Source organism: Empedobacter brevis (assembly GCF_965118635.1).
GTDB lineage: Bacteria > Bacteroidota > Bacteroidia > Flavobacteriales > Weeksellaceae > Empedobacter > Empedobacter brevis_A.
Genome location: NZ_CBCPHV010000002.1, coordinates 346,029 through 403,699 on the forward strand (window position 1 = coordinate 346,029; position 57,671 = coordinate 403,699).

The 57,671-nt window shown below is 30.2% G+C and carries 55 protein-coding genes and 1 tRNA gene (2 of these 56 cut by a window edge); 31 read left to right on the forward strand and 25 right to left on the reverse strand.

Annotation, left to right across the window (positions count from 1 at the left end; translation table 11 throughout):
* The 5 genes from ACMHJW_RS03975 to ACMHJW_RS03995 form a co-directional block, all read right to left on the reverse strand.
* On the reverse strand, nt 1-695 hold the 5' portion of the coding sequence (locus ACMHJW_RS03975; RefSeq protein WP_413532126.1) for an efflux transporter outer membrane subunit. Its footprint begins 712 nt before the window's first position; only the first 695 of its 1,407 coding nucleotides appear in the window; it begins with the start codon at nt 693-695; its stop codon lies beyond the left edge, outside the window.
* A gap of 2 nt (nt 696-697) precedes the next feature.
* A complete protein-coding gene (locus tag ACMHJW_RS03980; RefSeq protein ID WP_413532127.1) occupies nt 698-3,853 on the reverse strand; it encodes an efflux RND transporter permease subunit in 3,156 nt (1,051 codons plus the stop codon).
* Between the two features lie 13 nt (nt 3,854-3,866).
* On the reverse strand, nt 3,867-5,105 hold the full coding sequence (locus ACMHJW_RS03985; protein WP_413532128.1) for an efflux RND transporter periplasmic adaptor subunit: 1,239 nt from the start codon (nt 5,103-5,105) through the stop codon (nt 3,867-3,869).
* 7 nt (nt 5,106-5,112) lie between these two features.
* Nucleotides 5,113-5,607 (reverse strand): hypothetical protein, encoded by a 495-nt coding sequence (locus ACMHJW_RS03990; RefSeq protein ID WP_413532129.1) that lies wholly within the window; start codon nt 5,605-5,607, stop codon nt 5,113-5,115.
* Nucleotides 5,608-5,826: 219 nt separating this feature from the next.
* Entirely contained in the window at nt 5,827-6,387 is a 561-nt protein-coding gene (locus ACMHJW_RS03995) for a hypothetical protein (protein ID WP_413532130.1), read from the reverse strand.
* A 240-nt stretch (nt 6,388-6,627) separates the two neighbouring features.
* Here ACMHJW_RS03995 and ACMHJW_RS04000 point away from each other — a divergent pair, with 240 nt between their 5' ends.
* Nucleotides 6,628-7,074: a KTSC domain-containing protein gene (locus ACMHJW_RS04000; RefSeq protein ID WP_413532131.1), complete on the forward strand. Its 447-nt coding sequence runs from the start codon at nt 6,628-6,630 to the stop codon at nt 7,072-7,074.
* A gap of 71 nt (nt 7,075-7,145) precedes the next feature.
* On the opposite strand, the gene ACMHJW_RS04005 is transcribed toward ACMHJW_RS04000, so the two are convergent.
* From ACMHJW_RS04005 to ACMHJW_RS04015, 3 genes are all read right to left on the reverse strand, one after another.
* Complete coding sequence (locus ACMHJW_RS04005; RefSeq protein WP_413532132.1) at nt 7,146-8,120, reverse strand: deoxyhypusine synthase family protein; 975 nt, start codon at nt 8,118-8,120, stop codon at nt 7,146-7,148.
* A 29-nt stretch (nt 8,121-8,149) separates the two neighbouring features.
* Complete coding sequence (locus tag ACMHJW_RS04010; RefSeq protein ID WP_413532133.1) at nt 8,150-9,532, reverse strand: arginine decarboxylase; 1,383 nt, start codon at nt 9,530-9,532, stop codon at nt 8,150-8,152.
* 394 nt (nt 9,533-9,926) lie between these two features.
* Nucleotides 9,927-10,703, reverse strand: coding sequence for a DeoR/GlpR family DNA-binding transcription regulator (locus ACMHJW_RS04015; protein WP_413532134.1), 777 nt, complete (start codon nt 10,701-10,703; stop codon nt 9,927-9,929).
* A 426-nt stretch (nt 10,704-11,129) separates the two neighbouring features.
* Here ACMHJW_RS04015 and ACMHJW_RS04020 point away from each other — a divergent pair, with 426 nt between their 5' ends.
* The 12 genes from ACMHJW_RS04020 to ACMHJW_RS04075 all read left to right on the forward strand — a co-directional run bounded on the left by ACMHJW_RS04020 (nt 11,130) and on the right by ACMHJW_RS04075 (nt 25,114).
* Nucleotides 11,130-12,689, forward strand: a complete 1,560-nt coding sequence (locus tag ACMHJW_RS04020; RefSeq protein WP_413532135.1) for an FAD-dependent oxidoreductase — start codon at nt 11,130-11,132, stop codon at nt 12,687-12,689.
* Nucleotides 12,690-12,721: 32 nt separating this feature from the next.
* Nucleotides 12,722-14,224 (forward strand): glycerol kinase GlpK, encoded by a 1,503-nt coding sequence (glpK, locus tag ACMHJW_RS04025; protein WP_413532136.1) that lies wholly within the window; start codon nt 12,722-12,724, stop codon nt 14,222-14,224.
* Between the two features lie 547 nt (nt 14,225-14,771).
* On the forward strand, nt 14,772-15,512 hold the full coding sequence (locus tag ACMHJW_RS04030) for an MIP/aquaporin family protein (RefSeq protein ID WP_413532137.1): 741 nt from the start codon (nt 14,772-14,774) through the stop codon (nt 15,510-15,512).
* 14 nt (nt 15,513-15,526) lie between these two features.
* Nucleotides 15,527-16,342 carry a hypothetical protein gene (locus ACMHJW_RS04035; RefSeq protein WP_413532138.1) on the forward strand — a complete coding sequence of 272 codons (816 nt, stop codon included), beginning with the start codon at nt 15,527-15,529 and terminating at the stop codon, nt 16,340-16,342.
* Between the two features lie 166 nt (nt 16,343-16,508).
* A complete protein-coding gene (locus ACMHJW_RS04040) occupies nt 16,509-17,282 on the forward strand; it encodes a ParA family protein (RefSeq protein ID WP_038330582.1) in 774 nt (257 codons plus the stop codon).
* Between the two features lie 5 nt (nt 17,283-17,287).
* Nucleotides 17,288-18,178, forward strand: a complete 891-nt coding sequence (locus ACMHJW_RS04045) for a ParB/RepB/Spo0J family partition protein (RefSeq protein WP_413532139.1) — start codon at nt 17,288-17,290, stop codon at nt 18,176-18,178.
* On the forward strand, nt 18,168-18,746 hold the full coding sequence (locus tag ACMHJW_RS04050; RefSeq protein WP_413532140.1) for a DUF5683 domain-containing protein: 579 nt from the start codon (nt 18,168-18,170) through the stop codon (nt 18,744-18,746). Before ACMHJW_RS04045 ends, ACMHJW_RS04050 begins: the two co-directional genes overlap by 11 nt.
* Nucleotides 18,747-18,755: 9 nt before the next feature.
* Nucleotides 18,756-19,460 carry a 4-hydroxy-tetrahydrodipicolinate reductase gene (dapB, locus tag ACMHJW_RS04055; protein WP_413532141.1) on the forward strand — a complete coding sequence of 235 codons (705 nt, stop codon included), beginning with the start codon at nt 18,756-18,758 and terminating at the stop codon, nt 19,458-19,460.
* Nucleotides 19,461-19,485: 25 nt separating this feature from the next.
* The gene (gene lepB / locus ACMHJW_RS04060) at nt 19,486-21,048 is read left to right on the forward strand and encodes a signal peptidase I (protein ID WP_413532142.1); all 1,563 of its coding nucleotides are present in this window, start codon (nt 19,486-19,488) and stop codon (nt 21,046-21,048) included.
* Between the two features lie 102 nt (nt 21,049-21,150).
* Nucleotides 21,151-21,756, forward strand: a complete 606-nt coding sequence (locus ACMHJW_RS04065) for a WbqC family protein (RefSeq protein ID WP_413532143.1) — start codon at nt 21,151-21,153, stop codon at nt 21,754-21,756.
* 4 nt (nt 21,757-21,760) lie between these two features.
* Entirely contained in the window at nt 21,761-23,362 is a 1,602-nt protein-coding gene (locus ACMHJW_RS04070; RefSeq protein WP_413532144.1) for a S8 family serine peptidase, read from the forward strand.
* Nucleotides 23,363-23,479: 117 nt separating this feature from the next.
* The gene (locus ACMHJW_RS04075) at nt 23,480-25,114 is read left to right on the forward strand and encodes a S8 family peptidase (protein WP_413532145.1); all 1,635 of its coding nucleotides are present in this window, start codon (nt 23,480-23,482) and stop codon (nt 25,112-25,114) included.
* A gap of 54 nt (nt 25,115-25,168) precedes the next feature.
* Here ACMHJW_RS04075 and pepE read toward each other — a convergent pair whose 3' ends face one another.
* From pepE to ACMHJW_RS04095, 4 genes are all read right to left on the reverse strand, one after another.
* Entirely contained in the window at nt 25,169-25,891 is a 723-nt protein-coding gene (gene pepE, locus ACMHJW_RS04080) for a dipeptidase PepE (protein ID WP_413532146.1), read from the reverse strand.
* A 159-nt stretch (nt 25,892-26,050) separates the two neighbouring features.
* Complete coding sequence (locus tag ACMHJW_RS04085; RefSeq protein ID WP_413532147.1) at nt 26,051-27,370, reverse strand: ABC transporter permease; 1,320 nt, start codon at nt 27,368-27,370, stop codon at nt 26,051-26,053.
* A 12-nt stretch (nt 27,371-27,382) separates the two neighbouring features.
* Entirely contained in the window at nt 27,383-28,315 is a 933-nt protein-coding gene (locus ACMHJW_RS04090) for an ABC transporter ATP-binding protein (protein ID WP_413532148.1), read from the reverse strand.
* Nucleotides 28,316-28,372: 57 nt separating this feature from the next.
* Nucleotides 28,373-28,705 (reverse strand): MGMT family protein, encoded by a 333-nt coding sequence (locus ACMHJW_RS04095; RefSeq protein WP_413532149.1) that lies wholly within the window; start codon nt 28,703-28,705, stop codon nt 28,373-28,375.
* 41 nt (nt 28,706-28,746) lie between these two features.
* Here ACMHJW_RS04095 and ACMHJW_RS04100 point away from each other — a divergent pair, with 41 nt between their 5' ends.
* Complete coding sequence (locus tag ACMHJW_RS04100; RefSeq protein WP_413532150.1) at nt 28,747-29,292, forward strand: hypothetical protein; 546 nt, start codon at nt 28,747-28,749, stop codon at nt 29,290-29,292.
* A 53-nt stretch (nt 29,293-29,345) separates the two neighbouring features.
* On the opposite strand, the gene ACMHJW_RS04105 is transcribed toward ACMHJW_RS04100, so the two are convergent.
* Entirely contained in the window at nt 29,346-29,537 is a 192-nt protein-coding gene (locus ACMHJW_RS04105) for a cold-shock protein (protein ID WP_413532151.1), read from the reverse strand.
* Between the two features lie 135 nt (nt 29,538-29,672).
* Here ACMHJW_RS04105 and hemW point away from each other — a divergent pair, with 135 nt between their 5' ends.
* From hemW to ACMHJW_RS04125, 4 genes are all read left to right on the forward strand, one after another.
* Complete coding sequence (gene hemW / locus ACMHJW_RS04110) at nt 29,673-30,800, forward strand: radical SAM family heme chaperone HemW (RefSeq protein WP_413532152.1); 1,128 nt, start codon at nt 29,673-29,675, stop codon at nt 30,798-30,800.
* Nucleotides 30,801-30,817: 17 nt separating this feature from the next.
* Complete coding sequence (gene murI / locus ACMHJW_RS04115; protein WP_413532153.1) at nt 30,818-31,627, forward strand: glutamate racemase; 810 nt, start codon at nt 30,818-30,820, stop codon at nt 31,625-31,627.
* A gap of 62 nt (nt 31,628-31,689) precedes the next feature.
* A complete protein-coding gene (gene rocD / locus ACMHJW_RS04120) occupies nt 31,690-32,922 on the forward strand; it encodes an ornithine--oxo-acid transaminase (protein ID WP_413532154.1) in 1,233 nt (410 codons plus the stop codon).
* A gap of 76 nt (nt 32,923-32,998) precedes the next feature.
* Nucleotides 32,999-35,062 carry a M48 family metalloprotease gene (locus tag ACMHJW_RS04125; RefSeq protein ID WP_413532155.1) on the forward strand — a complete coding sequence of 688 codons (2,064 nt, stop codon included), beginning with the start codon at nt 32,999-33,001 and terminating at the stop codon, nt 35,060-35,062.
* Between the two features lie 23 nt (nt 35,063-35,085).
* Here ACMHJW_RS04125 and pdxH read toward each other — a convergent pair whose 3' ends face one another.
* Nucleotides 35,086-35,733 carry a pyridoxamine 5'-phosphate oxidase gene (pdxH, locus tag ACMHJW_RS04130; RefSeq protein ID WP_413532156.1) on the reverse strand — a complete coding sequence of 216 codons (648 nt, stop codon included), beginning with the start codon at nt 35,731-35,733 and terminating at the stop codon, nt 35,086-35,088.
* Between the two features lie 75 nt (nt 35,734-35,808).
* On the opposite strand from pdxH, the gene ACMHJW_RS04135 reads away from it, so the two are divergent.
* Complete coding sequence (locus tag ACMHJW_RS04135) at nt 35,809-36,360, forward strand: YqgE/AlgH family protein (RefSeq protein WP_413532157.1); 552 nt, start codon at nt 35,809-35,811, stop codon at nt 36,358-36,360.
* On the opposite strand, the gene ACMHJW_RS04140 is transcribed toward ACMHJW_RS04135, so the two are convergent.
* Nucleotides 36,350-37,174 (reverse strand): aminotransferase class IV, encoded by an 825-nt coding sequence (locus tag ACMHJW_RS04140; RefSeq protein WP_413532158.1) that lies wholly within the window; start codon nt 37,172-37,174, stop codon nt 36,350-36,352. The two genes, ACMHJW_RS04135 and ACMHJW_RS04140, sit on opposite strands and share 11 nt — an antisense overlap.
* 11 nt (nt 37,175-37,185) lie before the next feature.
* On the reverse strand, nt 37,186-37,569 hold the full coding sequence (locus ACMHJW_RS04145) for an START-like domain-containing protein (RefSeq protein ID WP_135836363.1): 384 nt from the start codon (nt 37,567-37,569) through the stop codon (nt 37,186-37,188).
* A 116-nt stretch (nt 37,570-37,685) separates the two neighbouring features.
* Here ACMHJW_RS04145 and ACMHJW_RS04150 point away from each other — a divergent pair.
* A tRNA-Met gene (locus ACMHJW_RS04150) sits at nt 37,686-37,759 on the forward strand.
* Nucleotides 37,760-37,824: 65 nt separating this feature from the next.
* Here ACMHJW_RS04150 and ACMHJW_RS04155 read toward each other — a convergent pair.
* Entirely contained in the window at nt 37,825-38,649 is an 825-nt protein-coding gene (locus ACMHJW_RS04155; RefSeq protein ID WP_413532159.1) for a DUF6515 family protein, read from the reverse strand.
* Between the two features lie 231 nt (nt 38,650-38,880).
* Here ACMHJW_RS04155 and ACMHJW_RS04160 point away from each other — a divergent pair, with 231 nt between their 5' ends.
* Nucleotides 38,881-39,930, forward strand: coding sequence for a nucleoid-associated protein (locus ACMHJW_RS04160; protein ID WP_413532160.1), 1,050 nt, complete (start codon nt 38,881-38,883; stop codon nt 39,928-39,930).
* 298 nt (nt 39,931-40,228) lie between these two features.
* Nucleotides 40,229-40,984: an acyl-CoA desaturase gene (locus ACMHJW_RS04165; protein WP_413532161.1), complete on the forward strand. Its 756-nt coding sequence runs from the start codon at nt 40,229-40,231 to the stop codon at nt 40,982-40,984.
* A gap of 33 nt (nt 40,985-41,017) precedes the next feature.
* Here the strand turns inward: ACMHJW_RS04165 and ACMHJW_RS04170 are convergent, their stop codons facing one another.
* Nucleotides 41,018-41,626, reverse strand: a complete 609-nt coding sequence (locus ACMHJW_RS04170) for a class I SAM-dependent methyltransferase (RefSeq protein WP_413532162.1) — start codon at nt 41,624-41,626, stop codon at nt 41,018-41,020.
* Complete coding sequence (locus ACMHJW_RS04175) at nt 41,626-42,537, reverse strand: hypothetical protein (protein ID WP_413532163.1); 912 nt, start codon at nt 42,535-42,537, stop codon at nt 41,626-41,628. The genes ACMHJW_RS04170 and ACMHJW_RS04175 overlap by 1 nt, the downstream gene beginning before the upstream one ends.
* A gap of 301 nt (nt 42,538-42,838) precedes the next feature.
* Here ACMHJW_RS04175 and ACMHJW_RS04180 point away from each other — a divergent pair, with 301 nt between their 5' ends.
* The 3 genes from ACMHJW_RS04180 to ACMHJW_RS04190 all read left to right on the forward strand — a co-directional run bounded on the left by ACMHJW_RS04180 (nt 42,839) and on the right by ACMHJW_RS04190 (nt 44,518).
* Nucleotides 42,839-43,552, forward strand: a complete 714-nt coding sequence (locus tag ACMHJW_RS04180; RefSeq protein ID WP_413532164.1) for a CoA transferase subunit A — start codon at nt 42,839-42,841, stop codon at nt 43,550-43,552.
* Between the two features lie 5 nt (nt 43,553-43,557).
* A complete protein-coding gene (locus tag ACMHJW_RS04185; RefSeq protein ID WP_413532165.1) occupies nt 43,558-44,214 on the forward strand; it encodes a 3-oxoacid CoA-transferase subunit B in 657 nt (218 codons plus the stop codon).
* Between the two features lie 172 nt (nt 44,215-44,386).
* Entirely contained in the window at nt 44,387-44,518 is a 132-nt protein-coding gene (locus tag ACMHJW_RS04190; protein ID WP_413532166.1) for a hypothetical protein, read from the forward strand.
* 55 nt (nt 44,519-44,573) lie between these two features.
* Here the strand turns inward: ACMHJW_RS04190 and rimO are convergent, their stop codons facing one another.
* The 4 genes from rimO to ACMHJW_RS04210 all read right to left on the reverse strand — a co-directional run bounded on the left by rimO (nt 44,574) and on the right by ACMHJW_RS04210 (nt 48,877).
* Nucleotides 44,574-45,878 carry a 30S ribosomal protein S12 methylthiotransferase RimO gene (rimO, locus tag ACMHJW_RS04195; RefSeq protein WP_413532167.1) on the reverse strand — a complete coding sequence of 435 codons (1,305 nt, stop codon included), beginning with the start codon at nt 45,876-45,878 and terminating at the stop codon, nt 44,574-44,576.
* Between the two features lie 349 nt (nt 45,879-46,227).
* Nucleotides 46,228-47,265, reverse strand: a complete 1,038-nt coding sequence (locus ACMHJW_RS04200) for a glycosyltransferase (protein WP_413532168.1) — start codon at nt 47,263-47,265, stop codon at nt 46,228-46,230.
* Between the two features lie 13 nt (nt 47,266-47,278).
* Nucleotides 47,279-47,713, reverse strand: coding sequence for a DUF2750 domain-containing protein (locus ACMHJW_RS04205; RefSeq protein WP_413532169.1), 435 nt, complete (start codon nt 47,711-47,713; stop codon nt 47,279-47,281).
* Nucleotides 47,714-47,719: 6 nt separating this feature from the next.
* Nucleotides 47,720-48,877, reverse strand: a complete 1,158-nt coding sequence (locus ACMHJW_RS04210) for a THUMP domain-containing class I SAM-dependent RNA methyltransferase (protein ID WP_413532221.1) — start codon at nt 48,875-48,877, stop codon at nt 47,720-47,722.
* Nucleotides 48,878-49,281: 404 nt separating this feature from the next.
* Here ACMHJW_RS04210 and ACMHJW_RS04215 point away from each other — a divergent pair, with 404 nt between their 5' ends.
* From ACMHJW_RS04215 to ACMHJW_RS04225, 3 genes are all read left to right on the forward strand, one after another.
* Nucleotides 49,282-50,145 carry a helix-turn-helix domain-containing protein gene (locus tag ACMHJW_RS04215; protein WP_413532170.1) on the forward strand — a complete coding sequence of 288 codons (864 nt, stop codon included), beginning with the start codon at nt 49,282-49,284 and terminating at the stop codon, nt 50,143-50,145.
* Between the two features lie 99 nt (nt 50,146-50,244).
* The gene (locus tag ACMHJW_RS04220; RefSeq protein ID WP_413532171.1) at nt 50,245-51,105 is read left to right on the forward strand and encodes an oxidoreductase; all 861 of its coding nucleotides are present in this window, start codon (nt 50,245-50,247) and stop codon (nt 51,103-51,105) included.
* Nucleotides 51,106-51,152: 47 nt separating this feature from the next.
* Nucleotides 51,153-52,076, forward strand: a complete 924-nt coding sequence (locus ACMHJW_RS04225) for an alpha/beta hydrolase (RefSeq protein WP_413532172.1) — start codon at nt 51,153-51,155, stop codon at nt 52,074-52,076.
* Between the two features lie 76 nt (nt 52,077-52,152).
* Here the strand turns inward: ACMHJW_RS04225 and ACMHJW_RS04230 are convergent, their stop codons facing one another.
* Together ACMHJW_RS04230 and ACMHJW_RS04235 are read right to left on the reverse strand one after the other, a co-directional pair.
* A complete protein-coding gene (locus ACMHJW_RS04230; RefSeq protein WP_413532173.1) occupies nt 52,153-52,962 on the reverse strand; it encodes an alpha/beta hydrolase in 810 nt (269 codons plus the stop codon).
* A 72-nt stretch (nt 52,963-53,034) separates the two neighbouring features.
* Nucleotides 53,035-53,610, reverse strand: a complete 576-nt coding sequence (locus ACMHJW_RS04235; RefSeq protein WP_413532174.1) for a Crp/Fnr family transcriptional regulator — start codon at nt 53,608-53,610, stop codon at nt 53,035-53,037.
* Nucleotides 53,611-53,865: 255 nt separating this feature from the next.
* On the opposite strand from ACMHJW_RS04235, the gene ACMHJW_RS04240 reads away from it, so the two are divergent.
* The 3 genes from ACMHJW_RS04240 to ACMHJW_RS04250 all read left to right on the forward strand — a co-directional run.
* Nucleotides 53,866-54,336: a hypothetical protein gene (locus ACMHJW_RS04240; RefSeq protein ID WP_413532175.1), complete on the forward strand. Its 471-nt coding sequence runs from the start codon at nt 53,866-53,868 to the stop codon at nt 54,334-54,336.
* A 279-nt stretch (nt 54,337-54,615) separates the two neighbouring features.
* Nucleotides 54,616-55,263 carry a hypothetical protein gene (locus tag ACMHJW_RS04245; protein ID WP_413532176.1) on the forward strand — a complete coding sequence of 216 codons (648 nt, stop codon included), beginning with the start codon at nt 54,616-54,618 and terminating at the stop codon, nt 55,261-55,263.
* Between the two features lie 44 nt (nt 55,264-55,307).
* On the forward strand, nt 55,308-57,671 hold the 5' portion of the coding sequence (locus tag ACMHJW_RS04250; protein WP_413532177.1) for a hypothetical protein. It continues 1,278 nt past the right edge of the window; 2,364 of the gene's 3,642 nt are visible here — the first part of the coding sequence; its start codon is at nt 55,308-55,310; its stop codon lies off the right edge, out of view.

Here is a 57,671-nt window from a genome sequence, read left to right on the forward strand (position 1 = left end):
AATAATTGAGCTTCTGTTTGGTTAACTGCAACCTCAGTTACATTTCCAGCTTCTTTTAAAGCTTTCGTTGTTTCTAGGCTTTGCTCGCGGTTGATTAATGTTTTATCTAAGATTCTCTTTTGCTCATCTAACGCTAATAAGTTGTAATATGCATTTGCAATAGAAGCAACAATTTGAGTTTTAACAGCTTTGTGAGCTTCTATGGTTTGCAAATAAGTTGCAGCAGAAGCACGTTGATTACTTCTGATTTTACCCCAAATATCTGCTTCCCAGCTTAAATTTCCAGAAACTTCATATTGACTTTGACCTCTTTTTTGAATCAATGCACCAAATTGTGTATTAAGTGAGTTTTCTGTAAATGTATATTTTGGTCCAAAAGATAACGTTGGTAAATAACCTGCTTTTCCTTGCTTAGCATACGCTTCAGCAACTGCAATATTTTGCAGCGCTGAACGTATATCTAAATTATTTTGTAAACCTTGATTAATCAAAGCTTGTAATTGAGTATCTGTAAAAATTTGTTTCCAAGAAACAGTAGCGATACTTGCACTGTCTTTTGCAATCACATCTGTTCTGAAATTAGCTTCATTTAGAACTGCTTCAGGACGATGATAATCTTTTGCTACGAAACAAGATTGTACAGCAAACAAACCAGCTGCGATTAAAGTAATATTAAATATTTTGTACTTTTTCATTTTTAGATTGAATTATTATGTTCAATTTCTTCTTGAGGTCGATCAAATTTAACTGGCTTAACTTTTTCTTGTAATGTTTGGAAAACAACAAACAATACAGGAATAACAAATACACCTAAAATTGTACCTACTAATAAACCAAATGCTGCTCCTGTTGCAACTGAACGGTTACCAGCAGATGATACTCCAGTAGCGAATACTAATGGCATCAATCCTAAAATAAATGCAAAAGATGTCATCAAAATTGGACGTAAACGAGCCTTAGCTCCATCTACAGCAGCTTGCACAATTGACATTCCATGTACACGTCTTTGTAAAGCGAACTCTACAATCAGAATGGCATTTTTGGCCAATAAACCAACTAACATAATCAAGGCAATTTGGAAATAGATGTTATTTTCTAATCCAGCTAACCATTGAGATAGATATGCTCCCATCATACCACATGGAACAGATAATAATACTGAGAATGGTAAAATATAAGATTCATATTGAGCTGATAAAATGAAATACACGAAAATGATACATAAAGCAAAAATCATTACAGTTTGAGAACCTGAATTAATCTCTTCTCTTGTTAGACCTGTAAAGTCAGTACCATATGATGTTGACAATGTTTGTTCAGAAACTTGATTAATTGCTGCAATCGCATCTCCTGTAGAGAACCCTGGTTTTGGAGCACCATTAATATTAGCTGATGTAAATAAATTAAAACGATCAACAGAGTTAGGTCCATATACACGATTTAAGGTTACAAATTGTGAAATAGGCGTCATTAATCCCGAATTCGTTTTTACAAACATTTTATCTAAACTTGTTTCGTTTATACGATCTTCTGGTAAAGCCTGAATATACACACGGTATTGTTTACCAAAACGAGTAAAGTCAGCTGCATATAGTCCTCCAATATATCCTTGTAAAGTTGAAAAAATAGAACTTACAGAAACACCCGATTGTTTTGCTCTTTCAATATTAATATCTATTTCATATTGAGGGAAACTTGTATTCAAAGAAGTTTGAGCATATAAAATTTCTGGACGTTGCATTAATGCCCCAATGTATTCTTTCGCTATTTTATCAAAATCATTAATATCTCCACCTGTTTTATCTAATAATTTCAATTCAAAACCAGAAGATATACCGAAACCTGGAATTGATGGTGGTTGGAAGAAAATCATTTGTGCATCAGGTAGCTGAGCTGCCGCAGCAAACAATTGACCAATAATTGATTGTACTGAAAGTTCATCCGTTGTACGTTCCTCAAATGGTTTTAATTTAATAAACATCATACCATAGTTAGAACCAGCACCAGAAATAATAGAGTTACCTGAGATAATTGTTGCTTTATCAAGTCCTTTGATATTTTTAATTTTATCTTGAAATTGTTTTTCAACTTCATATACACGGTCCATAGAAGCACCGGCTGGTAATTCAATATTACCAATAATAAATCCGTTATCCTCAGTTGGTACGAAACCTGTTGGCATCACTTTTCCAATTCCCCAAATCCCTAAAGAACTTGCTATAATCAGTAAGAATGAAACCCATTTATGCTTAACTAAAAACTTGAATGAATTACCATATTTATGCGTCATACTATTAAATGCAGCATTGAAAGCATCAAAAAATCTTTGTACAAAGTTTCTTTTTTGCTCTCCTTCTTGATGAGGTTTCAAGAATAATGCACATAATGCAGGTGATAAAGTCAAGGCATTTAATGCAGAAATTAAGATGGCAACGATTAACGTAATACCAAATTGCTTATAGAATACTCCTGTAGGACCTGAGATAAAGGTTACTGGAATGAAAACCGCACACATAACTAATGTAATAGAGATAATCGCTCCAGAAATTTCGTCCATGGCATTTTTCGTTGCATCCATAGGCGCCTCGTGATGCGTTTCCATTCGTGCATGCACAGCTTCTACTACCACAATTGCATCATCCACCACAATACCAATGGCGAGAACTAAGGCAAATAACGTTAATAAGTTTAACGAGAATCCTGCCAAATTAAGGAAGAAGAATGTTCCAATAATCGATACTGGTACAGCAATTAATGGTACTAATGTTGAGCGGAAATCTTGTAAGAATATATAAACAACAATAAACACTAAAATGAACGCTTCTATCATTGTATGAACAACTTTAGAAATAGACGCATCTAAGAATGTGTTTGTATCCATCAAGATTGTATAAGAAACTCCTTCTGGTAATAATTTAGAAGCTTTTTCCAACTCAGCTCTTAAGTTTACAATAATTTCTTGAGCATTAGATCCAGGTGTTTGATAAACAGCAAATACAGCAGAAGGATTACCATTCATAGCAGCACGTGCTGCATAAGATTGTGCTCCGAATTCTATATCTGCAACATCTTTTAATCTTAAAACTTGACCGTTTGGTAAAGCTTTAATAACAATATTACGATACTGATCTTCTGTTTTATAACGACCAGAATATGTAATTGTGTATTGGAACGATTGTCCAGAGTTTTGTCCTAAAGAACCCGCAGCAGCTTCAAGAGATTCTTGAGATAAAGCAGCAGAGACTTCAGCCGGAACTAAACCATAACTAGCCATACGAGAAGGATTCAACCAAATACGCATCGAATAAGTCATTGCTCCAAAAACAGTTGCGTCTCCAACTCCTCCAACACGCTTTAACTCTGGAATAATGTTAATATTTAAATAGTTTTGAAGAAAAATCTCGTCATACTTTGGATTTGTTGAATTTAAAGAAGCAAACATCAAAGCAGAAGTTTGTTGTTTCTGTGTAACAACACCTGAGCGAGTTACTTCAGAAGGCAACAATGGTGTAGCTCTAGCCACACGATTTTGAACGTTTACTTGTGCAATATCTCCATCAATACCTGGTTTAAAAACAACATCGATAGATGCAGATCCATCATTGGAAGAAGTTGAAGATATATAATCCATTCCTTCTACTCCATTTACTTGTTCCTCAATAGGAATAATTACGGACTCCATTACTGTTTTTGCATTGGCTCCTGGATAAGAAGCTGCAATTTTAACAGTTGCGGGCGCAATATCTGGATATTGAGTAACTGGAAGAGATACAATCCCCAATATACCCAATATTAATATAATAATAGAAATTACCGTAGATAATACGGGTCTTTCAATAAATGTCTTTAACATATCTATTTAAAATTTAGAATACAGTTTTTGTTGATTCTACGATTTTATCAAAATTAGCTGGTTCTGGTTTGATAGCTGATTTATCACGTAATTTTCCTACACCCTGTGCAACAACTTTGTCACCTTTTTTAACTCCATCTTTAACAACTGCCATATTATTTGCTCTTTCTAATACTGTAATTGGAGTTGCATAAGCAGTATCTTTTGTTACTTTGTAAACATAAGTTAATCCTTGTTGTTCAAATGTTGCAGCTTCTGGTACCACTAAAACATCAACAAAAGTTTTTGGTACTCGAATTCGCCCAGAGTTTCCATTTGCTAAAATTTTAGCTTGATTACTGAAAATAACTCGGAAATCAATAGTTCCTGTTGTAGGGTTTATTTGACCTGTAACAGTTTGTATTTTTCCTTTTTCAGGATAAGCATCTCCATTCGCTAATATTAATTCAACTGGTGGAATTTTATTCAATTTTTCTTTTAATGTAGTTCCTTCAGATTTTGAAATAAAATCTAAGTATTCTTTTTCATTCATTGAAAAATAAGCAAATACTCTACTTGTGTTTGAAACAGTCGTAATTGGAATTTGATCAGTAGGACCTACTAATGTTCCTTGACGAGAAGTAATTGATCCGATTACACCGCTAATAGGTGCACGAACAACAGAATAATCTACATTAGCTTGTGCTCCTTTAAAGTTAGCTTGCGCTTGTGTAACTCCTGCTTGTGCTTGAGATTTAGCAGCAACAGCTTGATTATAACTTGCTTGCGCTTTCGCTAAATTAGCTTTTGCAGTTTCTAATTGCACATTACTAATAATGTTTTTCTGTACTAGCGGAGTTAGTTTATCCACTTCAACCTGAGCTGCTTGCACTGATGCTTGAGCTGCACTTACATTTGCTTGTGCGGCTTTTACATTTGCTTGTGCTGCACCAACACCAGATTTTAATGCATCAGCATTTTGAGTTAAAACATTTGTTTCTAACTTAAATAAAGGCTGTCCAGCTTGTACATATTGCCCTTCGTCTACATAAACTTCTGTAATGTAACCTTGTATTTTTGCACGGACATCATTATTCACAATACCTTCTATACTTGCAGGATATTCATCATAACTATTCACCACTTTCGTAGGTACATCAACTACCGGATAAGGTGTTGGACCTTGTGCTTGTTGAGCAGCAGCATCTTTCTTTCCACAAGAAGTCAAAGCCATTGCCAAAGCACCCACCATTATAACGTTAACGTTTTTCATATTATTTTTACTTATTTTCTAGTTGTATTTTATTGATTTTTTGTATTGTATCTTCTAATATCACTTTTGTTTGATTAAGATGCTCCAAATAGATGTCAACGACTCTATGATCAACATTTTTAGAAAGTGTATTATTGGCTATTTTATATTCTTTTATTCGGTTCGTGTATCCTATATCTTGAGAAATCATTTCATATAGAAACTCTAATTTCTCTATCAAATGGTTAAAATTTAATCTAAAATATCTTTTTTTAGAATTAATCTTATTTATATATTCGATATGTTTCATCGATAGTAAGTAATTGATCGAACTTGATAAAGAGCTTTTACTTACCTTAAAAACTTCAAGAAGTTCCTCGAAGGTAAAACCTTCATCATTGGATTCTAAAATCATATAAGTTTGTAACTTAGCTGTTAATGGAGGAAACTTATATGTCTTCTCTAAAAACACACTAAAACAACAAAATAGATCAGAATTACATGCTTGATTTGTTATATTCATAATGTGTATGTCTGCAAAACGAGGCAAATATAAAACAGTTAGTTCGGTTTAAACAGAACTAACTATAATTTTTTCGATATTTAACAATAAATTAAATTAATAATTTGTTAATTCATCGTTTTAAACGATAACAAAAAACAGACCAAAAACCACTTATAATAAATACTTTAGGAAGAAAATAGATGTATTATTATGAAGGAATAGAGAACATTATCCTATTTACCCAAGATGAAAAGAAATAGGTGTTTTCTTTAAAAAATTGTTAATTTTTTCAATATCGTTTTCGTAATCATACTTTAGATCATCATGAAATTTGTCAAAAAGTGATTGAATCAATTTCAGTCTACCTAATTGATATTTGTACAATCTTTCTGCATTAGTACCTGTTGTATAAGTTTCAAAAAGATAAGGATAACGATCGAAAGATTCTAGAATTATATCTTTTCTCAAATCAAATTCTGATACTTTGTCTCTTGTGATTTTTGTATGATAATTTACGATTCCACTTAAAGTTTTAAGCGTTAACAACAATTGATGATGACTTCTATTTATATTAATCTGATTGATTAAGTTATTTGATTCATTAAACTGAAAATCAATCTTATCTTGAATTATTTTTATTCTCTCTCGCAAATCACTTTCATCTTCTAATAATTGAAAATGTAAATGTTCTACTAAGGTTTTATCTTTATTAATAAGACGTAAAAGAAGTCTATCTTTTTCTTTAGATGGAAGATCTAAAATAGCGATTTTCAATTCAGGAACATCTTTCAGATTCATATGTTTTTAGTTTATTGCTAGCTTGCTTAAAAATACAAAATTATTCTAGAAAATTTACTTTATTCTAAACGAACAAATAGATAAAAAGAATTGATGTAAAGATGGATAATATTGTGACTGAATATCAAATTCTCAACAAAAAGAAAATTATTTATCAAATTCTTAACAAAAGTTATTGATATTAAATGTAATTCGTGATTTATAATGCGTACTTTTGCATTCCGAAAAAAGGATTATATTATGAAAAGCGTTGTAGAACACAGAAAATTACTTGGAGTTGATAAAAATGTAACTCTAAAAGAGTTGAAAACAATTTACAGAAATACGATGAAAGATGCGCATCCTGATAAATTTATCAATGACGAAGCAGGTAAACTAGAAGCTGAAGAAAAAAGTAAAGTTGTGATCGAAGCTTACCACTTTTTAGTAAGTATAAATCCTGAAACACACGAAAAAAATAAAGCAGAATACACAACTACAACGACAAAATCTAACATTCATGACTTTTATATGGATGAACAAATTTTGAAAGTAGAGCATTTAGATGGAAATCATTATGAATATTTCGGTGTTCCTAAAAATACGTACATTAAAATGGTAAATTCTGATTCTCCAAGCCGTTTTGCTAGAAGACATATCTATGGAAAATTTACACATAGAAAAGCTGGAGAAGTTATAAAAGAATAATTACCGAAACAATATAGCATAAAAAAAACCACTTCAATGAAGTGGTTTTTTTTATGCTTAATATATTCTAATTAGTTTCCTAAAATGTAATTGAAAATCAATGGAGCAACAATAGTTGCATCAGATTCAATCATGTATTTTGGAGTATCAACATCTAATTTACCCCAAGTAATTTTCTCATTTGGAACAGCTCCCGAATAAGATCCGTAAGATGTTGTAGAATCAGAGATTTGACAGAAATATGCCCAGAAAGGAACATCTGTCCATTCTAAATCTTGATACATCATTGGCACAACACAAATTGGGAAATCTCCAGAGATACCACCAGCAACTTGGAAGAAACCTACACCTTTACCATCAGAATTTGCACGATACCATTCTGTTAAGTAAATCATGTATTCAATTCCAGATTTTACTGTAGAAGCTTTTAAATTACCTTTGATTACGTTAGAAGCAAAAATATTTCCTGTTGTAGAATCTTCCCAACCTGGACAAACGATAGGTAAATTTTTCTCTGCAGCTGCTACAATCCAAGAATCTTTAGGATCAATTTCATAATATTGTTCTAAAACACGAGAATTTACAACTTGATATAAGAATTCGTGTGGTAAATAACGCTCACCTTTTTCTTCTGCAGCATGCCAAACATGTTCCAAATGCTCTTGTAAACGACGGAAAGCTTCCTCTTCTGGAATACAAGTATCTGTAACACGGTTGAAGTGTGTATCTAATAATTCGCGTTCTTGTTCTGGAGTTAAATCGCGATAATTTGGAATTCTTTTATAATGAGAATGCGCAACTAAATTCATTACATCTTCTTCTAAATTCGCTCCTGTACAAGAAATAATATGTACTTTATCTTGACGAATCATTTCAGCTAATGAAATTCCTAATTCAGCAGTAGACATAGCTCCACCCAAAGAAATTAACATTTTTCCACCTTCTAATAAGTGCTGTTCATATCCTTTTGCCGCATCTACTAAAGCAGCTGCATTAAAGTGTCTATAGTTATGTTCTATAAACTGACTGATTGGTCCTTTACTCATTTTATTTGTTTTTTTATTATTAAAATTAATTATTTATAGCCTAAAGTATTCAAAACATCTTGATGTGTTTGCTCTTCAGAATATACTTTTGTATTATAATTCTCATCAATCAAAATATACTTCGGTTGAGGAATTAAACAGTGATTAATTCCACCAAAACCACTAATATTATCTTGATATGCTCCTGTATTAAAGAAGCCAATGTACAAAGGTTTTGCTTGATCGTATTTTGGAAGATAAATAGCATTTACATGTTGTTCTGAATTGTAATAATCATCAGAATCACATGTTAAACCTCCTAATAATACACGTTCATATCTATCGTACCAACGATTGATTGGCAACATTACAAATCGTTTCGAGATTGCCCAAGCATCTGGCAAAGTTGTCATAAAAGAAGAATCGATCATGTCCCAATATTCTTTATCATTTTGTTTCTTTTGATAAAGAATTTTATAAATAACGCCTCCACTTTCTCCTACTGTAAACGAACCAAATTCTGTAAAAATATTTGGAACAGGAATTCCTTCTTCTTCACAAATCATTTTTATTTGTAACAAAATTTCTTTTGCCATATATTGGTAATCGTACTCGAAATTCAACGAATTTTTGATCGGGAATCCTCCTCCAATATTCAAACTATCTAATTCTGGACAAACTTTCTTAAGGTTTACATAAACTCTTAAACATTTTGTCAACTCGTTCCAATAATATGAATTGTCTTTAATTCCTGTGTTGATGAAGAAATGAAGCATTTTTAATTTTATGCGTTCATTTGGTTTTACCATTGTTTGATAAAATGGCACAATATCTTTGTATCCAATTCCTAAACGAGAAGTATAAAATTCAAATTTTGGTTCTTCTTCTGAAGCGATACGAATTCCGATTTCAAAATCACCTTCAATTGCTTCCGAAAACAAATCTACTTCTTCATAGTTATCAATTACTGTGATTGTTTTACGATGACCATTGTTAACTAAACGAGCAATGTTTTCTACATATTCTTCACGTTTGAAACCGTTGCAAATCACATATTGATCATCTGTAATTAATCCTTCTTTAATCAAATTTTCGACAATATTAATATCGAATGCAGAAGATGTTTCGATATGGATATCGTTTTTTAATGCTTCGCCTAAAATGTGACGAAAGTGAGAACTTTTTGTACAATAACAATAATTGTAAGTTCCTTCATAGTTTAACTCTTCACGCGCTTTTTCAAACCAACCTTTTGCTTTCTGAATATTTTGTGAAATTTTTGGTAAATAAGTAAACTTTAATGGCGTTCCATGTTCTTCGACTAATGCTTTTAAGTCGATTCCATTAAATTTTAAGTACTCTCCATCTAATTCAAATTCATCTTGTGGAAAGTCAAATGATTGCGTGATTAAATCTATGTATTTAGTTTTCATTATGCTTTATAAATGTTACGTGTGTTATTAATTCTAAAAATTTTGCGAGAAAAAATTTAGGGTATTACAGACGTATTGCATAATACACATTGCGAAGCAATAAAGGGAAAGAATAATTCTTAGATTCTTTTCTATTCATTAAAACTACTGCGTTTAAGCTCTTTCTGTTCTCAACGCTTTCGTATAAAAGGTTAAAACTCATCAACTTTTTTTATTAAAAAAATTATAAAAATACTTGACGCAAATATAAGTTTTTTAATTCTGTTAAAGAGATAAAATAATACTAAAGTTTTCTTCTTTTTTATTTTTATAATCTAACCTATTTTAAAGATACTTTTATAGTAAAATACTTTAAGAAAGTTTTATATTCGAAACAAAAAGAAAGTTAGATAAATTAAACAAGAGTTAGTTCTATTCCACTATTTTCAATTAGTTTTTTAGATTTCCCGCTTAAACCATCATCAGTAATTATTTGATCTATTTCATTCAGATTACATATTTTTCCAAATCCCTTTTTTCCGAACTTGCTAGAATCTGTTAGAACAATGGTTTTTTGTGCGGCTTTTATCATAGAATGGTTCAAGTTAGCTTCCAACAAATTCGATGTTGAACACCCATAATCAGCATCTATACCATCAACACCTAAAAATAACTTAGAAAAAGACATACTTTTTAGGATTTCTTCCGCATACAAACCAACAACCGAAGATGAGTTTGATCGTACAATTCCACCCAGTTGTATGACTTCTACATTTGGTTTTGCACTAAGCGCAATAGCAACATTCATTGCCGAAGTAACTACGATTAATTTACCTGAAGTAACATTTATTGCAGATGCAAAATTATGAACAGTTGTACCAGAAGCGATTAAAATTGCATCATTTGGTTCCACTAAATTTGCTGCATATTTTCCTATACGATTTTTTTGCTCTGTATTAATTAAATGTTTTTCATTTACATTTTTATCATAGATATAAGGATTTGATTTATAAATTAAACCATGAGTTCTATAAGTCAGGTTTTTATTTTCTAACATTTTCAAATCCTTTCTTATTGTAACAATAGAAACATTCAATTTGTTAGATAAATCTGAAACTTTTAACATTTCACTTTTCTCCAACTCATCTAAAATATACATGTGCCTTTGGGCCATAGTCTCTAATTGTGCCATAATTTTATTTTAATTATTCCTCAAATTTAATAAAGATTTTGTTGATGAAAGGTTTATTTACTTCACTTCTATTAAAAACTATTCCCTTTCTTTTACTTTCTAATTTTAGTGTTTAATAATCTAGTTATTTATTGTTTTTAATTAAAATCATCAGCATAGAATATTATTGAAATTCTAATTTTTCTAAAAAATGAACGTAAAATGAATTAATTTTTAAAATTCAATCATTTGATTTACAATTTTAAAAACGATAATATAAAATGATAAAATTCATCTAGAACACTCTATTTAAAATGATTCTATGATATATTTAAATCTGGTTTCAATTTATATCCTCACTTTCTTTTATCATTTTTTTTAACAAGTTATTATTTTTTTTGTTTCTTTTTGTTTTTTTTTATTACTTTTGGTTTCAAAGATATAACTATGAAAAGAAGTTTATTACTAAATCAAATCGAATCAACAAAAGATTGGGATGTTATCATTATCGGTGGTGGAGCCACAGGTCTTGGTTGTGCAATGGATGCTAGTACTCGAGGATTCAAAACATTATTAGTTGAACAAGCAGATTTCGCTAAAGGAACTTCAAGTAAAGCCACAAAACTTTTACACGGAGGTGTTAGATACATGGCTCAAGGTGATATTGGATTAGTAAAAGAAGCATGCCATGAAAGAGGTTTACTACTTAAAAACGCTCCTCACCTAACTAGAAATACTTCTTTCGTAATACCAAACTATACATATTTTGACAATATTTTATATACAGTAGGTTTGAAATTTTATGATTTTCTTGCTGGTAAATTAAGTTTAGGAAAATCAAAATACATAGGAAACAAGAACACCGTAAAAATGCTTCCTACAATAAAAAAAGAAGGATTAAAAGGAGGTGTTGTTTATCAAGATGGACAATTTGATGATTCAAGGTTAGCCGTTAATGTTGCAGAAACAGCTGTAGAAAATGGTGCTTGTATATTAAATTACACTAAAGTTATAGGATTATTAAAAGATAATGATGGTAAAATTAGTGGTGTAAAAATTAAAGATCTTGATTCGGATAAAGTATATGAATTAAATGCAAAAGTTGTTATTAATGCAACAGGAGTTTACGCAGACAATGTATTGCAATTAGACAAACCCGATGCACCACATATGGTAAAACCTAGTCAAGGTGTTCATATTACAATTGACAAAAGTTTTCTTCCTGGTGAAAATGCATTAATGATACCTAAAACAAGTGATGGAAGAGTTTTATTTGCTGTTCCATGGCACGATAAATTAATTTTAGGAACAACAGATACATTAAGAGATCATGCCGAATTAGAACCAAGAGCATTAGATGAAGAAATTGATTTCATTCTAACTACTGCACAACAATATTTAACAAAAAAACCTACAAAAGATGATGTCTTGGCAATTTTTGCTGGCCTTAGACCTTTAGCAGCTCCTCAAGCTGATGGTAAAAAGACAAAAGAAATCTCAAGAAGTCATAAAATCATTATTTCCGACAGTGGATTAATCACAATTATTGGAGGAAAATGGACAACTTTCAGAAGAATGGCTCAAGATACTATTGATAAAGCCATCGAATTAAACAAAATACCACAGAAAAATTGTAATACAGAATCGCTTCACATTCATGGATACGACACAACTGTAAACCATGCAGACGATTTACATTTTTACGGATCTGACCTTGAACAAATTAAAAAAATTGAGCAAGAAAATCCAGATTTTGCAAAAAAATTATTGCCTAAATATGAATACACTTATGCTTGTGTTGTCTTTGCTGTTCGAAATGAAATGGCTCTTAAATTGGAAGATGTTTTAGCAAGAAGAATTCGTCTGTTAATTTTAGATGCTAAAGGAGCAGTAGAAATAGCAAGAGATGTTGCTACAGTTATGGCAAATGAATTAGGAAAGGATCAAGAATGGATTGACAAAGAAGTCAAAGATTTTACTGAATTAGCAAAAATTTATCAATTATAATTAATAATAAATCAATCATCACAAAAAAACATATGAATACTAAAGAAAAATTTATTCTTGCTTTAGACCAAGGAACAACAAGTTCTAGAGCAATTATTTACAATCACGAAGGTGAAATTGTAGCTACTTCTCAGAAAGATTTCGAACAAATTTTTCCAAAACCAGGATGGGTAGAACATGATCCTTTAGAAATATGGTCAACACAATCTTCTGTTGCTGCAGAATCTATTGCTAAATCTAATTTAGATGGAACAAATATCGCTGCGATAGGAATAACAAATCAACGTGAAACCACAATTATTTGGGATAGAGAGACAGGAGATCCTGTTTATAACGCTATTGTTTGGCAAGATCGTAGAACTTCAAAATATTGTGATTCTTTAAAAGAAGAAGGTTATACAGATATGATTTTATCTAAAACCGGACTTGTATTAGACTCTTATTTTTGTGCAACTAAAATAAAATGGATTTTAGATAATGTAGAAGGTGCTAGAAAAAAAGCAGAAGAAGGAAAACTTTGTTTTGGTACCGTTGATAGCTGGTTAGTTTGGAAATTCACAAAAGGTAAAATGCATATTACCGATGTATCAAACGCTTCAAGAACACTTATCTACAATATCAACACTATGGATTGGGATGATGAATTATTAGAATTATTCCAAATTCCTAAAGCTATCTTACCAGAAGTAAAAGAAAGTAGCGAAGTTTATGGTGAAACATCTACTACTCTATTTTCAACTAAAATTCCAATTGCAGGAATTGCTGGAGATCAACAAGCTGCATTATTCGGACAAATGTGTGTAGAAGCTGGAATGGCTAAAAATACATACGGAACTGGATGTTTTTTATTAATGAATATTGGTGACAAACCAGTTTTTTCTAAAAACAATCTATTAACAACAGTTGCTTGGAAAATTGATGGAAAAACAACTTATGCCTTAGAAGGTTCTGTCTTTGTAGGAGGAGCTGTTATTCAATGGTTAAGAGATGGGCTTTCAATTATTTCTCATTCTGCTGAAAGTGAAATATTATCTGCATCTATTGATGACAATGGAGGTGTTTATTTTGTTCCTGCACTTACAGGTTTAGGAGCACCATATTGGGATCAATACGCTCGTGGTGCTATCTTCGGAATTACTCGAGGAACTACAAAAGCACATATTGCAAAAGCAGCCATACAAGGAATCGGCTTTCAAGTTTATGATTTAATAAAAAGTATGGAATCTGATGTTGAAGGTGGTATTACAGAATTAAGAGTAGATGGTGGAGCCTCTGCAAATAATGTATTAATGCAATTTCAATCAGATTTAATTGACAATGATGTAATTCGTCCAAAAATCTCAGAAACAACCTCACTAGGTGCTGCATATCTTGCTGGTTTAGCAGTTGGTTACTGGAAAAACATTGACGAAATAAAAGTCCAATGGAAAGAAGATAAATGTTTTAAACCAAGTATGGAAGCCGAGAAAAAAGAAGAGCTTCTAAAATTTTGGAAAAAAGCAGTAAGTAGAACTCAAAACTGGATCGAGGATTAACCTAATTAACTATTCTTAAATTACCTGTTGTACATTTTAATTTCGAGAAATAAAGTTGTTCTGTTGATCGTAAATAAGTGAACTAATTTCACTAAAACCAACCTAAACATATTATAAATCAACAACTGATACTAAAACTTTTGATTTTAGAAATTACTCGTATTGTTTAAACTAAAATTTAATGAAAGTAACTGTGAAAATAATTGATCACAAAACTTTTCATTATTTCTAAAATGGATAAAACGATTTTCTATAATCCTTATAAAACTTAATTCTCAACTAATTAATCTTACTCTACTAAAGCTAATAAATATTATATAAATGTATTGAAACTAATTGATTAATAATGAAATATACAAATAGCTATATTTAAAACTAATCAGAAGAAAAAATCTATAATCTTTTAGATATTTTCTTAACTATAATTTTACTAAAACACACTATTTACAACAATTCAATACATAAAATAATACATTTTCTTTAGTAGAAACAACAACAATTTCTAATCATTTGAAATGTGCAACGGGTATTCTAAAATTATATTATTATGAATGAATTTACCGCTGAATTAATTGGTACCGCTGTCCTTATACTTCTTGGAGGTGGCGTGTGCTCTAATGTTGCTTTGAGAAAAACGATCGGAAACGGATCAGGATGGATTGTAATTACTACAGGTTGGGCGTTAGCAGTATTTGCAGGAGTTGTAATAGCAGGACCAGTAAGTGGAGCTCACTTAAATCCTGCAGTAACAATAGGATTAGCAATTGCTAATAAATTTGAATGGGCCAATGTGCCAATGTTTGTTTTAGCTCAATTTTTAGGAGCAATGTTAGGTGCTTTTTTAAACTGGGCAATGTACAAAGATCATTTTGATGCAACATCTGACGAACCTGGTTCTCAATTAGGTGTTTTCTGTACTGGACCAGCAATACCAAACACTTTTCGAAATGTACTTTCTGAAATCTTAGGAACTTTTGTTTTAATCTTTTGTGTTTTCTATTTTACAGATGCTTCTGCTGAAATTGGAAATGAACAAGTAAAAATAGGCTTAGGATCTGTGGGAGCTCTTCCTGTTGCATTTATAGTTTGGTCTATCGGACTTTCTTTAGGAGGAACAACTGGATACGCAATAAACCCAGCAAGGGATTTAGGACCGAGAATAATGCATGCTATATTGCCAATGAAAGGTAAAGGCGGAAGTAATTGGGGGTATTCTTGGATTCCAATCGTGGGTCCTTTATTAGGAACTACAATCGCTGCTTTATTATACAATTATTTTTCTCAATAAAACCTAAAGAACCAATGATCACACAAAAAATAAGAAAAACTATACTAATTAGTACACTATTACTTTCAACAAATTCAATTTTTGCTCAACAACAAGAACCACAAAATGATAGCATTCCCCTATCGATTAACGATGAATTTCAACAAGAATTATCACCGTTCTATTTACATAGTCAAGTAAAATCGATGCACTTATGGAGAGGAATCGCAGTAACAAACTCATTAGTATTAACAGTAGATGCTGGAGTAAGTACTAAAGATGGCAAATTAAAAGGTGGTGTCTGGGGAGGTTATGGCACAAATGGCGTTTACAGAGAATTTGATTACTATGTAATATATTCTCCAGTTAAAAACTTAACTTTTGCACTTTGGGATATTTATAATTATTCGACAAATGCAACTTGGAACAATGAAGATTTTTTTGAATATAATGCAGATAAAACTGGTCATTTCTTAGATCTATCTGTTTCCTATACTATTTCTGATAAAATTCCGCTTAATCTTTATTGGTCAACCGTAATTCATGGTAGAGATCGCGGCGTGAATAATGAAAAGAATTTATATTCTTCATACGTACAAGCCTCCTATCCTGTTGTTAAAAGTAAAGCAATTAATTTAGATCTTTTTGTTGGAGGGGCTTTTGCTCTATCTCCTGAAGAAGGCGAAAAAGATCGTAATTTTTTCGCACCAAAATCAGGAATTAACAACCTCGGATTCGTAATTGGAAAAACATTAGATTTTGGAAGATATAAACTACCTATTAATGCAACAGCTTCTTGGAGTCCAACAAACAACTCTGGAAACATACAACTTGCATTAGATGTTTTCTAAATTTTAGTCAACATATTATTTGAAATACCCTCAAAAGTAAAATCCTTTTTGAGGGTATTTTTTTTAATCAAATGAAATTATTGATTAATTGTTCAAAAATTTATTTTTTCTTTAAGGTTTAGCAATGTTAAATATTGTATTTTTGAAATCGTTTTGAACGTAAATTATGGGTAAAATTATTGCTATTGCTAACCAAAAAGGAGGCGTAGGAAAAACGACAACTTCGTTAAACCTTGCCGCTTCTTTAGGTGTTTTAGAAAAAAAAGTTTTATTAATTGACGCAGATCCGCAAGCAAATGCGACATCTGGTTTAGGCTTTGATTTGGATGAAATCGAAGCAGGAACGTACGAAGTTTTAGAAAATGAAGTACTTGCAAGCAAAGCCATTTTACAATCAGAATCGCCAAACCTAGACTTAATGCCTGCTCATTTAGATTTAGTTGCTGCCGAAATAGAGATTGTAGATTATGAGAATCGCGAGTATATGTTGAAAAATGCGTTATCAGAAATCAAAGATCAATATGATTATATTATTATAGATTGTGCGCCTTCTTTAGGATTGATTACGCTGAATGCTCTTACAGCTGCCGATTCTGTCATTATTCCTATTCAATGTGAATATTTTGCATTAGAAGGTTTAGGAAAATTATTAAACACAATAAAAGGAATTCAACAACATCATAACAAAGAACTGGATATAGAAGGTTTATTGTTAACGATGTACGATTCGCGTTTACGCCTTTCAAATCAAGTATTAGATGAAGTGAATAATCATTTTCCTCAAATGGTTTTCAAAACAATTATTACTCGAAACGTACGTTTATCTGAAGCTCCAAGTTTTGGTGAAACAATTATTCAGTACGACGCAGCAAGTAAAGGTGCAGAAAATTACTTAAATTTAGCGCGTGAATTTTTAATTAACAACAACGATACAGTTTAAATAAAATGGCAAAGCCAAATAAAAATAATCGCTTAGGACGTGGATTATCTGCTTTATTAAAAGATGAACCAACTGTAAAAACGGCACAAGATGAAGGTGCAAAGAAATTGGTTGGCAATATTTTGGAAATAGATTTAGAGAAAATCACAGCAAATCCTTGGCAACCACGAACTAATTTTGATAAAAAAGCTTTAGAAGAATTGGTTTCGTCTATTCAAACATTGGGCGTTATTCAACCGATAACAATTCGTAAAAAAACAACTGGTGAATATGAATTGATTTCAGGTGAAAGACGTTTTCGCGCTTCTCAGTTAGCAGGAAAAAAGACAATTCCGGCTTATGTTCGTCTAGCAAACGACCAAGAAATGTTGGAAATGGCATTGGTCGAAAATATTCAACGTCAAGATTTAGATGCGATTGAAATTGCCCTTTCTTACCAACAATTAATTGATGAGATTAAATTAACGCAAGAAGAATTAAGTAAGCGAGTTGGAAAAGATAGAACATCTATTACCAATTATTTACGCTTATTAAAATTGGATCCGATTATCCAAACAGGAATTCGTGATGGAATGATTTCAATGGGACATGGACGTGCATTAATGGCGATTGATGATACTGATTTACAATTTGATATTTACGAAAAAATTGTCAAAAACAATTTGTCTGTGCGCGATACAGAACGTTTAATCAAATCTATAAAAGAAGGAAAATCTGAGAAAAAAACAGCAAATGAATTACCTTCTCAGTACAAAGAAGCTTTAAGTTCTATTTCAAATTCTTTGAAAACAAAAGTTGAAATAAAACGTGCAAATAACGGAAAAGGTAAAATTATTTTGAATTTTACTTCTGATGATGAATTTGAACGATTAAGAAAATTTTTAAATGAAAATTAAAGCATTTTTACTTGGGTTGACTATTGCTTCAACGTTTTCTTTTGGTCAAGTCAAAACTGATTCATTAATTGTTCTTGATAATAAGATCATTGTTAACGATACAATGACTGTGAGCAAAGAAGTTTTAATGGAAAAAAGTCCAATTAGAGCTTCATTGTATTCTGCTATTTTACCCGGAGCAGGACAATTGTATAACAAAAAATGGATAAAAGCACCAATTGCATTAGGTTTAGTTGGAACTGGAGCTGGTTTCACAATTTATTACAATAATCTGTACAAAAAATACAGAAAAGCATATATAGCTGTAAGAGAAGGAACACCAAATGAATTCACAGGGATTTTATCTCCAGATCAGTTAGCTGTTATTCAAGATGATTATAAACGTAAACGTGATTATAGTGTTGCTTTAACAGCATTGGCTTATTTATTAAATATTGTTGATGCAACTGTTGATGCACATTTATTTACAGTGCGTAATGATACTGAAATGTCATTTAAACCAACTGTCATTCAAGATGAAATGACATTAGAGCCAGTGTTAGGATTGGCATTTAACTTAAAATTTTAGAAATTAAAGATGAGAATTGCATTAATAGGATACGGAAAAATGGGAAAAGCCATTGAAGAGATTTTAGTTCAACGTGGACACGAAGTTGTACTTAAAATATCTCGTACTCCACTTGCTGAAGAATTGAATAATGTTGAAGTCGCAATAGAATTTTCTCGACCAGAATTTGCTTACGAAAACCTTAAAGTATTACTTAAAAATAAAGTTGCAACAATTTGTGGAACAACGGGATGGTTGGATAAACAAGAAGAGATTAATCATTTAGCAATTTCAAATAACACTGCTTTTTTATATGCTTCAAATTTTAGTTTGGGCGTTAATTTATTCTTCGAATTAAATTCGATTTTAGCTCGAATGATGAACAAATATCGCAACGAATATCAAATCAATTTAGAAGAAATTCATCATACTCAAAAGCTAGATGCTCCTTCTGGAACAGCAATTACAATTGCAGAAGGAATCATTGATAATTCAAGTTATAATTCTTGGTCAATGGAAGAAAAAGCACAAGATATTATTCCTGTAGAAGCAAAAAGAATTGAAGATGTTCCTGGAACACATATTGTACAATACAATTCTGAAGTAGATACAATAGAAATTTCTCATACAGCACATTCTCGAAAAGGTTTTGCACTAGGAGCTGTAATTGCTGCTGAATGGATTTGGAATAAACAAGGTGTTTTCACAATGAAAGATGTACTTGAACTGAACTAAAATAAAATACTAAATATCAAAAATTATGCACGTACTAATATACTGGTTAATTGGTTTCATTATTGCCAATGTAATCTTTGGAGCTGCAACTTGGAAATTATATAAAAATGCTGGAAAGCAAGCAATTCAAGCTTATATTCCTTTTCTTAATATTTGGAAAGGTTTAGAAATTATTCATCGTCCAAAATGGTGGATTATTCTTTTTTATTTGCCAATTGTTGGTCCTATTTTTTGGTTAGTATTCTTTGTTGACTTGGGTGATTCTTACGGAAAAATTGAAACAAAAGACAAAGTCATTATGGTTTTGACTTTAGGATTATACATCTTTGCAGTCAATTATTCTGATAATCCTAAATATTTAGGTCCAGAAAAACGCAAACCAACATTTGTTTCTTCTCTAATTTTTGCTTTAGTTTTAGCAACTTTAGTTCATAACTGGTTTATTCAACCAATGATTGTTCCAACTGGATCTATGGAAAATACAATCAAAATTGGTGATGCCTTATTTGTAGAAAAAGTAAGTCACGGAGCACGAGTTCCAATGACACCGATAGGAATTCCATTCTCAGAATTTATTTATCGTGATGGTTTCATCGACAAAGCGCGTTTACCTTATATGCGTCTTCCAGGTTGGAGAGATTTAAAATCAAATGATATCGTTGTATTCAATTATCCAACAGATTCTGTTTACAATGCGATTGATCGTAAAGATGCTTATGTAAAACGTTTAGTTGGTTTACCAGGAGAAACTGTTCAAGTTCGTAATGGAGTTCTTTATGTAAACGATAAAAAATTCATTCCGAAAAAAGATGCACAAGTTCAACACGCATATAAAGTAATTACAAAAGTTCCTTTTAGCGATAAATTATTATATGATAATTTCGAAATTATAAGTACAGATTATAATAGTGCAAAACAAGCTGACGGAACCTTTATTTACCAATTTGCGGCATTAACAGATGCGCATGTTGCAGCAATGAAATCGAATTCTAATGTCGTTTCTGTTGAACCAATTTTACAACCAGTTGGTGAGAAAACAGAACGTATTGTAAATGGAAAAATTGATAGTACAAATACTATTTTCCCTGTAAACAAAAATTGGAATCCTGATCAATACGGACCTTTGTATATCCCTAAAAAAGGAGATTTAGTTGATGTCAACAAAGAAACTTTAGCTCAATACATTAATATTATTCGTCGCTACGAAAACAATACATTAAGAGTTGATTCTGCTAATGGAAAATTTGATGTTTACATCAATGATCAAAAAACAAATAAATACCAAATAAAACAAAACTACTATTTTATGGTTGGTGACAATCGAAATCAATCATTAGATGCGCGTTTCTTTGGTTATGTTGGAGAAGATCACATCATAGGTCGACCAATTATGATTTGGGCAAATATGAACGGAATGTTCGAACCTGCCGCTCCTAAGAAATTTATTTGGAATCGTTTCTTTACATCAATCAATAATGATAATCCAGACAAAACTTCGTACGGAATTTATGTCTTAATTGCCTTAATTGGTTGGATTGGATATGATATTGTAAAAGCTCGTAAAGAGAAAAAGAAAAACAAATATTAAGAAAGGAAGATTATAAATATCTTTATTAAATTATAAATTAAAAACACTATAAATGTGCATTATAAGCTACTTGTAATGCACATTTCCATATAAAATAATAGAATGAAAAATACGTTTGCAGCTTTTTATTTTGGACCGATTGATTACTATGCAGAAATGGTAAAAAGCCAAACTTTGGATATCGAAGTTCAAGAAAATTTTCAAAAGCAAACTTACCGAAATCGCATGTATATTTTAGGTGCAAATGGTAAATTAATGCTTAATATTCCGATTTTACATAACGGAACTCGTTTATTCAAAGATTTGCAACCTTCTTATGAGTACGATTGGCAAAAAGAACACATCAAGTCCTTGAAATCTGCCTATCAAAGTTCTCCATATTTTGAATATTATGAAGATGAAATTATTCCTATTTTAGAACAAAAAGAAAAATTCTTATTAGATTTTAATCTAAAAACAATTGATTTCATCAACAAAAAATTAAGCTTAGATTTAGAGATTTCTAAAACAGAAACTTATCAAGATTTAGCTCCTGAATATGATTTCCGAAATCAATTTTCTGCTAAAAAAGCTCCTCAATACAATTTACCAGAATATGCACAAGTTTTTGATGATAAATTTGAGTTTATAGAAGGTTTGAGTATCTTAGATTTACTTTTTAGCGAAGGCCCAAGCGCCGCAGTATATTTAAAAAACTTAATAAAATAACAACATGAGAAAACTATTTATTGCTTTAGGATTTGCCTTTACATTAGGTTTTGCCCAAGCACAAACAACAGAAGTACCAAAAGAAAAATGGTATCATGCAGGTGTTAAACAAACTGGTGTTTATGGTGTAAATACAGATCAAGCATTACAATTTCTAAAAGACAAAAAAAGAAAAGCAAATACAATTATTGTAGGTGTTTTGGACAGTGGAGTTGAAAATTTTCACGAAGATTTGAAAGCAAATATGTGGTCAAATCCTAAAGAAATCCCTGGAAATGGAATTGATGATGATAAGAATGGTTATATAGATGATGTTCATGGTTGGTCTTTCTTAGGAACTGCAAAAGGAATCAATTATAACGATGATACTACAGAATTAACGCGTATTTACAAAGCTCTATCTACTAAATATGCTTCTTATGATCAGAAAAAAAATCAAGCAGAAATCGCTAAAAACCCTACTGAATATGCAGAATTTCAAAAAATTGAAAAAGAATATTTAGGCGCTGTAGGAAAAGCGAAATACAACCAACAAGTTGCGCAATCTAAATTGAATGCAGTTGAAGGTGGAATAAATAAAATGGTTCTTGAATTTGGTGATACTAAATTAACGAAAGATATTTTAAAAAATTATCAACCTACAGATTCTCAAGTCTTAGAAGCTTTATGGATTTTTGGAGAATTAAAAGAAGAACAATGGGTTGGTAAAACAATGAAAGAAGTTTCTAATACTTACTTGGGAGCTGCTCGTCGTGCTGCAAAAGGAGATGCTTTATCTTCTCACTTAAATTTAGATTTGGTTAATCGCAAAGATGTTGACAATCCAAATGATAAAAAAGAACGTTTTTATGGAAACAATGATTCAAACGGACCTGAATCTTCTCACGGAACTCACGTTGCAGGGATTATTGGTGCTGTAAGAGGAAATAACATTGGTTCTGAAGGAACAGTTGGTGGAAATAATGTGAAAATCATGTCAGTTCGTACAGTTCCAAATGGAGATGAGCGCGATAAAGATGTTGCAAATGCAATTTATTATGCAGTTGACAATGGAGCAAAAATCTTGAACATGTCTTTTGGAAAACCATATTCTCCTGATGCAGATTTAGTTTGGGATGCTTTCAAATATGCTTCTGATAAAGGTGTTTTAATCGTAAAAGCAGCAGGAAATAGCAACGAAGATATCGATGTTCATGTTCATTATCCTACAAATTTCAGAAATGGAAATGTTGTATCTAAATCTGTTTTAACAGTTGGAGCTTCTACAAAAGATCCAAACGCATTAAAAGCTCGTTTTTCTAACTATGGAAAAAAATCAGTTGATGTATTTGGTCCAGGACAAGAAATTTATGCAACATATCCAGGTGTAGATCAATATCGTTTCTTAAACGGAACTTCTATGGCTTCTCCTGCTGTTGCTGGAGTTGCAGCATTAGTTTGGTCACATTATCCAAAATTAACGGCAGAAGATATCCGTAATATTTTAATGGAAACAGTTAACAAAAATGATCAATTGGCAGCTATTTCTGTTGCTGGAGGAGTTGTTGATTCTTATAAAGCAGTTCAAAAAGCTGAAGAAATTTACAAACAACGTAAATTAAAATAATTTTAACACAACATTATAAAAAGGCTTCAAATTTTGGAGCCTTTTTTGCGTTTGAAATTTAGATAATTTTAGATGTAACAAATACGATTGTTACTCGACAAATAGACAAAATTAATTATGAAAAAATTCTTATTAAGTATATCACTTGCCATGTTTGTAGGAATGGCATCTTTTGCACAAGAAACTACAACAGTTGAAACTTTAGCTAAAGTCGATCAAAAATCTTGGCAACATCAATCTTTCGAAGATAGCGGTGTATATGGTGTAAATACTCAAAAAGCTTTACAATTTTTAGAATCAAAAAAAAGAAAACCTTCTCAGTTAATTGTTGGTGTTCTAGATTCTGGAGTAGAAATTACGCATCCAGATTTGAAAGATAATATTTGGATAAATAAAAAAGAAATAGCTGGAAACGGAATTGACGATGACAAAAATGGTTATGTAGATGATGTTTACGGTTGGAATTTTATCGGAGGAAAAGATGGTAAAAATGTAGATGGAGATACATTAGAATTAACACGTCTTTTTGTAAAATACAACAACTTATTCGAAACAAGTAAAGATGCTGCTTCAAACAAAACTAAATTCCCAAAAGAATTTGAAGAGTATAAAAAAATAAAATTAGATTTCGAAAACAAACTTGCCGAAGCAAAACAAAATGCAGCACAATTCGGACAAATGGATGACATGTTTAAAGTTGCATTTCCTGCCTTAATCAAAGAATGGGGCGATAGAGAATTGAACGAAAAAAATATGATGTCTTTTAAACCTGTTTCTAAAGAAGCTCAACAAGGAATGATTATTTTTGGTATGATTCCACAAGAAGCTTGGCAAGGAAAATCAATGAAAGATTTCTTAACAGAAATTGGGGACGAAATTTCTGAAGGAACAAAATATTACAAAGAACAAGTTGAAATTAACTTGAATACGGAATTAGATCCTCGTTCAATTGTAGGCGATAATTATGCAGATAAATCTGAACGTATTTACGGAAATAATGATGTAGATGGACCTGATTCTATGCACGGAACACACGTTTCTGGAATCATTGCAGCTAAATCTAATAATGGAATTGGTATAGATGGAATTGCTGGAGATGGTTATGTGAAAATTATGTCTGTTCGTACAGTTCCAAATGGTGATGAACGAGATAAAGATGTTGCAAATGCAATTCGTTATGCTGCAGATAATGGTGCAAAAATATTGAATATGTCTTTTGGAAAAGCTTATTCTCCTGACAAAAAAATTGTTTGGGATGCATTCAAATATGCAGAGAAAAAAGGACTTTTATTAATAAAAGCTGCCGGAAATGACAATGTAAACATTGATGAAGAAATTCATTTCCCAACTGTTTATGATGATAAAGGTGCAGAAGTTTCAAAAAATATTATTACCGTTGGAGCAAACACAATGGATAATAATAATTTGAGAGCAAGTTTCTCTAATTATGGTAAAAAATCTGTAGATGTTTTTGCTCCAGGAAATGAGATATATTCTACTGTTCCAACTAAAAAAGGAGAATACAAAAATGAAAGCGGAACTTCTATGGCTTCTCCTGTTGTTGCAGGTGTAGCAGCGTTAGTTTGGGCACATTATCCAAAATTAACAGCAACAGATATCAAACAAATTTTGTTAGAATCTGTCAACAAGAATCCAGCTTTAGCTGATATTTCTGTAACAGGTGGTGTTGTAGATGCTTATAAAGCTGTACAATTAGCCGAAAAAATGTATGTTGCTAAAAAATTAAAGTAAAGAATACTTGAAATTATAAAAAAAAACTCCTCAACTTAGTTGAGGAGTTTTTTTTTATATATGATATATTTCTTTTGCTATAAAACCAGATTCTATTTCTATTGGTTGTTCATTTTTTCTGAAAATTCGAGCAGATAATTTTCCTTTCAGTTCCACCACTCCATTTTCAACTCGAAGCCAACTTCCTTCTCTCAATCCAACTACAACTTGATCATTAAACTTATGAAATTCATTAATTCTCGTTTCTCTTGTTTCTCCTTTATGTTTAGAATTAGGATCAGGATCTAAATAATGCGGATTAATATTAAAAGGTAAAAATTTTAAAGCATCAAAGCTTGGTGGATAAACAATCGGCATATCATTCGTTGTGCCAATTGTTAAACCTGTTAAATTACTTCCAGCGCTTGTTCCAATATAAGGAATTCCATTATGAACAGCTTTACGTAAAGCTTCAATCAAATCAAGTTCGTACAAAGTTTTTAGCAATAAAAATGTATTTCCTCCTCCAATAAAAATTGCTTTAGCATTTAAAATTGCTTCTTTTTTATTCTCGAAAGTATGCAAACCTTTTACAGAAATTCCAACTGAATTTAAAGCTTCTTTTACATTTTCTGTATATTCATCATAAGAAATACCTGAAGGGCGAGCATAAGGAACAAAAATAATTTCATCAGAATTAATAAATTCTTTGATTTCATCTTTTATATATTCTAAAAAACTATAACCGTGAATTGTACTTGTACTTATCACCAATAGTCTATCTTGTGGATTTATCATATTATCGAATTTTAGCTCAAAAGTAAGTTTAAAATAAGAAAATTAATAGAAAAAGAGAGAAAATTAAGATGAATTAAACTTGTTTAATAGGATAAAAAGTAACAAAAAAAGAGCTTGATAAATCAAGCTCTTTTCTATATTTTATAGTTTGTAATTATATTAGTTTTTATACGAAATCCATTTCACCATTTCTTTTACAGTAGGTTTTTTACCATAGATTAAAATTCCAATTCTATAGATTTTTCCTGCTATATAAACCATAAATATTGTACTGATTAATAATAGAAATAAGGATAAAGCTAATTGCCAAATTGGTACATCGAACGGAATCCGTGTAATCATTGATATCGGAGAGGTTAATGGAATCATTGATAACCAAAAAGCAACTGGACCATCTGGATTCTCAAAAGTTGTCATACTTCCATATAAACCAACCATCATCGGAACTAATGGGAAATAAGTAAATTGCTGCGTATCTGTATCATTATCCACCGCAGAACCAATTGCTGCAAAAACAGAGCTATAAAACAAATATCCCAAAATAAAATACGCAATAAAAGCAAAAATGATTAATGGATAATTAAACGTTAATAATACTTCGCTTATTTCTGTTACTTTTTGCATCATATCAGGATTAGTTTCAGCCAATTGTGCTTGATTCATCATTTGTTGCGACATATCCATTCGTGATGCTGCAACTGCAGGAAATAAGATCAATAATCCCATTGTCATTCCAATCCATATTGCAAATTGCGTTACAGCAACCATTGTTGTTCCTAATATTTTTCCCATCATTAATTGGAAAGGTTTTACAGAAGAAATAATAATTTCGACCACGCGATTATTTTTTTCTTCGACAACAGAACGCATTACTTTTACGCCATATATCATTACAAACATAAAAATGATGTAAGTTAAAAACATAGATAATCCTATTTTCAACTCCATTCCCTTGTCTTCTTTTCCGTCTTTCACGTTGAAAACATTTAGATTAACATGCGCTTTAGAAGCTTCTAAAGCTGCTTTATCAATACCAGATTTTGTTTGTTTTTCTTTTTCAATCTTTTCACTAATTGTTCTTGAAAGTTTTTCGCGATCAGTAATTCCTAGATTTCCATTTGTGATTAATTCTGTATTTTTCTCGATATTTACATAATTTCCATCTGTATTTTTCGGGATATAAAGAATCGCATTCAAATATTCACTTCCTTTCAAAGTATCTTTTATCGATTTTAATTCTTGAGGCGTGTAAATACTAAACATCATCTGTTTTGTCGACTTGAAAGATGTAATAAATTCTGTACTTTCATCAACAATTGCAATATTTTTTACTTCAGAATTATTCGCCGAACTCAAAAAGAAAATCACTGCTCCTGCTCCAATAATCAACAAAGGAGAAAGAAAAGTCATTATAATAAATGCTTTATTTTTTACTTGAGAAAAGAATTCGCGCTGTGCGACTAAAAATATATTTTTCATTTGAAAATTAGCTTAAAGATTAGGAATTGAAGTTTGTTTTACAGCTTCTAAAAAGACATCATTCATAGAAGGAATAATTTCTTTGAATTGATGTACTTCACCAACTTGCATCAATTTTTGTAAAATCTCATTGGTTGGTTTTTCCTTGTTGTACATTAAATTAAATTCTGTTCTTTGATTAAAATTTCTAATATCAGAAATTTCAAATTCATTTATTAAATTTTGAAGAGAATCTGGTGATATTTCATTTAATTGAATAGAAAATTTTCCAGTTTTGAATTGATTCCTAACTTCTTCTATTGTTCCATCCAAAACTTTATTCGCTTGATTAATTAATGCTACATGATCACACATTTCTTCCACAGATTCCATACGATGTGTCGAAAAAATAATTGTAGTTCCTTTATCTCTTAATTCAAGAATTTCATTTGCAATGATTTGTGCATTCACAGGATCGAAACCGCTGAAAGGTTCATCAAAAATTAATAAAGATGGATTATGAATAACCGTTATCACAAACTGAACTTTTTGTCCCATTCCTTTCGATAACTCGCTCAATTTCTTGTTCCACCAAGACATCATATCTAGCTTTTCGAACCAATATTCTGTACGTTTTCTAGCTTCTTGAGAAGAAAGCCCTTTCAGTTTAGCAAAATATAAGGCTTGTTCGCCAACTTTCATATTTTTATATAAACCGCGTTCTTCTGGCATATAACCAACTTGTCCGATTGATTTTTTTGTTAAAGGTTCACCGTTTAATAAAATAGTTCCACTATCTGGTGCTGTAATTTGATTGACAATACGTATAAAAGTCGTTTTTCCTGCACCATTTGGTCCCAAAAGTCCATAAATAGAACCTTGTGGAATATTGATACTAAAATTATTAAGCGCAACTTTATCTTTATATTTTCTTGTTAAGCCTTTAGCTTGCAATAAAAATTCCATTTCTATATCATTTGATTTGTAAAATTAGTAAGAAGAAAGTAGATTTTGTTACAGAATTTAATGAGATTCGTTTGGATCCCACACAATATCCTTAAAATTAACGACTTTATCGTTTATAATTTCAATGCCTTCATTCTCTAACAGTTGTTGCATCAATGTAGAAGGGTTAAAATGATGTTTTCCAGTCAATAAACCATTTCTATTTACAACACGATGTGCGGGTACATCTTCTCTATTATGTGCATGATTCATTGCGTAACCTATAACACGAGCCGAAAATCTTTCTCCTATATATCTTGCAATCAATCCATAGGAAGAAACACGTCCTTCTGGAATTTGTCGAACGATTTCATAAATTTTCTCATAAGAATTAGAAGTGATTTTTGTCATATTCTAAACATTTATTGTAAATTTAAAGAAAACTATAACATATGAGCCAAAAAGTTCCAATTAAATCTCTTTTAAGCCGTCCTCGTTTTAAGGTTTTCACACATTTATCAAAACCAGAATTTATTGATTTAGTCAAAAAACATCTCGAAACAAATTCAGTCGAATATGGAGGTTATGCAAATCAAGAAATTGCAATGATTCGTCTTCGTAAGGATAAGGATAAATATTGGCATCCACAATTACAAATACGAATTGAGGAAGATGATGATCATCCTGGATATTTGGTTGTAAGAGGAATTATTGGTCCACCTTCTAATGTTTGGACATTGTTCGCTTTTTTATATGGTTTAAGTGGCGCTATTTTTATCACCTTAGGATCTTATTCTATTTCAGAATATATAGTAAAAGGAAGTAGTCATTGGATTTGGAGCATTCCTGTTTCTTTCTTAATTGCTTTAAGTACATATTTAGCCAGTTTATATGGACATCATTTAGCTAAATATCAATTGAAAAGATTGTATCATTTTGTAAACGAATTGTTACGAAAAGCCGAATTTTATCAAAGTAGTGATGAAATAAAAAAATAAAAAAAAGCGACCTTTTGGTCGCTTACAAGAAATATGTTGATATAATATATTTATTAAATTACTTTCACATTAACGGCGTTGATGCCTTTTTTTCCTTGTTCTAAGTCAAAAGATACTTTATCATTTTGAGCAACTTTGTCTGTTAAACCAGAAATGTGTACGAAGTACTCTTTTCCTGATTCATCTTCTTTAATAAATCCGTATCCTTTTTCTTCATTAAAGAATTTTACAGTTCCTTTATTCATAGTATTTTATTTTCGTTATAAAGATATAAGATTTATTTACAAAAACAATATAACTTCAATTATTTTTCACAATTTTTTAATGTTACTTTTTTAGGACAGTTATTCCCACTAATTTTGCTTTTATAATTAAATATTTTGGCAGGAATTTATATCCATATCCCGTTTTGTAAACAAAAATGCAGCTATTGCAACTTTCATTTTTCGACGAATATTCAACACAAATCTGAATTAATTAAGGCAATTAATAAAGAACTTGTTATGCGAAAAGATGAACTTTCAACTCCATTAGAAACCATTTATTTTGGTGGAGGAACACCCTCTATTTTATCTGAAGTTGAATTACAAAGTATTTTCGAAACGATATATAAAAATTATTCAACCCAAAATTTAAAGGAAATCACACTCGAAGCAAATCCGGATGATTTGAATAAAGAAAAATTGCAATTCTTAAAATCAACTCCAATTAATCGCTTTTCGATTGGAATTCAATCTTTCTTTGAACAAGATTTAAAATTAATGAATCGTGCTCACAATGCACAAGAAGCAGAATCTTCTATAAAATTGGTTCAAGATTTTGGTTTCGAAAATATCACGATAGATTTGATTTACGGATCTACAACTACAACAGATGAAATGTGGAAACAAAATCTACAAAAAGCAATCGAGCTTGATGTTCCGCATATTTCGTCTTATGCATTAACAGTAGAAGAAAAAACCGTTTTAGATCATCAAATCAAAAAAGGAATAACAAAATCTGTTGACGAAGACCATCAAAATGATCAATTTCAAATGTTGGTTGATACTTTAACTAGTAATGATTTTATACAATATGAAATCTCCAATTTTGGAAAAGAAAACTACTTTTCATTACACAATTCTAATTATTGGAAAGGAGTTCATTATTTAGGAATTGGCCCTTCTGCACATTCTTATAATGGAATATCTCGCGCTTGGAATATTTCTAATAATTCAAAATATATACAAGCTATTAACGAAGATAATCTTCCACAAGAATTTGAAGTTTTACATGAAGTTGATAAATTTAATGAAATGATAATGATTGGATTGAGAACAATTTACGGAATAGACATTAATCGAATAAATTCTGAATTTTCTGAACCTTTGGTCAATTATTTTCATCAAGAACTTAATCAATTACTAAAAGAAAATTTAGTTGAAAATAGAGAAAATAAAATTATTTTAAAACCTGAAGCTAAATTTTTCGCAGACGGAATTGCTTCTAGATTATTTTACATCAATTAATTTGTTAAATTTGCGATATGAATGATAACAGACCAATTGGTGTTTTCGACTCTGGTGTTGGTGGCTTGACGTTTGCAAAAGAAATAAAACGTTTGCTACCAAACGAAAGTTTAATCTATTTTGGTGATACTCAAAATTTACCATATGGAGAAAAATCAAAAGAAACGATAACACAATTTTCGGTAGACATTACTAATTTTTTGAAAGAACATGATTGCAAATCTATTTTGGTTGCTTGCAATTCTGCAACAGCAAATTCTTTGAAAGAAATTAGAGAAGCTGCTGGAAAAGACATTCCGGTTATCGATGTTATTTCTCCTGTTGCGGAAAAAGTTTCGTTTGAATTAAGAGAAAAGATTGGTGTTATTGCAACAAAAACAACAGTGAATACAGGTGCTTACAAAAAAGCAATCCGTCGTCGAAATAAGCATATTACGGTTGTAGAAATGGCTACTCCGCTCCTAGTTCCTGTTATAGAAGAAGGTTTTACGAATTCGACAATATCAAAAGCAGTTTTAGAAACCTATTTGTTGAATAAAAAATTTGAAGGAATTGATTCGATTATTTTGGGATGTACGCATTATACACATCTAGAAAAAGAAATCAATCAAGTATTTCAAGGGAAAGTTGACATTGTTAATTCTCCTTTAATTGTTATAAATCAAGTGATTTATCAATTATCAAAAGTAGGAAAATTAGCTTCTAAAGATGCAATTGCTAAGTATACTTTTTATATTTCTGATAATACAGATAATATTATAAAAGTTGCAAAAAAATTCTTTGGAAAAGATATTCAATTAATTGAAAAAAATTTAGAAATGAAATAAAACCGACCATTATTGTCGGTTTTTTTATAAAATATTACGAACAAACAAAAACAAATCATTAAATGGGAAAGTCAGCAGAATTAATTGAATTAGAAGAAAGATACGGAGCACATAACTATCATCCGCTACCAGTTGTATTGGAAAAAGGTGAAGGTGTTTACGTTTGGGATGTAGATGGGAAAAAATATTTTGACTTTTTATCAGCATATTCAGCTGTTAATCAAGGTCATTGTCATCCTCGAATCATTAAAGCTTTAAAAGATCAAGCTGAAAAATTGACTTTAACTTCTCGTGCTTTTTATAATGCAGAATTAGGAGTTTATGAAAAATTCATCACAGAATTATTCGGTTTTGATAAAGTTTTACCAATGAATACTGGTGCAGAAGCTGTAGAAACAGCTCTTAAAATTGCACGTAAATGGGGTTACGAAAAGAAAGGAATCCCTGCTGGAGAAGCTATTATTGTTGTATGTAAAGACAATTTTCATGGTCGTACAACAACTATTATTTCTTTCTCAAATGATGAAGAAGCACGTAAAAACTTTAATCCATATACAAGCGGTTTCGAAGCTGTAGAATACAATGATGTTGATGCATTGAAACAAATTTTAGAAAAAAAAGGAGATAAAATTTGTGGATTCTTAGTAGAACCAATTCAAGGTGAAGCTGGAGTTAATGTTCCTTCTGATGGATATTTGAAAGCTTGTGAAGAATTATGTAAACAACATAATGTTTTATTTATCGCAGACGAAATTCAAACAGGAATTGCGAGAACAGGAAAAATGTTAGCAATCGATCATGAAAATATTAAAGCTGATGTTTTAATTTTAGGTAAAGCTGTTTCGGGAGGAGCTTATCCTGTGTCTGCAGTTTTAGCGAATGATGATGTAATGAATGTTATCAAACCAGGACAACATGGATCTACTTATGGAGGAAATCCATTAGCAGCAGCTGTTGCAATGGAAGCTTTACAAGTTGTTTTGGATGAAAAATTAGCTGATAATGCAGAAAAATTAGGACAAATCTTTAGAGCTGAAATTACAAAAATGGCAGAAGAGTTTCCATTATTCAAATCAGTTCGAGGAAAAGGTTTATTAAATGCTATTTTAATCAACGATTCTCCAGAATCTGAAACGGCTTGGAATTTCTGTGTTGCAATGAAAGATAACGGTTTATTAGCAAAACCAACACACGGTAATATTATTCGTTTCGCTCCTCCTCTAGTAATGAACGAAGAACAATTACACGAATGTTTAGCTATTATTCGTAAAACTGCTCAAGAATTCAAAAAATAAATAACAATATAATTTTACACAAAAACCTCGAGAATATCTCGAGGTTTTTTTTATATTCGAGTACTTAATTAATACTATGAATTCTTTTAAAGTTAACGTTTCGCAAACGTATAAAAAAGCGCAAAAAAAATCCGTAATTTGGATTTTAATCTTTTTACTTACTCTTCTCTTTTCTACAATTTTAAGCCTCATTGTTTTTATAATTTGCTTATCTGCTGGAATTGCAATTGTCATTTCAAAACCAATGTGGATAACAATCATTTTAGGTTTGGGTTTATTAGCATTAGGAGGTTTCGTCGTGTTTTATAATATTAAATTCATTTTAAATATTTTCAAAAAAACACCTACAAATGGAATTGAAATTTCTAAAACAGATCAACCAGAATTATTTAAATTAATAAATGAAACAGCAGATAAAGTCGGCACAAAACATCCTAAAAAAGTTTTCATTATTGATGATATTAATGCTTATGTATCGTATTCTAATAATTTGCAAAGTTTAGTTTTTCCTACAAGAAAAAATTTATCCATTGGGATTGGTTTACTTCATGGTGTTTCTCAAAATGAGCTACAAGGAATTATTGCACATGAATTTGGACATTTTTCTCAAAAATCTATGACAATAGGAAGTCATGTAGGAAATGCAACCAAAATTATGGAAGATATTTTATACAATAATCAGACTTTAAAATATGATGTTGATAATCTGGAACAAATTAACGGAATTATAGGTTTTATCTCAAAAGGAGCTATTGTTTATAATAAAATGATTGAAGTAATTTTGAAAGTCATTCACAAAAAATTAGAATTTAATTATTTACAATTAAGCCGAGAAATGGAATTTCATGCCGATCAAATTGCAACGAATGTTGTAGGGATCGAAATGATGAAAAAACCATTATTGAGAATAGAATTGTATCAATATGCTTATCAAGAATTAGCTAATTTTTACATCAGTTTACAAGATGATAAAAAATTTTCAACTAATATTTATCAAAATTTAAATGAATTAATTGATTTTTATATCAATGAAAATCAACTTTCTTTAGAAAATAATTTAGCCCTTGTTGGGCTTAATGAATTCAATCAAAATCATTCCTTATTACAGTTTGAAGACTTATGGTCAACTCATCCAGAGATGGATAAACGTTTAGCAAATATTGAAGCTACAAATCAGCATTCCGAGATTGACGAATCTCCAAAAGCAATCACATTACTTCAAAAAACAAAGGAATTTGAAGAAGAATTTTCATTCAATTTTTTCTTCAATTTAAATTTATATCGTGTTAATGAACTCGATCATGCCGAGTTTATGGAAGCCTTTAAAACCATTCATAATAAATACAATTATCCAAAAGTCTACAATCATTTTTTTGCTAATTATGATTTATCTTTTTCTGCGATAAAGGAAATTGATTTGTCTGATAAAAAACAAAACATTCCTACAAATGAATTATTTTCAGATGAAAATATTTTGGTTGCAAAACAATATTTAGCGCTTCAATTTGATATTTTTCAATTGGATTTATTTAACCAAGAAAAAAAGCCTCAACCATTTAAATATAATGATGTTGTTTACAATAAGAAGCAAGATATATTGATAGTTAAAGAGGAATTAGAGCAAATAAAGGAGAAAAAAGAAGCAGAATTTTCAAATTACTTAGATAATATAAACTCTTTTTTTAAATCTAATTTAGACCACGAAAAATCTATTTTATTAGAGGATTGTATCAAAGCAGAAACAGATTTATTGGCGAATATTGAATTAGTAAATGAAATTAGAACTCATTTGAATTTTGCAACAAAACCTATTCATGAAAAATTAAGAATTGAAGCCTTAACTATTCTTAATGATCATGTTGGAAAACTAAAAAATGTGATAAAAAATATTCTTCAAAATGAGATTTCTAAAGAGAAAATAACAATTAATGAAATTGAAAATGCGCAATATTTTATAAATGAAGATTGGATATTCTTTTTTGATTCGACAGGCTATAATAACAATGCTTTTAATAATTTGATTGATAATTTATATTTTGTTGATCAAGTTTCAAATAATTTATTATTTCAAAAAAAGTCAGCATTTCTAAAAGAATATGAATCTTTATTACTAGATACAGTACAAACAAAAGCCTCTTAATAAGAGGCTTTTGCTTTATATTCTTAAGGCGCTAATCGCTCTTTCTTCCAATCGTAATCTTCTTGTAAAACATAACGAACTCTGTCATGCAAACGACTTGGTCGTCCTTGCCAAAATTCTATTTCTACAGGGCGAACTAAGAAACCTCCCCAATGTGCTGGACGCGGAATTTCTTTTCCTTCATATTGTTTTTCCAATTCCAATTCTTCTGCAGCTAAATCTTCATGCTCATCAATTACAGAACTTTGTGCAGAAACCCAAGCTCCTAATTGGCTACTTCTTGGGCGTGTTTCAAAATAACCATCCGAATTGTTATCAGACGTTTTTTCAGCAATTCCCTTTATAATAATCTGTCTTTCTAAAAAAGGCCAAAAAAATGATAGACAAACATTCGGATTTTCTAACAAAGCTTTTCCTTTCTGGCTGTTATAATTTGTGTAAAAAATAAAACCTTCATCTGTATATCTTTTCAATAAAACAACACGAGTTCTAGGAAAACCATCTTCACCAATTGTCGCAACAGACATCGCGTTTGCTTCATCTACTCCATCAGATTCTTCGGCTTGCAAAAACCAATCACGAAATTGTTCAATTGGATTTTCTCTTAAAGAATCAAAATTCATCGCCTGTTTTTCATAAACTTTTCTTTTATAACTTAAATCTTGTTTCATTAATGATTATTTTATATTTTTAAACAGCTAATTGTATATTTCGTTAAGATTTTACGCAACAAAACCGAAACATAAATGTCTATCAAAAGTATAAAAAAAGGAGCTATTTTGGTCGCAAAACCAACATTAAGTAACGATATTTTTCAGCGAAGTGTTATTTTGATTACAGAACACTTAGAATCTGGAAGTATTGGTTTTATTCTTAATCATTCTTCTCATATTCCAATTAGTATTTTTGTCTCAGAAATGGAATCTGGTTCTATTGTTTTTGAAGGCGGACCTGTAGATAAAGAAAATATCTATTACATACATAAAAGACCTGATTTGATCCGAAATAGTGAAAAAATTGCTGGAGATTTGTATTGGTCTGGAATTTATGAAGATATGCGCGATGCGGTTAATGAGAATTTGATTGCGCAAGATGAAATTAAATTTTTTATTGGATATTGTGGTTGGGCTCCAAAGCAAATCAATAATGAATTAAAGGATAATTCGTGGGCTGTAATAGATTTGGACTTTGATATTTTTGAGCGTTGGGATGCTGATTTGTGGAAAAAATTAATGAAACAGCTGGGCGGCGAAAACTTAATTTGGCTAAACACACCAGCTGATCCTTCTATGAATTAATCGATTCTAAATATTTAAAAATCGATTTTGTTTTATCTGAAGTATATTCTTTCTTACGATTTTTGGTAATTGGCAATATTCCAATTCCATCAATCAAGATAAAAACTTCTTCTGCTTTCTGAATTTCAAATGGAAAAATATCAATTTCTTCTACTTTAAATTCTTCTGCTTTATTAATATTTTTGATAAAGTTATTTCTCAGAACACTTCTAATAACTCCTTCTTCATTTTTTGGCGTACGAATCGTTTCTCCATTAACCACAAATATATTTCCACGTAAGGAACGTGCCATTTTTTTGTTGGCATTCAATAAAATAATATCTGCATAATCATTCTCTAAACGATAAATTTCTGCAATATTTTCTTCTGGACGATACGTATTGACAAGCGAATAAAAAGCTGTATTTATAGCATAATCTTTATAAACATCTATTTCGTTTTCAGCTTCTAAAAATTCCCAATTATTCTCGCTATTTTCAATCGAAATTAAATAATTGATTGATGCTTTAAGATAATCCTCTTCATCATTTCTGAAAGCAAAAAATTCTACTTTTCCTGATTTCGTTTGATTTGATTCTGCTAATAAACTGATTTGTTCTTGAAAAAATTCTGGTGTAAAATCTAACGGAATATTCATACGAAAAATTCGCATCGAAGCCATTAAACTAAAATAATGATCTTCCCAATCGATTATTTCACCATTTACAAATCTTAAAATTTCTTTTACAGCGTCACCATTTCGAAAAGCTCTGTTCTGAATACCAATTTCTGCATTTGCTTTTTCTATGATTTCGCCACCTAAGTTAATTTTCAAAATAATAGATTTTAAACAGATCCTAATATTTTTTTAAGATCTTCAATTTGACTTTCCCACAGTTGTTTTGATTCTTCAACTTCATCTTCTTCTGCAAAATCTGTAATAACTAATGAAACATCATTTGTTAAATCGTCTTCTACAATTGTTAATTCGAAGAAATATTTTGTATCTTCATCGTATTCCCATTGAAAACGTACATATGTATCTTGCTTCGATTTCATCAAGAAAGCAGATTCTTCATGTCCATCCCAAATAAAAGTATATTTTTCTCCACGAGAATTTACATTATCTGCAAACCATTCTGATAAACCTGATGGGTTTGAAATATAGTTATATAGTAAAGACGGTGAAGACTTTATTGAAAATTCGACTTGATATTTCTTTTTTGGCATAATTCTATTTAATTGAAGTCGCAAGATATAAAATGAATTGTATCTACCAAAGAAAATCAAAATAAGTTTTGCAGTAAAATTTAAAAAAAATTACCTTTGCAAAAATTAAGAAATTTGGCGAGGTAGCTCAGATGGTTAGAGCGCAGGATTCATAACCCTGAGGTCGGCAGTTCGATTCTGCTCTTCGCTACAAAAAAAAATAATCCCAAACAGAATGTTGTTTGGGATTATTTTTTTATTTCATAAGAATTAATATTAGTCCAGATAACCTACTACTTGATAGGCTCTTGTTCCTCTATTATAAATTTTTTGATAAAGAACTCCTCCAAATTCATATAAATAATCGCCACCGTAATTTACCCTTTCATAACCTGCTGGTAAAGCATAAACTATCGCACCGATTGGAGCTTGAACAACTTCGTAATAATTTCTATTTGGTCTGTAATATATTCCTTCATAGAAATAATATGGATTTTGATTGTTAAGATTAATCGTAACATAACCTGCTGGTAAAATATTAATTCTAAATCCTACATATGGCATATACCTTACATATCCATTGTTATAAGAACGATAATAAATCCCATTGTTTCCATAAAAACTATAATTGTTATAGGTATATCGATTATAATTATTTACATTAACGTTAGAAATAGGTCGATTTGTTCTATTATATGAACTAGAATTAATACGAACTGGATTATTATAAAAATCTCGGTTTTTTAAACTTTCAGATCTATTTCGGTGATTAAGATTATTATTTGTTCTATTAGCAACTGGTCGACTGCTATTTATCACACTATTATTTCTGTTTTCTCTAGCTGTTTCACGTTCTAATCTTGTATTAGAATTTCTCCAAGCTTCACTATTACTTCTTCTATCTAGTCTATTATTTTCGGTTCTACTTGTTCTATTTTCATTTCTAGTTATTTCAGCTCTTCTATTCACATCACCACTTCTTGATACTTCTCTTGAAGAACCTCTCTCTACATTTCTCTGACTTCTATCTTGAGCGTTTACGCCAACAGCTAACATGGCTGTAAATGCCACTCCTAAAAGTGTAAATCTAATTTTTTTCATCATCCAACTTTTTATAAATTAAGACATCATTTTATATACTATTTCCGTGCCATTTACATAAATTTCATCCATACAAATGCTTTTAATAATAAAACTACATTGTATTAAATTGATTTTAAACACTTTATTTTATACATTTTTGTTTGACATATTTGTTAATATTTTTTATTCCAGACATCGTTTGTATTGATTTTTGAATTGATTACTTTTGTTTTTAAGAAATTATAAAAAATGATTGACGTTAAAAATGCTTATATCGCCTTTATTAGTTTACAAAAAGTTGGACATAAAGTTCGAGAAGAAGCAAATATTTTTGCCGATAAAACACTTGAATACGACGAAGCAAAGGAAGAACAATTGGTTCCTTTCTTATTAAGTCCGTTCAAAAAAACACTTGAAATTAACCATTTTACACATTATACAGAAAAATTAGAATTTAATGTTTTGTATAATCAATGTAAACAAATGTTTGATGAAGAAACAGATTTTATCGATTTTTCGCAAGAAGTTTTAAGTCATTTATACGAAAAATCGTTGCATCCGCAGATAAAAAGTGGTGAAGTTTTCATTGCTCTTTTCGAAAATATGATGTTTGACGGAATTCCTTGTCGAGGAATTGGAATTTATAAATTAGAAAATAAAAAGAAATTCTTGCGTTTTGATGAATCTAAAGGTTTGGATTACAACATTTGGAAAGGTTACAAGCTAGAAGGAATAGACAAAGCTTGTCTTATTCTTGATGCTTATCGCGACGAAGGTTTCCGTGTTTATTCCATTGATGACAAAAATGTAGAATCGGAATATTGGAAGAAAAATTTCTTAGAAATTGAGTTGATTAAGGATAACAATTACCATACAAAGAAATATATGGAATTGATTACAGATTTTTCGAATGATTTTCTTTTAGATAAAACAGACAAAAAACAACAAGCAGAATTTATCTCAAATTCCATAAATGTTTTGAATTCGAATGAAGTTGTAACCAATGAAATTTTCGAAGATCAGGTTTTAAAACCTTTCGAAATTATAGACGAATTCAAAGAATATAAGAAAGATTATAGCGAAAATAATCGAGTTGAATTTGTGGAAGCTTTTGAAGTTTCAGTTCCTACTTTGATGAAAGAATCGAAGAAAATAAAAAGTGAAATAAAATTAGATACAAAGATTAATATCAAATTAGATTTGACAAATCCTGATGCTGCAGAAGAGTATTTGGAACGCGGTTTTGACGAAGAAAAGAAAATGTATTATTATAAAGTTTACTTTAATTCTGAACAATAATAATTAACTAATATCATAAGCTCCAATATTTTGGAGCTTTGTATTTAATCAATTTCTTTAAATCTATTTTCTATCTTGTTTTAGAATTTATTTGCTCCTATTAATTTTAATAAATTATTTTATAATAAGTATTTACATTCAAAAATAGGTTCTATTTTTCAACTACTGTATCGAAGACAATTAACTTAGAATTAACGTTTTTTCATTATAAATAATTAAGAATTTTGTATGTTCTATGATTTTAATTAGTGCAATTCACAATCCTAACGATTATATTTGTAAAAATTAAAAATTAGTAATGACAGCAGTAATCATTATCTTTGTTATACATTGGTATGCTTCTTTATTTTTCCAAACGTTTTTTCATCATCGTTATGCATCTCATGCAATGTTCACGATGTCAAAAGCTTGGGAAAAAATATTTCACGTTTTAGCGTGGATTTTTCAAGGTTCATCTTATTTAAGTCCTTATACATATGGGGTAATGCACAGACATCACCACGCATATGCAGATACAGAAAAAGATCCTCATTCTCCTCAATACGATCCAAATTTCTTTGCAATGATGTGGAGAACTCGCATTGTTTACAATGAAATCGATCACGATAAAGCTCAAGTTTTAGAGAAATTCAAAAAAGGAGTTCCTTCTTGGCGTAGTTGGGATAGATTTGCAGGAAATAATGCTGTACGTCTAGCTTGGGTAATTATCTATATTTTAATTTACGTAGCAGTTGATGCTCCTCTTTGGACTTATTTTGTATTTATTCCAATGCAAGTTTTAATGAGTCCTTTACATGGCGTAATCATTAATTGGTTTTCACACAAATTAGGATATCGTAATTATGATGTAGGTGATACTTCGACTAACTTAATGCCTATTGATTGGCTTATGTGGGGAGAATGTTTACATAACAATCACCATAAATTTGGTGGAAGACCAAATTTCGCAGTTAAGAAATGGGAATTCGATCCGATGTATCCATGTATTTGGGTTATGAATAAACTGAATATTATCCAGTTTAAAAAAGGAAAATTAGATACAGATTATATGTAAAATAAAAGCGATTCAGAAATTTGAATCGCTTTTTTATTTCTTTCTATAAACTATACTATTAATGTATTTCTTAAAAAAGTATTTTTGATCAACAATTTCAAAATATTGCATAAAACTTTTTTTCATTAGTGGTAATTGAGAAATATCTAAACCAATCACTATTCTAAAAAAAATAAGCATTAAATTGGTTATGTTCTTCTGCCAAGCTTTTTGATTTTGTACAAAATCAACATAAAACCACAATCCTTTTTCTTCTAAATATGAATTTAATTGATTGAATAATTCTCCTGCTTTTGTTTGATTAAAATGATCAAACAAAAATATTGTCATCATCACATCATATTTTTTTTGCGTTTCAAAATTAAATACATCCGCAACTATGAAATTTATTTTCAAATTCGAAGTGTTTTGTTTCTTAGCTAAATCAATCATTTTAGAAGAAAAATCAACATAATCTATTTCAAGTTTAAGGTTCAATTTTTCCAATTCTGCAATAAACTTCCCAGCTCCTCCTCCAACCCACAAGATTTTATCACCATCTTTTAGATACTTTAAAATCAAAAAATGTGCTTGATGCTGCCGATTAAAGAAAAATAATCTGCTCAACGAATGATAATATGGCGCAATAAAATTATAGTTCATTATTCAAATAAAATTACGCTTAAAATTCCACAAATTGCTTTCAATAAAATCATTCCATCTATCGCAATTAAATAATATAAAATAGGTTTTGGACGATTGAGTTTAAAAGCGAATATAGCCAAACAGATAATTGGGATTAACATAAATAAAATACGATGAAGTGGCAATCCATACCATATTCCAAAAACTACAAAACTCAAAAAACCTAAGAATATTAATGGTAAAATAATTCGATTCAAAGTAAAATGATAACCATATTTAACCACAAATGTTTTCAAATTTCGGTTGCTGTCATCTTCATAATCTTTCAAATCAAACAAAATTGCATTTACAAGACAATACATAAAAGTTTGAGCAAATAGGAAATAGAATTTTTCATCTAAAACATAATGTGTTCCATTTTTTAACATCAAAAATAAAACAGGTAGAAAAACGGTTGTAATTGCCCAAGTCCAACCAATTAAAAATGGTTTTAACAGCATGCTTTTACGCAATGAAATACCTAATTTGAAATCGTAATATCCAAATGCTAAAAGAGCTGTAAAAAACAAGACAACTATCCATTTCCAAGTTAAAATTTCGTAATTCGGTAAACTATAAAAAGCTAAGAATACTCCAGAGAATAAAGCGATAATAGCTAAAACAATAGAAAAAAGTTTTACAGATTTACGGTGATTTATATAAAACTGAATTCTTGGATTATTTGATGCTTTTAATTTTGCTGGAATTCTATAAGCATATAAATAAAATAACACTGTAATTGCACTTATGAAAAGATAATAAGCCAAAGAATTAAAAGGTAAACCAAGCTTGATATTCGTTTCAATATTAAGAGTTACAGAAAGTATAATTAAAAAAAAATTGGAAAAAAAAATGTTTTCGATAACTCGACTAATCACTTTTTTTTCCATTTTCTTTCCGTTTATTTTTTAAATAATTCCAACTTCAAGTTTATTCTATTTGTCCAATTGGAATTCCTTATTCTTCAAATATATGATTTTATTTTAAATCGATTTATTAATTTGCTTAAAAAATTTAGTGCATAGTTTTATCAAATTATTATAATCTTCAACTTTTTGAAAGCAACAAGAATTCTACTTCTAATCTTAAATAAATTACAGAATCTTCCCAAGATTTTCGCAGGTTAATTGAATTATGATTCGATTTTATTTATCTTTAGCAATAGAATTTATTTGATCAAACACAACAAAAATGATAAACAAAAAAGTAAACAGCATCGAAGAAGCGCTAGAAGGTGTTGAAAGCGGAATGACCTTGGCTGTTGGAGGCTTTGGACTTTCTGGAATTCCTGAAAATCTTATTCAAGGTTTAGTTGACAAAAAAATCAATAATCTTACTTGTATCAGTAATAATGCTGGTGTTGATGATTTTGGTTTAGGCTTATTATTACAAGGACGACAAATCAAAAAAATGATTTCTTCTTATGTTGGCGAAAATGCTGAATTTGAGCGCCAAATGCTTTCTGGTGAATTAGAAGTTGAATTGATTCCACAAGGAACTTTAGCTACACGCTTAATGGCTGCTGGTTATGGAATGCCTGCAATTTTTACGCCTGCTGGTGTTGGAACTGAGGTGGCAGAAGGAAAAGAAGTTAGAAAATTTACATTTCATGGAGTTGAAAAAGAATATTTATTAGAATATGCTTTTGAGCCTGATTTTGCACTTGTAAAAGCATGGAAAGGAGATACAGCAGGAAATTTAGTTTTCCGAGGAGCAACAGCTAACTTCAATCATCCAGCTGCAATGTGCGGAAAAATTACGATAGCAGAAGTTGAAGAATTAGTAGAAGTTGGTGAACTAGATCCAAATCAAATTCATACGCCAGGCGTTTATGTTAATCGAATTATCCAAGGAGATAAATACGAAAAACGTATCGAAAATAGAACTGTTCAACCTAAATCATAAGAAAAATGTTAGATAAAAATGGTATTGCTAAACGTATAGCAAAAGAAGTACAAGACGGATTTTATGTGAATTTAGGAATCGGAATTCCAACATTGGTTGCAAACTATATTCCTGAAAATGTAAATGTAGTACTACAATCAGAAAATGGATTATTGGGAATGGGTCCTTTTCCTGTTGAAGGAGAAGAAGATCCAGATTTTATAAATGCCGGAAAACAAACAATTACGACTTTACCAGGTTCAGCCTTTTTTGATTCTGCTATAAGCTTTGGAATGATTAGAGCAAGAAAAATAAATTTAACTATTTTAGGCGCAATGGAAGTTTCAGAAAATGGAGACATTGCAAACTGGAAAATTCCAGGAAAAATGGTAAAAGGAATGGGTGGAGCAATGGATCTGGTTGCTTCGGCTGATAATATTATTGTAGCAATGCAGCATGTGAATAGAGCTGGAGAATCAAAATTATTATCAAAGTGTAGTTTACCTTTAACAGGAATTAACTGCGTAAAAAAAATTGTAACAGAATTAGCTGTTTTAGAAGTTTTACCTGAAGGTGGATTCAAATTATTAGAACGAGCTCCTGGAGTTTCGGTTGAAGAAATAAAAAACGCAACAGAAGGAAAATTAGTCATTGAAGGAGAAATTCCTGAAATGATTTTATAAGATTAGTTGAATGAATATTTTTGCTTTTATTATAATGATTTAAACGATAAAAAACATTTTTTATATAAAAATGATAACCTAAATAAAACGTTAAATATTTTATAATAAGACAAATAAATTTGACCACTTAAGGAATAATGATTAATTTAAATAAAATTTAAAACCAATAGAAATGGCTAAAGAGACAAAAAAAGAAGAAAATCATTTAGAAGAATTAGTGGAAAAATTAAAAAATCCTAATCATAGAAAGTTAGTTCAAGCGAATCGTTTAAAAAAGAATCGTAGAAATAACGCTAAAAATTAAAACATAAAAAAAACCACTCAAATTTGAGTGGTTTTTTAAGTTTTTATGTGATAAGTTAATCAATAACTTTTCCTATTAAATCAAATTCGTAAGCTTCTACAATCTCTACATTTACAAAATCACCAATTGGTAAATAAGTATCAATCGCAGAAATCAAAACTTCGTTGTCAACATCAGGTGAATCATATTCTGTTCGTCCAATAAAATTGTCTCCTTCCTTACGATCAATCATTACTTTAAATTGTTTTCCAATTTTTTCTTGATTCAAATCGTATGAAATCTGAGATTGAATTTCCATGATTTCTTCCACACGTTGTTGTTTCACTTCCTCTGGAACATCATCTTCCAAATTATAAGCATGTGTATTTTCTTCATGAGAATAAGTAAAACATCCCAAACGATCAAATTTTTGTTCTTGTACCCAAGCTTTCATTTCTTGAAAATCTTCTTCTGTTTCTCCTGGATAACCACAAATCAACGTTGTACGAATTGCCATATCTGGAACTTTTGTGCGCATTGCATCTAACAAAGCATTCGTTTTTTCGTGCGTTGTTCCACGACGCATAGATTTCAATAATTTTGTTGAAATATGTTGCAATGGAATATCGATATAGTTACATACTTTAGGTTCTTCACGAATAACATCTAAAACATCTTCTGGGAAACCAGCTGGAAATGCATAATGTAAACGAATCCATTCGATTCCATCAATTTTAACCAACTCCTTTAATAATCTTGCTAATTCACGCTTTTTATAAATATCTAATCCATAATACGTTAAATCTTGCGCAATCAAAATTAATTCTTTTGTTCCATTTTTAGCAAGTTTAGTTGCTTCTGTAACTAAATCTTCGATCGGACGAGAAACATTTCCTCCTCGCATCAAAGGAATTGCACAAAAAGAACAAGGGCGATCACAACCTTCTGCAATTTTAAGATAAGCATAATGGCGCGGAGTCGTTGTTAAACGCTCTCCTACTAATTCGTGTTTATAATCTGCACCAAGCGCTTTTAATAACAATGGTAATTCGCGCGTACCGAAATATTGGTCAACATTTGGAATTTGTTCAATTAAATCTGGTTTGTATCGTTCAGACAAACATCCCGTCACAAAAACTTTTTCCACCAAACCATCTTCCTTACGTTGTACGTAATCTAAAATTGTGTCAACACTTTCCTCCTTTGCATTATCTATGAAACCACAAGTATTAATCACTACAATTTCGCCAGCTTGCTCATGTACAACTTCTTTACCATTGGCTTTCAACTGTCCCATTAGTACCTCAGAATCGTAAACATTTTTAGAACATCCTAACGTAATTACATTAATTTTCTTTTTTCCAGTCGATTTTGTACGCATTACTCTAATTTAAGTTTGCAAAATTACGAAATATTTAAGAGAACTAACCGAAAAGATTAAATGGAACCAATATAAATAAGAGTTTTAGATTTAATGAATTTTGTCTTAATCAGAATAATATCCTATTGAAAAAGTTATTTCAGAAAATTAATCAAGTATAATTCTATACCGCTTAAAATATTTATACAAACATTATTTTAACTTATTGATTAACAAAAGATAATATATATTTAAGATTAAATCAATCTATAATGATTACATTTGAATATAATAGTATTTTAAGTTAGGTGCCAAAGCATTGCTTTGAAATTAAGAAGGTCAAGATTTCTCTTGACCTTTCTTTTTATTATTAATCGATATGATAATGGCTTGGAAAAGCCTTTTTCGGATCTTGTTTGAGAATATTCAATTTGAATTGACTTTCTAAAAAACCAAAACCATAATTGAAAAACTGAATTAAAGTTGTTTGAATTGACAATAGACCAACTAAAGCAGATTTGAAACGTATTGTAGAGAAAATAAAGATCATAAACATATAAATCAACCACAAAACAAATGGAATTTGTAAGATAAATTGATGTTTAGAGAAAATAAAACTCAACAATAAAAAAAGAATCGCAACTAAAGTTCCGACAAAAAATAAACTCGGAAACCAAAAAGTCAGTTTAATATAATTGGGATGACGTTGATTGAGAATTGGACGCGCAACACCAAATTGATAAACTTGTTTTGCAAATTTCTTCAATGATGTTCTACGTTTATGAATAACTTTCGAATCTTGAAATAATCGTGTTTCAAAACCATTTTCCCACAAACGCATCGATAAATCTGGATCTTCGCCAACACGCAAATCTGCAAATCCACCTGTTTTTTCGTAAGCTTTGCGAGAAATTCCCATATTAAAACTTCTTGGCTGAAATTTTCCTATTTGTTTTTTTCCTCCACGAATTCCTCCTGTTGTTAAAAAAGAAGTCATCGAAAAAGTAATTGCTTTTTGCAAATCTGTAAACGAATCATCTGCATCATCTGGTCCACCAAAAGCATCAACAAAATTGATTTTCAATTCATTTTTTACAGAAGCAATGTAATTCGAGGGAATAATTGTATCAGAATCTAAGAAAATGAAATAATTTCCATTTGCTTTTTTCATTCCATAATTTCTAGATTTCCCTGGACCAGAATTTGTTTTATAATAATAATGAAGATTTAATTGATTTTCAAATTTAGCAAAAACTGAATCCAATTTGTTTTGAGAACCATCATCTACAATAATAATTTCGAATGCTTTATCCGTTTGTTTCGTTAAACTAAGCAATAGTTCTGTCAATTCATCTTGACGTTCGTAAACAGCAATAATTATCGAAAGTTGTAAATCTTCTTTTTCCAAAATAGGTTATAAATTATTGATTGAATGATTCTTTCAACTCTAGCGTAACTGTTTTTATTTCTTCTAAATTTTTGAAATGATTCAGTTTGAAAGTTGATTTTGATTGATTTAATTCATGAACAATTGCCAAAATAGTATCCAATGGACTTTGCTCCTCTCCTTTCGAAGTTTCGTCAAAATTAATCCCAACTAAAGATACTTCTTCAATCATTCCGAACAACCATTCTTCTAAAAAAGTATTCAAATCTATCGAATCAATTGTATGATTTGCCCATTGATTATGTTTTGCTTTTTCAGCTAAATCTGCATTCGACCAAAAGCAAATCACTTCTAGATTAGAGCCATCTTCATATTCAAATTCTTCGGAATACGAAATAGCAAAACCTTCATCAGAAGTTAAGATATAGACTTTTTGATCTTGACAAATTTCTTTTATAAATTGATTCACTTTTTTTTAATTTTGATTTTTAGCTTTTTTACTTCCTTCATACATTTCGTATTGCAAAAAGTCGCATTCCAACTTTCCGTTGAATACTTTTATCTTTTTCGAAGGACGTAAACCGACATATTTTTTAGCTTGTAAATCTGATGTGATAAACCATGCCAATGTATTTGGATAACTTGATTTTAAAGTATCTCCAATTTGTTTGTAAAATTCTTGGTTATTATTTTCGATACGCTCATCATAAGGCGGATTGAAAACCAATAAAACTGGGAACATTTCTTTTTTTGATGTAAAAAAATCTTGGTTTCTAACTTCAATAAAATCTTCTAAATCGGCAGATTTTATATTCATTTGTGCGATTTTTACCATCATTGGTGAAATCTCGTAACCTACAATTTTGTATTCAGATTCTTTGATACGATTTAAACGCGTATTACGAATTTGTGTGAACAATGTTTCGTCATAATCTGGCCAATTCTGAAAAGCAAAATGCTTACGATGAATTTGAGGTGGAATATTATTCGCAATCATCGCTGCTTCGATCAACATTGTTCCCGAACCACACATCGGATCTAGATAATTTCCTTTTCCGTCATAACCAGCTTGTAGCAACAAACCAGCTGCTAAAACTTCATTAATTGGTGCAGGACCAGTTTCTTCGCGATAACCACGTTTGTGCAAAGATTCCCCAGAAGAATCTAACGATAATGTAATTTTATCATGTGAAATATGCAAGTTAAAACGTACATCAGGAAAGTCTTTGTCGATACTTGGACGACGACCATTTTTTTCTTTGAATCGATCTACAATTGCATCTTTCACTTTTAGTGCAGCATAATGCGAATGTGTAAAATAATCTGAATGAACAGTTGGATCAATCATAAAAGTTTGATCAACATTCAAATAATTTTCCCAATGGAATTTTTTGAATTTCTCGTATAATTGATGATCATTTTTTGCAGAAAACGATAGTATTGGCTTCTGTATACGAAGTGCTGTACGCAAACTATAATTTGCTTTGTACATGAAACCTAAATCGCCATTAAATTCAACCATTCGGTTTTGAATTTTAACATCTGCCGCTCCCAACGCTTTTAATTCTTGCGCTAATATCTCTTCGAAACCAAAAAAGGTTTTCGCAATCATTCTGAAATTTTCCAAGGAAATAAAATTTTTACAAAAGTACGGGAAATAACGGAAATTGTGAAAGGAATAATGGTTTTTCGATATTCTAAATTAATTTAAAACCTCAACAAAAAATATTAATTGCATATTAAGTCATCTTTTAAAACAAAAAGATAAAAAAGGAATGTATTTATTATCTTCTTTTTATCGGTTTTATATTGATAAATAGCTGTTTTTAATTATGTTACAATATAGTAAAAACAAATAAAACATCTTAAAAACTGATAAATTTAAAATAGAAAAAGTCATATTTTCAATTTATTATGTTGTAGCTTTATAAATATCATTTTTAGTTTAGCAGTAAATGTCTAATGTTTTTCCGTAATAATTTAAAGTCTATGATTTTCGTAAATTTTAAATTTGTAATCATTTCAAAATAAAAAGTATTGAGTAAAAAGTACGACATAAAACAATTCTTAGAATATACGAATATTAGTGGTTACAAGAATAATCATATTCATTTGGTACAATATGAATTGCAAAAGGATATGAGGAAAAAATCAGCAGCTATTGAGCTTGATTTTTATTTACTCGCAATAAAAATAAATTATGACAAGGAAAAGGATTTTGGTCAAACATCCTTTGATCATGCTGATTCTTTTGTTTATCTCGATCAACCTGGTGATTATCTACAATGGGATTTAGAACATCAAATTTCGGGTTATCATATTTTGATAGATGCAGGATTGTTTCGCAAAATCGCGAAAGAATATAGTTTTACTTATTATAATAATCACGAAGGACTTTTTATTACGAAAGAAGAAGAACTGATAATTACTGATTTATTCAAAAAAGCATTAAATGAATTCGAAGGAAATGAAAATTTTTCCAAAGATATTGTTATTCATTATGCTTCGCTTATCCTATCTTATATCCAAAAGTTTTACAGCAGACAATTTGATACAAGAGAAGAATTGTACAATAATACAGTAGCTGAGTTTTATAAAAATCTTGAGAATTATTATGACAATGAGCAAAATGCTTTGAAAGTTCCATCCGTTTCGTATTTCTCTGATATGGCTAATTTGTCTTCTAACTATTTTGGTGATTTAATCAAACATTATACTGGCCGTTCTCCTCAAGAACATATACACGATTTGTTGATACAAATTGCGAAAAACAAATTAAGAACAACTTCATTAAGTATAAGTGAAATTGCGTTTAGTTTAGGCTTTGAATATCCATCCTATTTTGCAACATTTTTCAAAAAAGAAACTGGTATTAGTCCAAGTGTTTTCAGAAATCAGTAAATAATTAAAGTCTTTCTGTAATTACTTTAAGCAGATAACCTTGAACCTAAATTAACTTTGTACTTATTAAAAATAACAATTGTAAAAAATAAAATAATTATGAATAAAGTTTGGTTTATAACAGGAGCATCATCAGGGTTTGGAAAAGAACTTGCAAAATTAGTTTTAGCAAAAGGTGATCGTGCAATTCTTACAGCTCGTCGCTTAGAAGTTTTAGAAGAAATTACATCAGAATATGCTGATCAAGCATTAGCAATTCAATTAGATGTAACAAATACAGAAGCTCGTCAAAATGCATTGAAAAAAGCAATCGAAAAATTCGGACGAATTGATGTATTGGCAAATATTGCTGGAGCAGGATCTTACGGTGCATTAGAAGCATTTACTTCTGAACAAATTCGTCAACAAATGGAATTAAATTTCTTTTCTGCTGCAGAATTATCACGTGAAGTATTACCATATATGAGAGCCCAAAAATCAGGACATATTCTAAATTTAACTAGTATTGCAGGTTTAGTTGCTTTCCCAGGAAGCGGACTTTATAATGCTTCGAAATTTGCTTTAGAAGGTTTTACAGAAGCACTTCATCATGAAGTAAAAGATTTTGGAGTACAAGTTACTTTAATCGAACCTGGAGCATTCCGTACTGAATTTGCTAGCAGTGCAGCAATGAAATCAGAACTAGAAATTGAAGATTATTCACCATTAATTTCTGGTATGGAAGAATATTATAGAACACAAAATGGACAACAAATGGGCGATCCTATAAAAGGAATGCAAGTTGTTGTAGATATGGTAGAAAGCAATACGAATCCAGTACGTTTGATGTTAGGAGAAGATGCTTATCAATTATGGGAAGGAGCTGTAGAATCACGAAATCGTGATCTTGCTAAATGGAAAGAACGTGGTGAAGATACTAGCATTCCAGGAGCAATTAAAAATACAGCAGAAGCGCTATAAATTATATTCATAAAAGAAATTATTTAATCAATTAAAATATTACAAAAATGAAAGAAGTAAAATTTAAAAACAAAACTTGGGAAGTAGCAGCTATTATACAATTCCCAAAAGATTTTGATGAATCAAAAACATATGCAGCAATTGTTTGTGGACATCCAATCAGTAGTTGTAAAAACCAAACTTCAGGAGCTATTTATGGTAAAGCTTTAGCAGAAGCTGGTTTTATTACATTAGCATTTGATGCTTCACATCAAGGAGAAAGTGGCGGTGAACCAAGATTTTTAGAAGATCCAGCAACTCGCGTAGAAGATTTCCGTTGTGCAGCCGATTATTTAACAACACTTCCTTATGTTGACAATGAACGTATCGGTGTTTTAGGTATTTGCGGTGGCGGTGGATATGCCGTAAATGCAGCAATGACAGAAAGAAGATTCAAAGCTGTAGCAACTGTTGTAGCAGCTAATTATGGACGTCTTATGCGCGAAGGAGATTTTACTCCAAATGCAGCGATCAAAACATTAGAAGCTATTGCAGCTCAAAGAACAGCAGAAGCAAATGGTAAAGAACCTCTTATAACAAATTATATTCCTGTAAATGAAGAAGCAAGAAAAGAAGCAGGAGTAAATGATATAGATATTGTAGAAGCAGTAGATTATTATACAACTTCTAGAGGTCAAAGTGCTTGTTCTCCAAACAAATTATTATTTTCTGGTTTAGCAGCAGCAGTTGGCTTTGATGCATTCCATTTAGCAGAACATTTATTGACACAACCATTACATATTGTTGTTGGAGATAAACCAGGTGCATTTGGTTCTTACAGAGATGGATTCGAATTATTCAGTAAAGCAGCTTCTACGAAAAAAACGATTCAGGTTATACATTCAACTCATTACGATTTGTATGATCAACCAGAACCAACAAGTAAAGCATTGGAACAAATCATTCCTTTCTTTAAAGAACATCTTGCTTAATTTTAAATAAAATTTCACAAACGTTCTAAACAAAAATAAATAAAGCCTTACAATTTCATCGTTGTAAGGCTTTGTTTTATTTACCAAAATAATTCTGAAATAACGCAAGTTGATTCGTTAACGATTTACTCCAATAATTTGTATTATGACTTCCGTCTGATTCTATATAAAGATGTTTAATATTTTTATCTGTTAAATGTTGATGAAATACACGATTCATTTCCAACATTTCCACATCTTCTGTGCCACAATCTAATATATAAAATTGATGATTAGTTTTCATCTTATTCTCATTTTCATATATTTTGTATGTTGCATCCAAACTTAAAAAATCTCCTAGTACTTTATTAACTTGGTAATTTTGATAATTTTCTCCTAAAAGCTCAAAATTTAGAGCTCCACAGCTGCTTCCAACAATAGAAAAAGTTTTAGGATAAGCAACTCCTATGTGCATTGCGCCATATCCGCCCATACTCCAACCAAGAATTCCTCTTTTCGAACGATCTACTTCTGTAGGAAAATGTTTATCAATATAATGCACTAATTCTTCGCCAATAAATGTTTTATATTGTGAAGATGAATCTATTGGACTATCAACATACCAAGAATTATAATTTCCATCGGGAATTACATAAATTGTACTATAATCATTTGCTTTTTGTTGTAAATCGGGAATATCCGATTGAATTGTTCGCTCGGGATTTCCACTATAACCATGAAGAATATAAACTGTTTTATATCGAACATCCTTCTTCAATTCAGGCGTTACAATAATTGTTGGTATATCCTTTTTCATTTTAGCACTATATATTTCTTGACGTTGAATAGTTTGTGCCATCATTGGTTGAACAAATGCAGATAAAATAAGAATGTTTAAAATTTTCATTTTTTATTAAATTAATTATACTGCAAAATTCCCAAACGATTTTATAAAAAACATTTACAAATGTTGATAGAATTAATCTTTTAATTCTTTACGTATCCGGCTTAATTGAGTTGGCGTAATGCCTAAATATGATGCAATTTGATGTTGTTTCAATCGCTTGAAAAGAGTTTGATTCTGATATAAATCCAAATATCGTTCTTTTGCAGATTCCCATTTTAGATTTATTTCCAAAGGTTCTTTTTTCACAACCCAATTTTTTTCCAAATAAGCAATATGAAATAAAGCTAAATCATGATATTTGAGAAGTAAATTCCTAAATTTTTCTGCAGAATAACGAATCAATATCGCATCTTCCAAAGCTATTATACTGAATTCACTTGGCTTATCTTCTATTATAGCTGCAGTTGAAGCGCAAAAACTATTTTCTTCAAAAAACAATTTATATATAGGAATTCCTTCCTCATTTTGCTTATAATAACCAAGCAAACCACTGTAAACGAAATAATAATATCGAGCATAATCGCCTTCATTCAAAATAATTTCGTTTTTTTTATACAACTTAACCTGAAAAATATCTCGTAAAGCTGCTGTAGTTTCTTCGCTTAAATGATAATATTTATTTAGTTCGAATATAATTTTTTCAAGCATTAAAATTTATATTTTAAAAAGTCAAATAAACAATCATTTTTGAAATTAATCTCTATCTACTGAAGTTAAAATAAACATTTATTAAATACTTAATTTCTTATAAAAATCGGCAAAAATAATATTGAAAAGATTTTTATAAAAATATTTTCTCATCAAACTGACATAAACAGAGGTTTCATTGTAATATTATAAATGTTTTACAATAATTTAATTAAAAATAATAAAAAAGTACGTAAATTAATAAAAATTTCATAATTGAATTTAATCTTTATTACAATATCATTATTATCTGTAAGTATTATATTAGTTTATATATATACAAGATATTATTGTGATAAAATTTCTCAATTCGAAGAGGTAAATATATTTGACAAATATTTATATTCCAATTTTTTAACTTCAAGAGATTTATCAATCGAATGTTCTGTTATAATTGAAGAAATAATTAACAACTATCATTATCAAAATAAAATTTTTATTGATGGTATAACTTATAACGAATATCAAGAAAATTTACTTTGTCATCAAGACATCATTGCTAATCATATTTTTTTATGTAATTTTTTAGAAGAAAATCTATCAAGATCTCATTATTCTCAATATCTATTAATTAATTTTATGAAGGATGATATTATAAAAAAACAGAATGAGTTGAAACAAGTACATATTCATTTAAAACATATCAAATATAATCTTGATTCTAGAAAGGAAGAACTATCATTATAAATGAATATAAAATCTCTATTCTGAGCAATATCAATTTCATTTTAATCGTTACAATGTTTTTTTGTTAAACTATTATTTCTTTAATTTAATAATTCTTTACAATCATAAAAAACAATAAATCTTATTTAGTTTACATATTACAGTTATCATAAAGTTAATTAATAAATTACATTATTATAAAATTAATTACAAATAACTTGTTACCTTTATTGCGGTTTTAAAAAAAATAGGAGAATATTTATGAAAAAAGTTTTATTTGCTTTAGCATTATCAGCAATAATGATAAGTGTTAAAGCACAAGTAGGTATTGGAACAACTGATCCGAAAGCTACGTTAGATGTTTCAGCAGTTCAACCAAAAGGTTCAAGTACTAATGTAGAGGGTGTATTAATACCAAGAGTTGATAGAGAAAGAGTTCAATCAATGAAAGATATTATGAAATCAACTATGATTTATGTTGAAGACATAACTACTGGTACACTAGCAGGTACGGCTATAAATATAGATTCAGAAGGATTCTACTATTTTGATGGTACAGCTTGGGTTAAAATATCAACTGGAAATAATTCTAAAAGATTTTTTTATATGCCATCTGTTGTTTTACCAACTGTAAAGAGTGATGCTCGTATTTTGGATACAAACAATTCGTCTTTTTCTTATGATGAAGTCACTACTGAATACACTGTAAAATTATATGATTTATTTAAAGCTCAATTTAATGTTCCTGTAGCAGCTAGCTCATCCTTGTCTGGTTTACAAGAATTTGTTTTGGAATCGGATAAGTATGATTATTTTGTAACATTTGCAGATAAATCGGTATTCAATGATATTAAAATTAATTCTTCAGGAATTCTTACCTATAAAACTGCTCCGAATGCAATAATAAGAAATGGTTCTTTTATGAATATTGTATTAAAGGTAAAGTAATTAACACTAGTTAATCATTTATTAAAATCTTTAAAACTTACAATATGAAATTTAATATAAAAAAACAGATATTTGGTTTGTTGTGTTTAGTTGCTCTACAACAATCAAACGGACAAATCATATTTCATGAAGACTTTGGGCAATCTACAACACGTAAATCATCTCAATATATACCACAAGCAGGTAAAGATTTAAGTTTAGAAAAATCTCCTTACAGTTGTACTTCCTATTATAAGGCTGCATTAGAGCTCTATACAACTGAAAATATGCCAAATTGTAATGGAACTAATCTTGAAAATTACAATACTTGGTTAAAAAACATTAGTGATGGTTATTATGTTGTAATAGATCCTATGTTCTTAGAATCTTCTCTAGGTTCTACTGGAAATTGGTGGCAAAAAATAGAAGATCATACACCAAACGATGTAAATGGGGCTGTTCTTGTACTTAATGCCGGAAAAATAACCAATCAATTTTATCGTCGCGCAGTTAACTTAAAAAGAGATACATCCTATAAGGTTTCTTACTATGTAATGAGTAACGCAAGTAATCCCAATAGTAGTGTATTATCTGCAACAAAAATAGAAATACAAAATATTACAACTGAAAAATCGTTAGGTTCATCTCCTAGAATAAGTGTAATAGAACATAATAAATGGGAGAAAAAAGAATATACATTCAGAACACCATCATCTACGGAATGTTCTACAAACATGGCAATTTCAATAAGAAACGATTATCCTATTTTAGTAGGTAATGATATCTATCTTGACGATATTGTTTTAGAAGAAGTTATTGATAAAGATGCGCCAATAATTGACTGTGATAATGAAAATAATAATTTTGATGACCTTATAAAAGCTGTAGATGATGAATATACTTTTACTGCAAAAGGTGGAGTCTATCCTATTACTGCAAATGATGAATTAAATAAAGTAAAAGGTAATTTTATATTTACAGAGGCTAATAAAAACGCAACAATTGGAGTTGTAGATCAATGGCCAGTAGGTTTTAGTATAAATACAAATGGGCAATTTGTTATAGCTCCCAATACAGCACAACCAGCTGCTCCACTTGTTTACAAAATTTGTAATCTGTTAGGTGTGTGTTCTTCAGCAAAAATTACATTACACAAGGATACAGGAATTCCGTTTCTTGGTAAACAAGATGCTTATTATTGGAATAATTCTACTCAACAAATTTTTAATATTCTAGAAAATGACATTTTCAATGGAGGAAAAGAAGGTGAAGGTTTTATTTTCTCTGGTCCAAATCAGAATATGACAATTTCAATTAAAAATTCTTGGCCTTCTGGAATAACTTTAAATTCTTCAGGACAGATTGTAATTGCGAAAGGTGTTGAAAAACCAAAGAATGCTATTTTTTATACTCTTTGTAATATGGTGGGTGAATGTCAAGATGTACAAGTTACTTTTTTAGGTGATGAAGGAGATTTTTATCCTGGAAGTATTACAACAACTGGTGAAACATGTTACAATGGATCAATTACCGTAAATAATGTAGAAAAAGCAAATTATCTATTATATCTTATGTCATACAACTGGCAGGCAAGTATAGATAATGGAGCTACTTGGAAAGATTTTGGTGAACTTTCTGAAGATGAAAATCCAGAAGCTGGTGGAGAATCTTCTTTAGGTGATGTTATTATTAAAAAAGGTGATTTAATAACAATTAATGGACTAAAAAAACCAATTTTAATTAGAAGACAAGCTAAAACAATAGGATTGTCACGTTACGCATATACATCTCCTGTTTTAGTAAAACCAACTGAAGAAAATACAATTTCTTTACCAGATGAAAATAATTCTTTTGCTGTAGAGAAAGGAAAGAGTTTTACTTTCCCAACCTTTTCTACTAAATTTCCTTCAAAAATCACAATTTTAGATGCAAATGGTAACGAAGTTCAAAACACGATATCAAACTTACAAAAAGGACAATATTCATACACAATAAAAGCGACTACTACGACAGGAGCTCCTCGTATTGGTTGCGAAACCTTTACAACAGTTCAATTAATTGTCTATGATTTAGAAGATTGTACAACAGTTACAAAAAAGATTTTTGCCACAGAAGCAGTTAGTTGGACTTCAGGTGCAAGTGGTGTTGCAAATAAAGAGAATGCTGTAAGTGGAAATAGAGCAAATTATGCAACAATAACTGGAGGATTGGTTATCTTAGGGATTGGTACAGTTGGGATTGATTTATATTTTACAAAATTGTCTGATCCTAACAACCCAAATTCACCTCGTGTATTATATTCTCCTTCTGAATTAAAAGGTAAAAAAATTACCATTAAATTGGGAGAACAATACTCAGGATTGAAACTAGCTGGAGGATTAAGTGTGGTTGGTCGAAAAACAAATAGTCAAGTAACGGCTGGAAATATA

Excerpts from the sequence above, each read along its gene's own strand:
- ACMHJW_RS03980 (WP_413532127.1), bottom strand. The coding sequence starts at position 3,853 with ATGTTAAAGACATTTATTGAAAGACCCGTATTATCTACGGTAATTTCT.
- ACMHJW_RS03985 (WP_413532128.1), bottom strand. The coding sequence starts at position 5,105 with ATGAAAAACGTTAACGTTATAATGGTGGGTGCTTTGGCAATGGCTTTG.
- ACMHJW_RS03990 (WP_413532129.1), bottom strand. The coding sequence starts at position 5,607 with ATGAATATAACAAATCAAGCATGTAATTCTGATCTATTTTGTTGTTTT.
- ACMHJW_RS03995 (WP_413532130.1), bottom strand. The coding sequence starts at position 6,387 with ATGAATCTGAAAGATGTTCCTGAATTGAAAATCGCTATTTTAGATCTT.
- ACMHJW_RS04000 (WP_413532131.1), top strand. The coding sequence starts at position 6,628 with ATGAAAAGCGTTGTAGAACACAGAAAATTACTTGGAGTTGATAAAAAT.
- ACMHJW_RS04005 (WP_413532132.1), bottom strand. The coding sequence starts at position 8,120 with ATGAGTAAAGGACCAATCAGTCAGTTTATAGAACATAACTATAGACAC.
- ACMHJW_RS04010 (WP_413532133.1), bottom strand. The coding sequence starts at position 9,532 with ATGAAAACTAAATACATAGATTTAATCACGCAATCATTTGACTTTCCA.
- ACMHJW_RS04015 (WP_413532134.1), bottom strand. The coding sequence starts at position 10,703 with ATGGCACAATTAGAGACTATGGCCCAAAGGCACATGTATATTTTAGAT.
- ACMHJW_RS04020 (WP_413532135.1), top strand. The coding sequence starts at position 11,130 with ATGAAAAGAAGTTTATTACTAAATCAAATCGAATCAACAAAAGATTGG.
- glpK (WP_413532136.1), top strand. The coding sequence starts at position 12,722 with ATGAATACTAAAGAAAAATTTATTCTTGCTTTAGACCAAGGAACAACA.
- ACMHJW_RS04030 (WP_413532137.1), top strand. The coding sequence starts at position 14,772 with ATGAATGAATTTACCGCTGAATTAATTGGTACCGCTGTCCTTATACTT.
- ACMHJW_RS04035 (WP_413532138.1), top strand. The coding sequence starts at position 15,527 with ATGATCACACAAAAAATAAGAAAAACTATACTAATTAGTACACTATTA.
- ACMHJW_RS04040 (WP_038330582.1), top strand. The coding sequence starts at position 16,509 with ATGGGTAAAATTATTGCTATTGCTAACCAAAAAGGAGGCGTAGGAAAA.
- ACMHJW_RS04045 (WP_413532139.1), top strand. The coding sequence starts at position 17,288 with ATGGCAAAGCCAAATAAAAATAATCGCTTAGGACGTGGATTATCTGCT.
- ACMHJW_RS04050 (WP_413532140.1), top strand. The coding sequence starts at position 18,168 with ATGAAAATTAAAGCATTTTTACTTGGGTTGACTATTGCTTCAACGTTT.
- dapB (WP_413532141.1), top strand. The coding sequence starts at position 18,756 with ATGAGAATTGCATTAATAGGATACGGAAAAATGGGAAAAGCCATTGAA.
- lepB (WP_413532142.1), top strand. The coding sequence starts at position 19,486 with ATGCACGTACTAATATACTGGTTAATTGGTTTCATTATTGCCAATGTA.
- ACMHJW_RS04065 (WP_413532143.1), top strand. The coding sequence starts at position 21,151 with ATGAAAAATACGTTTGCAGCTTTTTATTTTGGACCGATTGATTACTAT.
- ACMHJW_RS04070 (WP_413532144.1), top strand. The coding sequence starts at position 21,761 with ATGAGAAAACTATTTATTGCTTTAGGATTTGCCTTTACATTAGGTTTT.
- ACMHJW_RS04075 (WP_413532145.1), top strand. The coding sequence starts at position 23,480 with ATGAAAAAATTCTTATTAAGTATATCACTTGCCATGTTTGTAGGAATG.
- pepE (WP_413532146.1), bottom strand. The coding sequence starts at position 25,891 with ATGATAAATCCACAAGATAGACTATTGGTGATAAGTACAAGTACAATT.
- ACMHJW_RS04085 (WP_413532147.1), bottom strand. The coding sequence starts at position 27,370 with ATGAAAAATATATTTTTAGTCGCACAGCGCGAATTCTTTTCTCAAGTA.
- ACMHJW_RS04090 (WP_413532148.1), bottom strand. The coding sequence starts at position 28,315 with ATGGAATTTTTATTGCAAGCTAAAGGCTTAACAAGAAAATATAAAGAT.
- ACMHJW_RS04095 (WP_413532149.1), bottom strand. The coding sequence starts at position 28,705 with ATGACAAAAATCACTTCTAATTCTTATGAGAAAATTTATGAAATCGTT.
- ACMHJW_RS04100 (WP_413532150.1), top strand. The coding sequence starts at position 28,747 with ATGAGCCAAAAAGTTCCAATTAAATCTCTTTTAAGCCGTCCTCGTTTT.
- ACMHJW_RS04105 (WP_413532151.1), bottom strand. The coding sequence starts at position 29,537 with ATGAATAAAGGAACTGTAAAATTCTTTAATGAAGAAAAAGGATACGGA.
- murI (WP_413532153.1), top strand. The coding sequence starts at position 30,818 with ATGAATGATAACAGACCAATTGGTGTTTTCGACTCTGGTGTTGGTGGC.
- rocD (WP_413532154.1), top strand. The coding sequence starts at position 31,690 with ATGGGAAAGTCAGCAGAATTAATTGAATTAGAAGAAAGATACGGAGCA.
- ACMHJW_RS04125 (WP_413532155.1), top strand. The coding sequence starts at position 32,999 with ATGAATTCTTTTAAAGTTAACGTTTCGCAAACGTATAAAAAAGCGCAA.
- pdxH (WP_413532156.1), bottom strand. The coding sequence starts at position 35,733 with ATGAAACAAGATTTAAGTTATAAAAGAAAAGTTTATGAAAAACAGGCG.
- ACMHJW_RS04135 (WP_413532157.1), top strand. The coding sequence starts at position 35,809 with ATGTCTATCAAAAGTATAAAAAAAGGAGCTATTTTGGTCGCAAAACCA.
- ACMHJW_RS04145 (WP_135836363.1), bottom strand. The coding sequence starts at position 37,569 with ATGCCAAAAAAGAAATATCAAGTCGAATTTTCAATAAAGTCTTCACCG.
- ACMHJW_RS04155 (WP_413532159.1), bottom strand. The coding sequence starts at position 38,649 with ATGAAAAAAATTAGATTTACACTTTTAGGAGTGGCATTTACAGCCATG.
- ACMHJW_RS04160 (WP_413532160.1), top strand. The coding sequence starts at position 38,881 with ATGATTGACGTTAAAAATGCTTATATCGCCTTTATTAGTTTACAAAAA.
- ACMHJW_RS04165 (WP_413532161.1), top strand. The coding sequence starts at position 40,229 with ATGACAGCAGTAATCATTATCTTTGTTATACATTGGTATGCTTCTTTA.
- ACMHJW_RS04170 (WP_413532162.1), bottom strand. The coding sequence starts at position 41,626 with ATGAACTATAATTTTATTGCGCCATATTATCATTCGTTGAGCAGATTA.
- ACMHJW_RS04175 (WP_413532163.1), bottom strand. The coding sequence starts at position 42,537 with ATGGAAAAAAAAGTGATTAGTCGAGTTATCGAAAACATTTTTTTTTCC.
- ACMHJW_RS04180 (WP_413532164.1), top strand. The coding sequence starts at position 42,839 with ATGATAAACAAAAAAGTAAACAGCATCGAAGAAGCGCTAGAAGGTGTT.
- ACMHJW_RS04185 (WP_413532165.1), top strand. The coding sequence starts at position 43,558 with ATGTTAGATAAAAATGGTATTGCTAAACGTATAGCAAAAGAAGTACAA.
- ACMHJW_RS04190 (WP_413532166.1), top strand. The coding sequence starts at position 44,387 with ATGGCTAAAGAGACAAAAAAAGAAGAAAATCATTTAGAAGAATTAGTG.
- rimO (WP_413532167.1), bottom strand. The coding sequence starts at position 45,878 with ATGCGTACAAAATCGACTGGAAAAAAGAAAATTAATGTAATTACGTTA.
- ACMHJW_RS04220 (WP_413532171.1), top strand. The coding sequence starts at position 50,245 with ATGAATAAAGTTTGGTTTATAACAGGAGCATCATCAGGGTTTGGAAAA.
- ACMHJW_RS04225 (WP_413532172.1), top strand. The coding sequence starts at position 51,153 with ATGAAAGAAGTAAAATTTAAAAACAAAACTTGGGAAGTAGCAGCTATT.
- ACMHJW_RS04230 (WP_413532173.1), bottom strand. The coding sequence starts at position 52,962 with ATGAAAATTTTAAACATTCTTATTTTATCTGCATTTGTTCAACCAATG.
- ACMHJW_RS04235 (WP_413532174.1), bottom strand. The coding sequence starts at position 53,610 with ATGCTTGAAAAAATTATATTCGAACTAAATAAATATTATCATTTAAGC.
- ACMHJW_RS04245 (WP_413532176.1), top strand. The coding sequence starts at position 54,616 with ATGATAAGTGTTAAAGCACAAGTAGGTATTGGAACAACTGATCCGAAA.